This is a genomic window from Clostridium sp. ZBS2, assembly GCF_023845855.1.
GTDB classification, from domain to species: Bacteria; Bacillota; Clostridia; order Clostridiales; family Clostridiaceae; genus Clostridium; species Clostridium aquiflavi.
In genome coordinates this window covers 284-50,701 of sequence record NZ_JAMQIF010000021.1, presented here as the reverse complement: position 1 = coordinate 50,701, position 50,418 = coordinate 284, and the positions used below count along the sequence as shown (strand labels likewise).

General features: G+C 27.3%; 44 protein-coding genes and 1 riboswitch. Of the genes, 29 read left to right on the top strand and 15 right to left on the bottom strand.

All coding sequences use genetic code 11. The features are described from left to right. The first annotated feature begins 243 nt into the window (after positions 1 to 243). Positions 244 to 1,221, top strand: coding sequence for a type I phosphomannose isomerase catalytic subunit (locus tag NG918_RS13355; RefSeq protein ID WP_252226599.1), 978 nt, complete (start codon positions 244 to 246; stop codon positions 1,219 to 1,221). 171 nt (positions 1,222 to 1,392) lie between these two features. On the opposite strand, the gene NG918_RS13350 is transcribed toward NG918_RS13355, so the two are convergent. Beyond that, complete coding sequence (locus NG918_RS13350; RefSeq protein ID WP_252211855.1) at positions 1,393 to 1,953, bottom strand: class IV adenylate cyclase; 561 nt, start codon at positions 1,951 to 1,953, stop codon at positions 1,393 to 1,395. 162 nt (positions 1,954 to 2,115) lie between these two features. Between NG918_RS13350 and NG918_RS13345 the strand changes: the two genes are divergently transcribed. Continuing rightward, positions 2,116 to 3,156: a nucleoid-associated protein gene (locus NG918_RS13345; protein ID WP_252211856.1), complete on the top strand. Its 1,041-nt coding sequence runs from the start codon at positions 2,116 to 2,118 to the stop codon at positions 3,154 to 3,156. 242 nt (positions 3,157 to 3,398) lie between these two features. On the opposite strand, the gene NG918_RS13340 is transcribed toward NG918_RS13345, so the two are convergent. From NG918_RS13340 to NG918_RS13290, 11 genes are all read right to left on the bottom strand, one after another. Next, on the bottom strand, positions 3,399 to 5,114 hold the full coding sequence (locus tag NG918_RS13340; protein WP_252226596.1) for a sensor domain-containing diguanylate cyclase: 1,716 nt from the start codon (positions 5,112 to 5,114) through the stop codon (positions 3,399 to 3,401). Between the two features lie 297 nt (positions 5,115 to 5,411). After that, positions 5,412 to 6,332, bottom strand: coding sequence for an ornithine carbamoyltransferase (gene argF / locus NG918_RS13335; RefSeq protein ID WP_252211858.1), 921 nt, complete (start codon positions 6,330 to 6,332; stop codon positions 5,412 to 5,414). A 140-nt stretch (positions 6,333 to 6,472) separates the two neighbouring features. Beyond that, complete coding sequence (locus NG918_RS13330; RefSeq protein WP_252226594.1) at positions 6,473 to 7,648, bottom strand: aspartate aminotransferase family protein; 1,176 nt, start codon at positions 7,646 to 7,648, stop codon at positions 6,473 to 6,475. A gap of 23 nt (positions 7,649 to 7,671) precedes the next feature. Beyond that, a complete protein-coding gene (gene argB, locus NG918_RS13325) occupies positions 7,672 to 8,526 on the bottom strand; it encodes an acetylglutamate kinase (protein ID WP_252211860.1) in 855 nt (284 codons plus the stop codon). Between the two features lie 102 nt (positions 8,527 to 8,628). Then, entirely contained in the window at positions 8,629 to 9,852 is a 1,224-nt protein-coding gene (argJ, locus tag NG918_RS13320) for a bifunctional glutamate N-acetyltransferase/amino-acid acetyltransferase ArgJ (RefSeq protein ID WP_252211861.1), read from the bottom strand. Positions 9,853 to 10,053: 201 nt separating this feature from the next. Further along, positions 10,054 to 11,088: an N-acetyl-gamma-glutamyl-phosphate reductase gene (argC, locus tag NG918_RS13315; protein ID WP_252226592.1), complete on the bottom strand. Its 1,035-nt coding sequence runs from the start codon at positions 11,086 to 11,088 to the stop codon at positions 10,054 to 10,056. Further along, positions 11,081 to 12,478: an argininosuccinate lyase gene (gene argH / locus NG918_RS13310; RefSeq protein ID WP_252211863.1), complete on the bottom strand. Its 1,398-nt coding sequence runs from the start codon at positions 12,476 to 12,478 to the stop codon at positions 11,081 to 11,083. Before argH ends, argC begins: the two co-directional genes overlap by 8 nt. A 2-nt stretch (positions 12,479 to 12,480) precedes the next feature. After that, positions 12,481 to 13,704 (bottom strand): argininosuccinate synthase, encoded by a 1,224-nt coding sequence (locus tag NG918_RS13305; RefSeq protein ID WP_252211864.1) that lies wholly within the window; start codon positions 13,702 to 13,704, stop codon positions 12,481 to 12,483. Between the two features lie 677 nt (positions 13,705 to 14,381). Further along, a complete protein-coding gene (gene fba, locus NG918_RS13300) occupies positions 14,382 to 15,314 on the bottom strand; it encodes a class II fructose-1,6-bisphosphate aldolase (protein ID WP_252211865.1) in 933 nt (310 codons plus the stop codon). 191 nt (positions 15,315 to 15,505) lie between these two features. After that, positions 15,506 to 15,886 (bottom strand): DUF4363 family protein, encoded by a 381-nt coding sequence (locus NG918_RS13295; protein WP_252211866.1) that lies wholly within the window; start codon positions 15,884 to 15,886, stop codon positions 15,506 to 15,508. Next, a complete protein-coding gene (locus tag NG918_RS13290) occupies positions 15,886 to 16,584 on the bottom strand; it encodes a DUF421 domain-containing protein (protein WP_252211867.1) in 699 nt (232 codons plus the stop codon). Before NG918_RS13290 ends, NG918_RS13295 begins: the two co-directional genes overlap by 1 nt. A gap of 134 nt (positions 16,585 to 16,718) precedes the next feature. Here NG918_RS13290 and NG918_RS13285 point away from each other — a divergent pair, with 134 nt between their 5' ends. The 11 genes from NG918_RS13285 (at position 16,719) to rbr (ending at position 29,953) form a co-directional block, all read left to right on the top strand. After that, complete coding sequence (locus tag NG918_RS13285) at positions 16,719 to 18,365, top strand: nucleoside kinase (protein ID WP_252211868.1); 1,647 nt, start codon at positions 16,719 to 16,721, stop codon at positions 18,363 to 18,365. Between the two features lie 254 nt (positions 18,366 to 18,619). After that, positions 18,620 to 19,300 carry an L-serine ammonia-lyase, iron-sulfur-dependent subunit beta gene (gene sdaAB / locus NG918_RS13280; protein ID WP_252211869.1) on the top strand — a complete coding sequence of 227 codons (681 nt, stop codon included), beginning with the start codon at positions 18,620 to 18,622 and terminating at the stop codon, positions 19,298 to 19,300. A 2-nt stretch (positions 19,301 to 19,302) separates the two neighbouring features. Next, positions 19,303 to 20,181 carry an L-serine ammonia-lyase, iron-sulfur-dependent, subunit alpha gene (gene sdaAA / locus NG918_RS13275; RefSeq protein WP_252211870.1) on the top strand — a complete coding sequence of 293 codons (879 nt, stop codon included), beginning with the start codon at positions 19,303 to 19,305 and terminating at the stop codon, positions 20,179 to 20,181. 79 nt (positions 20,182 to 20,260) lie between these two features. Beyond that, a riboswitch (TPP riboswitch) is annotated at positions 20,261 to 20,372 on the top strand. A gap of 77 nt (positions 20,373 to 20,449) precedes the next feature. Continuing rightward, the gene (gene thiD, locus NG918_RS13270; protein ID WP_252226584.1) at positions 20,450 to 21,235 is read left to right on the top strand and encodes a bifunctional hydroxymethylpyrimidine kinase/phosphomethylpyrimidine kinase; all 786 of its coding nucleotides are present in this window, start codon (positions 20,450 to 20,452) and stop codon (positions 21,233 to 21,235) included. A gap of 89 nt (positions 21,236 to 21,324) precedes the next feature. Beyond that, on the top strand, positions 21,325 to 22,155 hold the full coding sequence (gene thiM / locus NG918_RS13265) for a hydroxyethylthiazole kinase (RefSeq protein ID WP_252226583.1): 831 nt from the start codon (positions 21,325 to 21,327) through the stop codon (positions 22,153 to 22,155). A gap of 82 nt (positions 22,156 to 22,237) precedes the next feature. Further along, positions 22,238 to 22,870, top strand: a complete 633-nt coding sequence (gene thiE / locus NG918_RS13260; protein ID WP_252226582.1) for a thiamine phosphate synthase — start codon at positions 22,238 to 22,240, stop codon at positions 22,868 to 22,870. A 476-nt stretch (positions 22,871 to 23,346) separates the two neighbouring features. Beyond that, positions 23,347 to 24,417: an HD-GYP domain-containing protein gene (locus NG918_RS13255; RefSeq protein ID WP_252226581.1), complete on the top strand. Its 1,071-nt coding sequence runs from the start codon at positions 23,347 to 23,349 to the stop codon at positions 24,415 to 24,417. A 17-nt stretch (positions 24,418 to 24,434) separates the two neighbouring features. Continuing rightward, positions 24,435 to 27,284 (top strand): response regulator, encoded by a 2,850-nt coding sequence (locus NG918_RS13250; protein ID WP_252211875.1) that lies wholly within the window; start codon positions 24,435 to 24,437, stop codon positions 27,282 to 27,284. Positions 27,285 to 27,359: 75 nt separating this feature from the next. Continuing rightward, entirely contained in the window at positions 27,360 to 27,722 is a 363-nt protein-coding gene (locus NG918_RS13245) for a response regulator (protein WP_252211876.1), read from the top strand. Between the two features lie 403 nt (positions 27,723 to 28,125). Further along, the gene (locus tag NG918_RS13240) at positions 28,126 to 29,085 is read left to right on the top strand and encodes a patatin-like phospholipase family protein (protein WP_252226580.1); all 960 of its coding nucleotides are present in this window, start codon (positions 28,126 to 28,128) and stop codon (positions 29,083 to 29,085) included. A gap of 277 nt (positions 29,086 to 29,362) precedes the next feature. After that, positions 29,363 to 29,953, top strand: a complete 591-nt coding sequence (rbr, locus tag NG918_RS13235) for a rubrerythrin (protein WP_252226574.1) — start codon at positions 29,363 to 29,365, stop codon at positions 29,951 to 29,953. Between the two features lie 68 nt (positions 29,954 to 30,021). Here the strand turns inward: rbr and NG918_RS13230 are convergent, their stop codons facing one another. Further along, entirely contained in the window at positions 30,022 to 30,480 is a 459-nt protein-coding gene (locus tag NG918_RS13230) for a DUF2798 domain-containing protein (protein WP_252226569.1), read from the bottom strand. Positions 30,481 to 30,654: 174 nt separating this feature from the next. Here NG918_RS13230 and NG918_RS13225 point away from each other — a divergent pair, with 174 nt between their 5' ends. Continuing rightward, on the top strand, positions 30,655 to 31,068 hold the full coding sequence (locus tag NG918_RS13225; protein WP_252226567.1) for a MarR family winged helix-turn-helix transcriptional regulator: 414 nt from the start codon (positions 30,655 to 30,657) through the stop codon (positions 31,066 to 31,068). 104 nt (positions 31,069 to 31,172) lie between these two features. On the opposite strand, the gene NG918_RS13220 is transcribed toward NG918_RS13225, so the two are convergent. Next, positions 31,173 to 31,517: a hypothetical protein gene (locus NG918_RS13220; protein WP_252226565.1), complete on the bottom strand. Its 345-nt coding sequence runs from the start codon at positions 31,515 to 31,517 to the stop codon at positions 31,173 to 31,175. A 257-nt stretch (positions 31,518 to 31,774) separates the two neighbouring features. On the opposite strand from NG918_RS13220, the gene NG918_RS13215 reads away from it, so the two are divergent. The 6 genes from NG918_RS13215 to recQ all read left to right on the top strand — a co-directional run bounded on the left by NG918_RS13215 (position 31,775) and on the right by recQ (position 38,845). Continuing rightward, positions 31,775 to 32,131: a hypothetical protein gene (locus tag NG918_RS13215; RefSeq protein ID WP_252226563.1), complete on the top strand. Its 357-nt coding sequence runs from the start codon at positions 31,775 to 31,777 to the stop codon at positions 32,129 to 32,131. Positions 32,132 to 32,309: 178 nt separating this feature from the next. Then, complete coding sequence (locus NG918_RS13210; RefSeq protein ID WP_252226562.1) at positions 32,310 to 32,984, top strand: response regulator transcription factor; 675 nt, start codon at positions 32,310 to 32,312, stop codon at positions 32,982 to 32,984. 1 nt (position 32,985) lies between these two features. Then, positions 32,986 to 34,002, top strand: a complete 1,017-nt coding sequence (locus NG918_RS13205; RefSeq protein WP_252226561.1) for a sensor histidine kinase — start codon at positions 32,986 to 32,988, stop codon at positions 34,000 to 34,002. Between the two features lie 142 nt (positions 34,003 to 34,144). After that, on the top strand, positions 34,145 to 34,912 hold the full coding sequence (locus NG918_RS13200; protein WP_252226560.1) for an ABC transporter ATP-binding protein: 768 nt from the start codon (positions 34,145 to 34,147) through the stop codon (positions 34,910 to 34,912). Then, a complete protein-coding gene (locus tag NG918_RS13195; protein ID WP_252226559.1) occupies positions 34,905 to 36,884 on the top strand; it encodes an ABC transporter permease in 1,980 nt (659 codons plus the stop codon). Before NG918_RS13200 ends, NG918_RS13195 begins: the two co-directional genes overlap by 8 nt. A gap of 197 nt (positions 36,885 to 37,081) precedes the next feature. Then, positions 37,082 to 38,845: a DNA helicase RecQ gene (recQ, locus tag NG918_RS13190; protein ID WP_252226558.1), complete on the top strand. Its 1,764-nt coding sequence runs from the start codon at positions 37,082 to 37,084 to the stop codon at positions 38,843 to 38,845. Between the two features lie 467 nt (positions 38,846 to 39,312). Here recQ and NG918_RS13185 read toward each other — a convergent pair whose 3' ends face one another. Continuing rightward, complete coding sequence (locus NG918_RS13185) at positions 39,313 to 40,200, bottom strand: LysR family transcriptional regulator (RefSeq protein WP_252211904.1); 888 nt, start codon at positions 40,198 to 40,200, stop codon at positions 39,313 to 39,315. A gap of 201 nt (positions 40,201 to 40,401) precedes the next feature. Here NG918_RS13185 and NG918_RS13180 point away from each other — a divergent pair, with 201 nt between their 5' ends. The 9 genes from NG918_RS13180 to NG918_RS13140 all read left to right on the top strand — a co-directional run bounded on the left by NG918_RS13180 (position 40,402) and on the right by NG918_RS13140 (position 50,406). Further along, a complete protein-coding gene (locus NG918_RS13180) occupies positions 40,402 to 41,877 on the top strand; it encodes an SLC13 family permease (RefSeq protein ID WP_224656120.1) in 1,476 nt (491 codons plus the stop codon). Positions 41,878 to 41,890: 13 nt separating this feature from the next. Then, positions 41,891 to 42,652 carry a hypothetical protein gene (locus NG918_RS13175; RefSeq protein WP_252211905.1) on the top strand — a complete coding sequence of 254 codons (762 nt, stop codon included), beginning with the start codon at positions 41,891 to 41,893 and terminating at the stop codon, positions 42,650 to 42,652. Between the two features lie 21 nt (positions 42,653 to 42,673). Next, complete coding sequence (gene apgM / locus NG918_RS13170) at positions 42,674 to 43,927, top strand: 2,3-bisphosphoglycerate-independent phosphoglycerate mutase (RefSeq protein ID WP_252211907.1); 1,254 nt, start codon at positions 42,674 to 42,676, stop codon at positions 43,925 to 43,927. Positions 43,928 to 44,088: 161 nt separating this feature from the next. Beyond that, positions 44,089 to 46,011, top strand: a complete 1,923-nt coding sequence (locus NG918_RS13165) for a PrkA family serine protein kinase (RefSeq protein ID WP_252211908.1) — start codon at positions 44,089 to 44,091, stop codon at positions 46,009 to 46,011. Positions 46,012 to 46,019: 8 nt separating this feature from the next. Beyond that, positions 46,020 to 47,195, top strand: a complete 1,176-nt coding sequence (locus tag NG918_RS13160) for a YeaH/YhbH family protein (protein WP_252211910.1) — start codon at positions 46,020 to 46,022, stop codon at positions 47,193 to 47,195. A gap of 4 nt (positions 47,196 to 47,199) precedes the next feature. Further along, on the top strand, positions 47,200 to 48,570 hold the full coding sequence (locus NG918_RS13155) for a SpoVR family protein (RefSeq protein ID WP_252211912.1): 1,371 nt from the start codon (positions 47,200 to 47,202) through the stop codon (positions 48,568 to 48,570). Between the two features lie 202 nt (positions 48,571 to 48,772). Next, complete coding sequence (locus tag NG918_RS13150; protein WP_252211913.1) at positions 48,773 to 49,318, top strand: rubrerythrin family protein; 546 nt, start codon at positions 48,773 to 48,775, stop codon at positions 49,316 to 49,318. 14 nt (positions 49,319 to 49,332) lie between these two features. Continuing rightward, the gene (locus tag NG918_RS13145; protein ID WP_252211915.1) at positions 49,333 to 49,737 is read left to right on the top strand and encodes a hypothetical protein; all 405 of its coding nucleotides are present in this window, start codon (positions 49,333 to 49,335) and stop codon (positions 49,735 to 49,737) included. 303 nt (positions 49,738 to 50,040) lie between these two features. Then, positions 50,041 to 50,406, top strand: coding sequence for a hypothetical protein (locus NG918_RS13140; protein WP_252211917.1), 366 nt, complete (start codon positions 50,041 to 50,043; stop codon positions 50,404 to 50,406). The last annotated feature ends 12 nt before the right edge of the window (positions 50,407 to 50,418 follow it).

Below are 50,418 nucleotides of genomic sequence, written 5' to 3'. Positions count from 1 at the left end.
AAAATTAAGACAAGCAGTAAATAGGACAATACTCATTAAGAATTCTCAAAGTCCAATTACAATGCCACCTTACATATTGCATATATCAACACGCATTTAAAACAGAGCCTAATTATATAATGAACGTGTGAATTCTTCGGAATTCACATTTTTTAATATATAAGAAATTTTTATTATATTATAGTTAGTATATAATATAATTATAATGATTAGAAATACTAATATATTCGATAGGAGGACAATATGTATCCAATTAAATTTAAAAATTTATACTATGATAGAATATGGGGCGGAGATGCTCTAAAAAAATTTAGAAACAATATTCCAAATGGAGTGATAGGGGAAAGCTGGGATGTTGCATGTCATCCAAATGGAATTGGTGAAGTAGAAAATGGAAACTTAAAAGGTAAAAAATTTGATGAGATAATTAATGAATTTAAAGAAAAACTTATTGGCGAAAAAATAGATATAGAGAAATTCCCTTTATTAATTAAATTAATTACATCTGGAGATAAACTATCAGTTCAAGTTCATCCAAATGACGAATATGCAAATAGAGTAGAAAATGAATTTGGTAAAACTGAAGCATGGTATGTTATTGATGCTGAAGAAAATGCAAGCTTAATAGTTGGCACAAAGGATTGCGATAAAGAAATATTTAAAAAAGCTATTAAAGGCGGAAATTTAGATAAATATTTAAATAAAATACCTGTAAAAAAAGGTGACTTTTTTTATGTACAAAGTGGATTGGTTCATGCTATATGTGAAGGTGTTTTAATAGCAGAAATTCAACAAAGTAGTGATATTACATATAGAGTTTATGATTATAATAGAGGCAGAGAAATACATGTAGAGAAAGCTCTAGACGTTATTGATTTTTCTTTAGAAGGAAAGAACTCAAAAGGAATTTTAATAGAAAAAGAAAATTATAAAAAAACTTATCTTTGCTTAAGTGATTATTTCACAATTCAAAAATATGAAATAAATAATTATGTAAAAGAGGAAAGTGATATAAATAGATTTTACTTATTTACATGCGTAGATGGCTGTGGAACTATAAAATATAAAAATGGTGAAGAAAAGATAGCTATGGGAGATAGTATATTCATACCTGCAACTATGGGAGAATATGAATTAATGGGAAACTTCACATTATTAAAGAGCTATGTACCAGATGTAGAAAAAGAACAAAATGAAATTTTAAGTGTAATAAAAAGATAAGGCTGTGTTTTAGTAAGGTTTTGATATATACATAAGTAAAATGGACTAAGTAATTAAACTTAGGAATGCTAAAATGAGTATAGCCCATTTTAGCTTGCTTCTAATGTCAAATTGAGACAATCAGTAAATAAAAGTCCAAGCTGGTGACTGTCACCAGCTTGGACTTATTTTTTAAATTCCTTTGGGGGAATTTGGTGTAAAGCCTCTTTCTGCTAAAATATCGTAAATCGTTTGAGAAGTAGTATCTTCTAGAGTATAACCTAGTAATTTAACTACTTTATCTAAATTTTCTTCAGAAGTTGTTTCTATTTCTAAATATGGAAAAGGGCAAAATTTCTTTTCATTTATATCTATTTCAACTAATGAATTAAATATTTTATAGCTTTCTCTATATTTTTTATTAGATTCTTTTAATTTTAATCCTAAAGATAAAAAAATACCTTCTGCCATTTTTTTATCATTAACTATAACTTCATTTTCTTCCATGACTTTAAAGCGTTCTTGTGAAAGCATTTTTTTTGTTGTCATATAATAAACTACTTTATTATTTATGTTGTCAGTTACTGTTCTTATACGAGCATACCCTTTATTATTTAAAAGTTTTCCATCCTCAAAATCGTAAATATCATTAATTTGATCTTCTTTCTTTATATTTTCTGCTCCATTGTCTATAAGAATTTTTCTAATATTGTCTATATCTATATCCATAATTCTAGTTTCAATTTCTTGCATATATACTCCTCCTATATTAAAATTTTAATGCAAATTAAAATTTATGTTTTAAAAATCTAGTTTTATAATTTAATGTTATAATATAATTCTGAGTAATGCTAGTATCATAAGAATTATTTTGATATTTATGCTAATAATTAATTATATAGGGAGTAGATAATCATGGAATATATAAATGAAATTAATATAAATGAAGCAGTAATACATATATTGGATAGAAATGCATCGGAACCTGTCCTAAATGAATTTACATTGGAATTAAATGATGAGATATATAAATATTTATATAAGCATTTAGAAAAATGTTTTAAGGATGAAGAATTAAAATCAGGTGTATTTATTCAAGGAACTAATAGTGTTAGAGAATCTGTACAAGATTATTTAAATGGAATAGATGATGATTTTATTACTTTATCAAAAAAATTGGCAAGACAGCTATTTGTAATTATGCAGATGGATGAAAATATAGAATCATGTGATTTGATAATAGTATCAATAACTACAGATAAAGGTCCTATGATAGGTGTTCTTAAATTGGATTACATAAAGAATTTCACCCATGAAATTCAGTTTATAGATGAAAAAATAGGAATAGGAATAGTGCCTCAAAGTGCTGGACTTCCAGGTGGCGGTCAAAAAATACAAAAAGCGGCATTCATAAAGCCTTTTAGAGATGACGATAGATTTAACTTAATGATATTAGATAAACAAAGAAAAAGCAAAGAAGATAATGAACTTGGAATAAACTATTTTGTTAATGATTTTTTATACGCTAAAGTTATTACTAATGAAAGAGATATGACAAAGACATTTTTAAAAGCCACAGAGGATTGGACTAGAAAAAATATATCCAATGATGCATCAAAGGCAGAGGAAATTAGAACAACAGTTAAAAGTAAACTAAAAGAAGAAGATAGTATTAATATAGATGAATTATCACAAGAGCTTTTTAAGGAAAACTCAGAAGAAAAAGTGAATTTTTCTAGCTTTGTTAAAGGAAAGGGCTTAGATGGAGAAGTAGTAGTTGACAAGACTTGGGTAGAAAAAAAATTAAAAAGAGTTAGATTAAATATAGATAAACAAATTGATATATATTTAAATGAGGAAGTATATCATGATGAAAGTAAATTTGAAATTCAAAGAAATGGTGATGGAACAATAAATTTAGTTGTAAAAAATGTTATGAATTATATAGAAAAGTAATATTAAATTTACAAGAAATAAAATAAGTTATAAAATTTTTATAGTTTAGAAAACTAATCAAATTTAAGCTTAGAAGAAATTTAGTTGAGAATTGAAAGTGGAAAGTAGGGAGTTGAAGAAAAAACTCCGTAATTGGATTAAAAAAATACATATTCTTTAGAAAGTCTTGATGACTTTTAAGCAAAACTTTCAACCCTCAACTAACAAAGTGTGGTGTAGCCACTTTGTTTTCACACAATATATTAAAATAAATATTTATTATATAAAATTTTTTTTGTTTCTCTTTTATCTATATACATTAATTTATCAGCTCTTGTTAACAAATCAGTTATTTTATTATCTTCATTAATTTTAAAATTATCATATCCTAAAGCTACGCTTATTTTTAAATTGGAGTTTAAGTTGAATTTATTAATAGAATTATATAAATCAGTTATTTTATTTTCCAAGGAACTTTGAGAAATATCCTTTACAATAACAATAAATTCATCTCCACCTGTACGATAGGAACTACCAATACTATTAAATGTATCTTTTAAAATCTTAGCAAATGAAATTATAACGGTATCTCCACTATCATGGCCTAAGTTATCATTAACAAACTTTAAGTTATTTAAATCCATTGATATACACCAAATTGAAGAAAAGTCAGTGATGTTATTATCTATAAAAGTAATCTTTTTTTCAAAAGCAGCTCTATTTTCAAGTTCTGTAATTGTATCTGTAAAAGCCATTTTTTCATAAACATTAGATTTAATAGATAGTTTATAATAATGAAAGTATTTGTTAATAACATACCATAATTGTATTACTATAAATATCAACACACCTGCTTGGAATAATATACCGTAGTAATGTGGTATATGAACATAAAATAATACTATATCTATTGACGTACCAATTATCATAGGAACTATTGAAATAGTAAAACATTTACTACTAAAAGATCTATCATGCCAAGATAAAATCATAATATAAAGTGATAAAATACCATTTAACATTATTAATATATGAGAAATAACTAGCATACTTCTTAAATCTAATATACCCAATAGAGTAAGCAATGATTGCATAATAAAATTAATAATCATTGAATAAGTAGTTATTAATAAGGGTTTTGTATACTTTTTATTTGTAGTTTCTATCATTATCATGACTATTGGAATTCCAACTAACATTAAAGACATAAATGTTAGATTATTAAGCAAATAAGTATTTGGAATTAATATTTGCATAATATTTGTTTCTGAAATTGCATATATAGAAGATAGCAATGCAAATATACCTATATATAGTAAGTGAAATATATTCTTATGACTTTTATAAAATGCAATTCCGGATATAACAAATATTGATAAGGTAAAAGTTATAAGCAAAAAAATAATTACATAATTTAATACTTGAGAAGAAATTAAATTATGAATTATAGAAGTTTTAGTACCTATTATTGGAGTTTTAATATCATAAGGTAATGAAAAATTTGATTTCATTTCAACAACAAATTTAAGTTCCTTATCCTTTAGATTGCCACCTAAAGGTATCATATATATAGTGTTAGAGCCTTTATTGCTTAATTTTTCATAATCACCAAAATTAGAAGTATATATTAAATTATTATCTAAGAATACATTTACATTAGAGAAACCTATACGTAAACATAATGTATCAAAGTTTTCATCTAAATCTTCAGTTAATACTTTAGAAAAAGAATAAGTATTATTGTGATGATATTTAAGATTCATAGGAAAATTAACAATAGTTTTAGTATTGTTATGTAAAGTTTTTAAATTCCAATTATCTGATAAAGTTATTGCATTATCATCAATGTATTTAGTTTTATAATCTGGTTTAAAACGCAATGATGAAACAATTGATAAAAAAAATATAATCAAACAAAAAACAATTAAGTTTAAAGTTACTTTTTTATTTAGAATGTTCCTATTAATAAATTTTTTCATTTAATCACCACCTAACACCACATTAATTTAATTAATATAAACTTATGTAGTTTATTATAACGTATATAAATTTAGTATGAATTTTTTAATATATTATTAGTGTGTTATGTTTTTCTTAGATTATTATAAAAATTACTTATATAGTAAATTATATCATATTTGGTAATATACATGTATACACAAATGTACATAATTATGCAATGGAAATGTAAAATAATAGAAAATAGTATGTTTAAAAGAGATAGCTAAGCTTATTAAAACTTAACTATCTCTTTTAGTAAAAAATATTTTTAATAATTATTTCATCAATTTAACAAGTACAGCTTTTTGTGCATGTAGTCTATTTTCAGATTCATCAAATATTTCTGCTGAATGTTTTTCTAAAACTTCTGCTGTAATTTCCTCTTCTCTATGAGCAGGTAAACAATGTAGAACAATTGCATTATTTTTAGCAAAACTCATTAATCTATCATTAATTTGAAATCCATCAAATGCCTTTAGCCTTAAAGTTTGTTCATTTTCTTGTCCCATACTTGCCCAAACATCTGTAATTATTACATCAGCATCTTTTGCAGCTTCAAAAGGAGACGTAGTAACATTTAAATTAACATATTCTTTTTTTGCGATATCTTTAGCTCTAGATAAGTAAGTATCATTTACTGTATAATCTTTTGGTGAAGCAATTGAAAAATTCATTCCAACTTTTAGACAACCAATCATTAAAGAATTAGCCATGTTGTTTCCATCACCGATAAATGCAACATTTAAACCTTCAAGAATATTTTTATATTCTCTAATTGTCATTAAATCAGCTAATACTTGGCATGGATGTTCATTATCAGTTAAGCCATTTATTATAGGTATTGATGAATATTTAGCTAAAGTTTCAATACCATCTTGAGAAAAAGTTCTGATCATTATTCCGTTTAGAAATCTGGATAAAACTCGTGCAGTATCTTCAATAGGTTCCCCACGCCCTATTTGCAAATCTCTATTACTTAAAAACAATGCATTTCCTCCTAATTGATACATACCAACCTCAAAAGAAACTCTAGTTCTAGTTGAAGATTTTTCAAAGATCATTCCTAAACTTTTCCCTTTTAAATGCTTATGTTCTATTCCATGCTTTTGTTCATATTTTAATTGATCTGCTAAATTTAAAATTTCTAAAATTTCTTCTTTAGATAAATCATCCATTTTCAATAAATCTTTTTTCATATAAAATATACCTCCGTTTAATAATTATAAATTTTTGGCTATGTTTCAGGAGAGTGTTGATATATGCAATAGGCAAAGTTCAATTACTCAGTCCGTTTTGATTATGCATATATCAACACATATTTAAAATATAGAAGTAGTTATATATTTAATACATCAAGCAGAATATCTAATCCTTTTTTTAATTCACTTTTAGAGATTACTAAAGGTGGTAATAATCTGATTACATCTTTTCCAGCAGTTAATACAAGAAGCCCTTTTTTTAGAGCTTCCTTTTGAATTAAAGAAGGTAAAATATCGGTTTGAATTCCAATCATTAATCCCATACCTCTAATTGATAAAATATGAGAATTATTAGATTGTTTTAATATATCTTTAACATAATTTCCTTTTTCAGATATTTCATAAAATGAATTTTTATTACAAAGCTTATCTAATACAACTAATGCACCAGAACAGACAACTGGGTTTCCACCAAAGGTTGAACCATGATCACCTGGAGTAAAAACATTTTCAACTTTTTTAGAACAAAGAACAGCACCGATTGGTAGTCCTCCGCCTAAACCTTTAGCAACAGTAACTATATCTGCTTTAACATCAAAATTATTAAATCCAAACATTTTACCAGTTCTAGCAATTCCGCATTGAACTTCATCAAATATAATTAAAATATCATTTTCATTGCATATTTTTACAACTTTTTGTATAAAACCTTTATCGAGAGGAAGAACACCACCTTCACCTTGAATTGCTTCAAGCATTATGGCACAAACATCAGAAGTAAGGTGATTTTTAAAATCTTCTATATCATTAGCTTTTACATAATCAAATCCTTCTGTAAAAGGGTAGAAGTACTGATGAAATTTTTCTTGTCCAGTAGCTTTTAATGTAGTTATAGTTCTTCCATGAAATGATTGTACTAATGAAAGAATTTTATTCCTACCATTACCGTATTTATCGTAGCTATATTTTCTAGCAAGTTTAATTGCTCCTTCATTAGCTTCTGCACCAGAATTTGCAAAAAATACTTTACTCATATTAGATATTTCAGTTAATTTTTTTGCTAATTTAATAGTAGCATTGTTATAAAATATGTTTGAATTATGTTGAAGTGTTTTTAATTGAGAAGTTGTAGCTTCAACCCAATCTTTGTGATTGTAGCCTAAACTATTTACACCAATTCCACTTGTAAAATCTAAATATTTATTATTATTTGTATCATAAAGATAAACTCCATCACCATAAGACATTACAGGTTCTAAAAAGTTATAAGAGTTTACTAAATGAGTTTTTGCTTCATTAAAATTATAATTCATAGTAATAGCCCCCTAAAGTAATTTTAATAAATCATTGTTCCGATACCTTCATTTGAAAATAATTCTAAAATAAGTGAATGGGGAACACGTCCATCAATTATATGAGCTCTTTGAACTCCCATTCTTATTGCTTCAACACAGCAATCAATTTTAGGTATCATTCCGCCTTGTACAATACCCTCTAAACAAAGTTTTGGAATTTGATGTAACCTAAGTACAGTAAGTAGAGAAGTAGGATCTTTAGAATCTTTAAGTACCCCAGGAACATCTGTAAGTAATATTAATTTTTCAGCATTTAATGTAGAAGAAATTTTTGATGCACATATATCAGCATTTATGTTATATGCCTTATTGTCATCTTCGCCTAAAGCAACACTTCCTACAACAGGAATATAGCCTGCATTTAATACAGTCTTTAATATATTAGTATCTACATTTGTTATTTCTCCAACATAACCTAAGTCAACATCTTTTTTTATTTTTTTAGCTCTTATAAGAGAGCCATCCATACCACAAAGTCCAATGGCCTTGCCACCAAATTTTTCAATTAAAGAAACTAAGTTTTTATTTACTTTGCCGCCTAATACCATTTGTACTATTTCCATTGTATTTTCATCTGTATATCTTAATCCATTTATGAATTCACTTTTTTCACCTAATCTATTTAAGAAGTCTGAAATATCAGGTCCGCCTCCATGAACTACAACTGGATCTATACCAACACATTTCATTAAAATTATATCGCTTATAACAGTTTCTCTTAGTTCATCGCTTATCATTGCATTTCCACCATATTTAACAACTATGGTTTTTCCATAATATTTTTGGATATAAGGTAATGCATTTACTAATATTTCAGCTCTTTCATTATGATTCACTTAAAATCGCCCCCTATATTTTAATGTTCAAGAAATTATAGAAATTTTCAAGATTTAAAGGTGATACAATCTAAGTTTATTAAAATATGATGCAATCACGTTTTAACTTCTATATTCACCATTTATTTTTACATAATCATAACTTAAGTCGCATCCCCAAACACATGCATTAAAGTCACCTAAGAATAAATTTACTTTAATTATAATTTCATCTTGTAATAAAATTTCTCTTGCTTTTGCTTCATCAAAAGGCAAAGAAGACCCATTTTCACAAACTTTTATAGAGCCAGACGAACTTTCGAAATAGACATCTACCTTTTCAGGATTAAAATCAACTTTTGCATAACCAAGGGAACATAAAATTCGTCCCCAATTAGCATCACTACCGAAAATAGCTGTTTTAACTAAATTAGAATTTATTACGCTTTTACCAAGTTTTACAGCATCTTCTTCTGTAGAAGCACCAAATATTTTACATTCTATTAATTTAGTAGCTCCCTCGCCATCTTTAGCTATTTTTCTCGCAAGTTTTATATTTAAATCATTTAGTGCTTTTAAGAAAAGCTCATAATTACTATTTTTTTCTCTAATAATTTTATTTTCTGCTAGACCGTTAGCTAAAATAAGAACCATATCATTAGTGCTAGTATCACCATCTACACTAACTCTGTTATAACTTAAATTTACACTAGTTTTTAATGCTTCATCAAGTAGCTTAGGGGAAATATTTAAATCAGTAGTTATAAATGAAAGCATAGTTCCCATATTAGGTTCAATCATTCCAGATCCTTTTGCCATAGCAGCTAAAGTTACTTTTTTATTATCTATATAAAATTCTAAAGCTAATTGTTTTTGAAAAGTATCAGTTGTCATAATAGCAGATGCAGCATCGTGATAACCTTCTTTAGATAATGATTCTGTAAGAAGAGGAATACCAGATTTTATTGCATCTATATTAAGTGGAACTCCAATTACACCAGTAGAAGCAACTAAAACTTCATCTGTTTTTAGTTTTAATTCTTTGGCTTGAAGAGTGGCAGTTTTTTTTGCTTTTTTTAATCCATCTTCACCATTACATGTATTAGCATTACCACTATTAATTATTATTGCTCTTGCTTTTTTATTAGTTAAATGTTCTTTAGTTATATAAAGTGGTGCCCCTTTTACTTTATTTTTTGTATACACTCCAGCTCCGTTAGCATCAACCTCTGAATAAATTAAAGCTAAATCTTTCTTCATAGTACTTTTCTTTAATCCACAATGTATGCCAGAAGCTAAAAATCCTTTAGGAGAAGTAACTCCGCCATCAATATAATTAAATTCCAATTTTATAACCCCCTTGTATAATGTAGCCATAATATTTGATAGAAAACTTAATTCAATTCTAACGAAGATTACAGCCCATCATGATTTTATTATTAATTTATATTTTGTTATTGTGTAGATATATGCAATATGCAAAGTTCAATTACTCAGTCCACTTTGTTTATGCATATATCTATACTTTTCAAAAATATTGTTAATCTATTAAAATGCTGGTGAAATTAAGTTTAGTCCTTCATTTTCTTTAAAGCCTAAAACAATATTCATGTTTTGAATGGCTTGCCCAGCAGCCCCTTTAATCATATTATCTATTGCACTTATAATTATTATTTGATCTTTTCTGTGATTTAAGTGAAGTGAAATATGGCAGTTGTTTGATAATTTCACATTTTTTATTGAAGCAATATCTCCTAAAGGTAACACTTGAATAAACTCTTTATCTTTATAAAAATTTGTATACAAGTTATGAATAGAATTAATATCAACTTTTTCTTTAGGAGTACAATAAATTGTAGATATTATTCCGCGATTTATTGGAAGTAGGTGAGGAGTAAAAGTAATGCTTACATTAGTTTTAGCAATAGTTGAAAGTATCTCTTCTATTTCAGGAGTGTGTCTATGTTCACCAATTTTATATGGAGCAAAATTTTCATTTTCTTCAGGAAAATGTGTATTTAAACTTAATGATCTTCCAGAACCAGTAGTACCAGATTTGGAATCACATATTATTCCTTTTGGTTCGATTAAAGAATTTTTTAATAAAGGCATCAAGCCAAGTTCTATACTTGTTGGATAACATCCAGGATTAGCAATTAATGAAGAAGTTTTTATTTTTTCTTTATTTAATTCAGGAAGTCCATAAATGCTTTTATTATGAAGCTCAGGCTCAGAAAAATTTTTTCCATACCAATATTTATATTCATGTTCATTACTTAATCTAAAATCTGCTCCCATATCAATACAAATTTTATTATTCCCTATTATTTTTTTTGCTATACCTTCACTTAATCCATGAGGTAATGCAGTAAATATAACCTTATTTTTTTCAATAACTTCATCCATATTTGTACATATTAAATTAGTTTTACCTAAAAAATTTTTATATATAGTGTCAATTTCCTCTCCATTAAAAGAAACGGAGCTTATAGCTCCAATTTCTATTTTAGGATGATTTAATAATATTCTTAATAATTCAACACCAACATAACCAGTTGCCCCAATTATTCCAACTTTAATCATACATTTCATCCCCTTTGAATTGGTGTATAAATTTTTTTAGTTCCATTATTTGAAATTTTACTGATTCACTAGAAGGACCACCTATTACTTTTCGTTCCTCTACACAAGTATATAAATTTATAGCTTTATATACATCGTCTTCAAAAATAGGAGAGTAGTATTTTAATTCTTTAAGAGTTAAGTCTTCGATCATTTTAGTATCTTTTATACACTGAAGAACTATTCTTCCTACTATTTCATGTGCATCTCTAAAAGCACATCCTTTTTTTACAAGATAATCAGCTAAATCAGTTGCATTAGTAAAACCTAATGCTGCACTTTTTTTCATGTTATCTTTATTTACTTTCATGGTTTTAATCATTCCAGAAAAAGTTTTTAGTGATAAGGTAACAGTATCTAAAGCATCAAATAATGCTTCTTTGTCTTCTTGCATATCTTTGTTATAAGCTAAAGGAATACCTTTCATTACAGTTAAAAGTGTTATGAGATCACCATAAACTCTACCTGTTTTACCCCTTATTAATTCAGCAACATCTGGATTTTTTTTCTGCGGCATAATACTACTTCCAGTACTGTAACCATCATCAAGTTCAATGAAATTAAATTCTCCTGTACACCAAAGAATAATTTCTTCAGAAAATCTAGATAAATGCATCATTATTAGAGAAAGTACAGATAAAGTTTCAATTACATAATCTCTATCTGAAACAGAATCTAAGCTATTTAATGTAATTTTAGAAAAGCCAAGATTTTTAGCAACCATGTTTCTATCAATTGGATAAGTAGAAGTAGCTAAAGCTCCACTACCCAAAGGCATTTCATCAACCCTTTTGTAAGCATCATTTATTCTACCAATATCTCTTTTAAACATTTCAGAATAAGCCAAAAGATGATGAGCAAATGTTATTGGTTGTGCTTTTTGCATGTGAGTATATCCTGGCATTATAGTTTCTATATGTTCTTTAGACTTTTCTAATAAAACTTCTTCTAAATATAAAATATCTTTTTTTAAGTTTACAAGTGCCTTTTTTAGATATAATCTTAAATCTAATGTTACTTGATCATTTCTACTTCTTGCAGTGTGAAGCATTTTTCCATATTCACCAATGTAATATGTTAGAGTACTTTCTACAAAACTATGAATATCTTCAGAGGTTAAATCTACATTAATAACATCATTGTCCATTCTTTTTAAAATTTCTAAAAGACCTGATGTGATTTTTAAACTAGCTTCTTTTGATATTATATTTTGTTCTCCAAGCATTGCAGCGTGAGCTAAACTGCCTTCAATATCTTCTCTATACATTCTTGAATCTACATTTATAGACGAATTAAAATCATTAACTAATTTATCAGTACCCTTTTTAAATCGTCCACCCCAAAGCTTCATAATTATTTAACCTCTTTCTTTAACATTTTAGACATTTTAGCTCTAACAACAGTAGGGAGACCATATAGTGTTATAAATCCAGCGGAATCATTTTGATTATAAACTGCATCTTCACCAAAAGTAGCATATTCTTCGCTGTATAATGAATAAGGAGAAGTCATACCTGCATTAACAATATTTCCTTTATATAATTTTAATTTAATTTCTCCAGTTACTGTTTCTTGTGTCTTTTTAACGAATTCAGATAAAGCTTCTCTAAGAGGAGTAAACCAAAGACCGTTATAAACTAAATCAGCAAATTTTAATGATATTTGTTCTTTATAATGAGAAGTTTCTTTATCTAAACAAAGTTCCTCTAAATCTTTATGTGCTTTATAAAGAATAGTACCTCCTGGAGTTTCATATACACCTCTTGATTTCATACCAACAAGTCTATTTTCAACCATATCTGTTATACCAATAGCATTTTTGCCACCAATTTTATTTAATTCATCTAATAAAGCAACAGCATCCATTTTTTCTCCATTTAATGCAATGGCGTTACCTTTTTTAAAGGTTAAAGTAATATATGTTGGTTCATTAGGTGCTTTTTCTAAAGAGTTAGAAAGCTCTAAAATTTCATCATATTTAGGTTCATTTTTAGGGTCTTCTAAATCTAATCCTTCATGACTTAGGTGCCATATGTTTTTATCTTTACTATAATTAGTTTCATGATTTATTTTTATAGGAACATTTTTTGCTTCTGCATAAGCAATTTCCTCTTCTCTTGATTTAATATCCCAAGTTCTCCATGGTGCAATTATTTTCATATCTGGATCAAAGGCTTTAACAGCTAATTCAAATCTTACTTGATCATTACCTTTTCCAGTACATCCGTGACATATTGCATCAGCACCTTCAGCTTTTGCTATTTCTACTAATCTTTTTCCTATTAGTGGTCTAGCGAAAGAAGTACCAAGAAGATATTTGCCTTCATAGATAGCTCCAGCTTGAATAGTAGGGAAGATGTAATCTTCAACGAATTCTTTAGTTAAATCTTCTATATATAATTTTGATGCCCCAGTTTTTATTGCTTTTTCTTCTAATCCATCTAATTCATCTTTTTGGCCAACATTTCCGCAGACTGCGATAACTTCACAGTTATAATTTTCCTTAAGCCAAGGAATAATTATTGAAGTATCTAATCCTCCAGAATATGCTAAAACAACTTTATTTAATTTACTCATTTAAAAGCCCCCTTAATTAATATTGAAATGTATATTAAATATTGTGTTCAAAAAAACATTTTTTATAATTATACAATCATATGCATAAATAATCAATAGCTTTATGAATAAAAATAACATAAAAATAATGACAAAATTATTTAGAAAGATTCATTTAAAAAGTTTTATTTTAATTATTTTATAAAAATATTAAAAAATAGGGGTGTTTTTTAATGAAATAATATAAAATGGTAATATAAATTCAATTAGTAATTATAAAAATGATAAAATGAAAAAAATACTAAATTAATAATTATAAAGATATATGTAAAAATATACAAAGGGAATATATAAATATTCATAATAAATGCATAAATATAAAATAGGAGGATGATAATAATGTTATTATTACATAGGTGGGATAATTTAACTTAACTTTTAATGAAGAATTTAAAGAATCAAGATTTAACTTAAGTAGATTTAAAAATATTACTGCTGTGAATATTAATATTAATATTAATATTCACTTTAAAATATAGTATAAAATAAAAGGCTCTGTTTTAAATGTGTGTTAATATATGCAATAGGAAAAGTTCAATTGCTCCGCCCACTTTGCTTATGCATATATCAACACTCTACTAAAACAGAGCCAAATAAAAAAAAGATGAGGTATAAACCCTCATCTTTTAAAAAAAGTATTATTTCATAGAATCAGCTGATCCTAAGATGTTATCAATCTTTGATTCAACAACTTCTTGGATTGCAGTTCTTGCAGCACCAAGATAAGCTCTTGGATCGAAAACTTCTGGTTTTTCTCCGAAAGTTTTTCTTATTGCAGCAGTCATAGCTAATCTTAAGTCTGTATCCATATTTATTTTACATACAGCCATTGAAGAAGCTTTTCTTAACATATCAACTGGAATACCTTTAGCGTTTGCTATTTTTCCACCGAATTCATTACAAGTTGCAACTGTGTTAGCGTCAACAGCTGATGCACCATGAAGAACGATTGGGTAACCAGGTAATTTAGCTTGAATTTCTTCTAATATGTTGAACTTTAGTTCTGGTTTAGCATCTGGTGGGAATTTAACAGCTCCGTGTGAAGTTCCGATAGCTATAGCTAATGAATCAACTCCAGTTCTGTTAACAAAATCAACAGCTTGATCTGGATCAGTATAAACGTGAGAATCAGCAACAACGTCATCTTCAACTCCTGCTAATACTCCAAGTTCAGCTTCAACAACAACTCCTCTAGCGTGAGCGTAGTCTACAACTTCCTTTGTTTTCTTAACATTTTCTTCATAATCAAAATGAGATCCGTCAAACATTACTGATGTGAAACCAGCATCTATAACTTCTTTAACAGCTTCAAAACTTGGACCGTGATCTAAGTGAAGAGCAACGTCTACTCCAGTTTCAGCTATAGCAGCATCTACCATTGCTTTTAAGTAGTTAGCTCCAGCATATTTAATTGCTCCAGTTGAACATTGAAGAATTACTGCTGAATTTCTAGCTTTTGCTCCATTAATAACACCTTGGATTATTTCCATATCGTTGATGTTGAAAGCACCGATAGAATATCCACCTTCGTAAGCTTTTTTAAACATTTCTTTTGTAGTAACTAATGCCATGTTAATTGTACCACCTTTCAAATTTTCAAATTATGGTTCACGATTAAAGTTAACCGTATAAAATCAATTATAAACTATACTGCTTGTATTTTCTACATTTAACGAGTTAAAATTAAAAAAAATCATTATATATGCAGTGTTTTTTGGAATATATTTTAATTATTATAATTAATTTACATAATAATTATATTTTATAATATATTTTCTAGATTAGGAATTTGTAATTTTCTCATATTTCTAGAACTGTATTTCAATGCATGTAATGTAGCGTTTGCCTCAGATGTATCATTATGAGATAAATACACTGAAAGTTTGGCTGAATCAGTAACAAGTATATCTACTTCTTGATGACTAAGATATACTGAAGTTATAAAGTTTTTATTTTGAATCATATCCATTAATTCTATTGACTTTATATAAGCATCTTCATTTTTACCTTCAATAATATTAAGTTCTATTTCTTCTGTAACATTTTCAATATTATCGCATAATTTTAATATTGAGACATTAGCAAAATAAACAAATATCATTATAAAAAGAAAAAGTAGTATTGAAGCTTTAACATTCTTCATTAATTACCCTCCTTATCATAATCATTATAAAGTTGATATTTAAAATTGCCTTCAGTATCATACATAGCTATTAAAACATCCTTAATTGAATTTATATTATGATTTTTAAGGACATTAAGTATCCAGTCTTTATCTTTTTTTATACTTGTTAAAGCATTGTTATTTATTTTTCCATCAGATACTAATACCTTAGGTAATTTTACCTCCTTTGTTTTAGCAGTATTGTCACTAGATTTTGATTGAGATTGTGAATTATAATCTTTAGGCAAAATTGATAGTTGCCCTCCATTTTCTAAAATGGCACATTGAATTTCATCAAGATTAAAATAATTTGCAATTCTTAATTCTTCTAATAATTCATCTATATTTAATTGTTGTTTTTTTAGTGCAATATAATTTATTTTGCCATTATATATTAATATAGTTGGCTCACCATCAATAATTTTTCTAGCACGTTGGGACTTTAAGTCTATTACACTAAGCATAGTTTTTAAAAATAGTAATGTAATAATTGGAATTATACCAAGTAATAATGGAAGTCTAGAATCTTGCATTGGTAAAGCGGCCAAATCTGAAATCATAATAGTTATTACAAATTCATAAGGTTCAAGTTCACCTATCTGACGTTTTCCCATTAAACGCATTACTACAACTACTAAAGAATATAAGATTGTAGTTCTAATAAAAATGATAAACATATAAAACACCTCGCATAGATAATATTTGTAATATTTCGTTGGAATATACAAAATAGAAAATAAATTTATCTTTTTATGGGAAATTAGATATAATATAATATAGGACAACTAGAATTTTATGGAGGAGATAATTAATGAATTCAATAGCCTATAATATCAATAATAAAGAACTGAATTCTACTAATACTTTTTATGATATATTATCTAAAGATATATTAGAAGTTAATAATATAGCATTATGTAAACTAAATGGAAAATATCATGAATTAAGAGAAATTATTGACGAATGTGGAAAAATAGAAGTAATACCATTTAACACAGAAATTGGATTAAATATATATACGAGAACTTTACAATTCATATTTATTAAAGCTACGTTAGATTTATTTCCAAATTCAAAAATTAAGATAGAACATTCAATCAGTAAGGGATTATTTGGAGAAATAATCAAAGAAAATCCTTTAAGCGACAAAGATATAAACTTAATTAAAGGGAAAATGAAGGAAATTATTTCAACAGATGTACCTATAAATAGCATAAAAGTTTCTAAAAATGAAGCTATTAATATATTTAAGAAATATGGAATGGAAGATAAAATTTCACTTTTACAATATTCTAATCTTAATGAGGTAAGATTATATGAATTAGAAGATAGATATGATTACTTTTATGGTCATATGGCATATTCAACAGGAGTTATAAAAGCTTTTGATTTAATTTATTATGAATCAGGATTTATATTAAGAAGCCCTGAAAAAGAAAATTTAAATGAACTTCCACAATATAAAGAAGAAAGAAAGTTAAGAAATATATTTTTTGAAACAGAAAAATGGCTTAGTATATTAGATATTGGAGAAGTAGGAACTTTAAATGAAAAACTTTCTAGTAATGAAGTACAAAGTTTAATATTAACTTCAGAAGCATTACATGAAAAGAAGATTGCTAATATAGCAGATCAAATAGCGAACAAAAAAGATTCTAAAATAGTTCTTATTGCAGGCCCATCATCTTCAGGAAAAACTACATTTGCCAATAGACTTGCAATACAACTTAAAGTTAATGGATTAGTGCCTCAATCATTGTCATTAGATGATTATTTTGTAGAGCGAGTAAATACACCTAAAGATAAAAATGGAGATTATGATTATGAATCTATTTATGCGTTAGATTTAGAATTAATTAATAAATCACTTACAGCTTTAATGAATGGCGAAGTTGTTGATATTCCTACTTATAATTTTTTAACAGGAAAAAGAGAATGGAATGGGAATAAGATAAAATTACATGAAAATGGTGTATTAATATTAGAAGGAATTCACGGATTAAATCCTATATTAACATCAGACGTTGATCAAAATAAAATTTTCAAAGTATATATTTCAGCATTGACTCAATTAAATTTAGATAATCATAATAGAATATCAACAACAGATGTTCGAAAAGTTAGAAGAATAGTTAGAGACTCATTAAGTAGAGGGCATGATGCAGAAGCAACCCTTAAAATGTGGCCTTCAATAAAAAAAGGAGAAAAAAATAATATATTTGTTTATCAAGATAAAGCTGATGTCATGTTTAATTCAACATTAGTGTATGAATTAGGATTATTAAAACCTTATGCATTAAAAGAATTAAATAAGGTTAAGGAAGATAGTCCAGTATATACAGAAGCAGCAAGATTAAAATCTATATTAAATTTCTTTAAAGAAGTAGATTCTAGTTATGTACCTATGAATTCAATACTTAGGGAATTTATAGGCGGAAGTTGTTTCTATGAGTATTAAATATATTAGGCATATGAAAATAAATAACAATCATACTAACTAGTTATTTATTTAAATGTGCCTTACCTTAAAAAGATATGTTTTAAATTTAAAAACATATCTTTTTTCTTACCCCTTGACTATATTAATTAAATTATGCATTCTATATATGGATAATAAATTGAATTTTAATTTTTATAAATAAATTTTTAAATAAAATGTTAATGAGAGGGGGTATTTAGTAAAATGTTATTATATTTTACTAAGTAATGTTTATGAAAAGTTTAGGTGTTTTTGATATTTTAGGACCAATAATGATAGGTCCATCTAGTTCTCATACGGCAGGAGCTGCAAGACTTGGAAAAATTGCAAGAATAATAGCTGGTAATGAAATAAAGGAAGTAACATTCTTATTACATGGTTCTTTTGGTAAAACATATAAAGGGCATGGAACAGATAGGGCTTTAGTTGCAGGTATTTTAGGCATGGAACCAAGTGATGAAAGACTTAGAGATTCTATGGAAATAGCAAGAGAAAGAGGAATGAATTTTTCATTTAAAGAAGCTGATTTAGGTGATGTACATCCTAATACAGTTAAATTTTTAATGAATACAGTAAAGGATACATATTGTGAAGTTGTTGGATCATCTATTGGTGGTGGAAATATTCAAATTTCTGAAGTTAATGGTAATCCAGTTGAGTTTACTGGAAATTATGAAACATTAATAGTTTCTCAAAGAGATTTACCAGGAGTTATACATAGTGTAACTAGTATCTTATCAAAGGAAAATATAAATGTAGCTTTTATGAAAGTTTTTAGAAACCATAAAGGTAAAGATGCTACAATGATTTTTGAAATGGATAACAAAGTTAGTGAAAAAGCTATAAAAGAAATAGAAAAGTTAGAGTTAGTAAATAGGATTATTTCAATAAGTCCAGCAAAGGAAGGTGAGTAAAAATGCTTGCAAGAACAGGGGAAGAGCTATTAAAAATTTGTAAGGAAAATAATATATCTTTAAGTGAATATGCTATAAGATGTGAAGTTGAAGAAAAAGGGTTGACAAGAGAAGAAGTAATAGAAAAAATGAGAAAAAATTTAAATGTTATGATAGCTGCAGCAAAGGAAGGAACAGAAAAAGAAGTATATTCTGTTAGTGGTCTTATTGGTGGAGATGGACATAAGTTATATGAGTATTCAAAATCTAAGAAAACATTGACTGGTAGAGCAACTACAATAGCTATGGCAATGGCACTTGCTTCATCAGAAGTAAATGCATCTATGGGTAAAATAGTAGCATGTCCTACAGCTGGATCATGTGGGATACTTCCAGCTGTTATTTTAGCAGCAGGGGAAATTCTTGAATTAAATGAAGATGAACTTATAAAAGGATTATTAGCGGCAGCAGCAGTTGGGCTTATTATAGGTCTTAATGCAACATTATCTGGAGCAGAAGGAGGTTGCCAAGCTGAGTGTGGTTCAGCATCAGCCATGGGAGCAGCAGCAGTTGTAGAAATGATGGGTGGAACTCCAAAGATGAGCTTGGATGCTGGTTCTATAATACTTCAAAATATATTAGGATTAGTATGTGATCCCGTTGCAGGTTTAGTTGAAATACCATGTGCAAAAAGAAATGCACAAGGAGCAATAACAGCACTTTGCACTGCAGATATGGTTATGGCAGGTATTGAAGCTAAAATACCATTTGATGAAGCTGTAACTGCTATGTACAAGGTAGGAAAAAGCTTACCACCAGCATTAAGAGAAACTGCAATGGGCGGAATAGCAACAACACCTACTGCATTAAGACTTAAAAAACAAGTTTTTGGTGAGGAATAGATTAATTTATTATAATAGATTTTCTTGATTTTTTCACATTAATGGTATAATCTAAATATTATAGAAAACAAAATATTGAATTAATAACTAGGGGTGCTGATATATCAGCTGAGATTGGAAAAAGTGATTTCCTAGACCCTTATAACCTGATTTGGCTAGTACCAACGGAGGGAAGGATAAATATAAGACAAAATAGTTTATATTATGTAGCCCTTGGGCTACATTTTTTTTGGGTTAAATATAGGTAATGAAGAGAGGATGAATAAAAATGTTTAAGGCATTAACTATAGCAGGATCAGATAGCTGTGGAGGCGCAGGTATTCAAGCTGATTTAAAATCTTTTTCAGCCAATGGAGTATATGGAATGAGCGTTATTACAGCAATAACAGCACAAAATACAATGGGGGTTTTTGGAATACAAGATATAAATCCAGAAATTATTGAATCACAAATAGATGTTATTTTTGATGACATTATTGTGGATGCAATAAAGATAGGTATGGTTTCAAAAATTGAATCTATAAAAGCTATATCAAGAGGTTTGAGAAAAATTGAAAATTTACCTAAGGTAGTCTTAGATCCAGTTATGATTTCGAAAAGTGGATTTAACTTATTATCTCCCAATGCTAAAGAGGCATTAATTGAGGAATTATTTCCATTAGCAACTTTAGTAACTCCAAATCTTCCAGAAGCAGAAGAGATATTAGGAATGAAAATAAGTAATTTAGATGAAATGAAGGAAGCTGCAAAGAGATTACAGGAATTAGGGCCAAAGTATGTGTTGGTTAAAGGTGGACATTTAGAAGATGATGCAACTGATTTATTGCTTTATGGAGATGAGTTTGTTTTCCTTCCACAAAAAAGAATAAATACAGTTCACACTCATGGGACAGGATGTACTTTATCATCAGCAATTGCAGCAAACTTAGCAAAGGGATTAGATATTAAAGAATCAGTTATAAATGCAAAAGAATATATAACAGGTGCAATAGAAAATGGTTTTTCAATAGGAAATGGTGTAGGTCCAACACATCATTTTTATAAATTCTATTAAAATATAATGTCTGTATATTAAAAAGAGAAGTTGCTTGTGTAATTGAGTTTAGAAATATACTATGATTAAGAAATGGGGATGTGAAATTAATGATTAATGAAATATTAGATAAGGTTGGAAGTTTATTAGAAGAGGTTAGGGTAAAGAAACCATTAGTGCATAGCATAACTAATTATATAACAGCTACAGATTGTGCAAATGTGATTTTAGCAGTTGGTGGTTCTCCAACTATGGCTGATTATGTTAAAGAAGTTGAAGAAATTGCAAGTATTTCATCAGCAGTAGTTTTGAATATGGGAGTTATAAGTGATGATATGGTTGAAGCTATGATTCTTGCAGGAAAGAGTGCTAATAAAAATAATGTGCCAGTTATTTTTGATCCAGTTGGAGCTGGAGTAGCTAATTTTAGAAATGAAAGTGCAGAAAAGATATTGAGTGAAGTGAAGATAGATATAATTAGGGGAAACATTTCTGAAATAAAATTTATATGTGGATTAAGTTCTGAAACAAAAGGTGTTGATGCTTCGGAAAGTGATATGAACATGAGTAATGATAAAAAAGTAATAGTAGCACAAGAGTTAGCAAAAAAATTAAATTGTACAGTAGCAATTACAGGAGTAGATGATATTATTTCAGATGGAAAAAGAAATGTAGTTTTATCTAATGGCCATAAAATGCTTGCAAATGTTACTGGGACAGGATGCATGAGTAGTGCATTATGTGGGGTCTTTGCTGGAGCTAGTGATGATTATTTTATAGCAGCCATATGTGCAATTTTAACAATGGGTATAAGTGGTGAAATTGCGTATGAAAAATCTAAGGGAATTGGAATGGGAACTTTCCACATTTCACTTATTGATGCTATTAGTATGATGAATGAAAATATTATAAAGGAAAAGGCGAGGGTAAAGATTAATTGAGAAGTGAGAATTGAAAATTGATAGTATAGGAATAAATTCAATTGTGGAATTTAAAAATATGTTATTGAAATGAGGAGAGTTTATGAATAATAAAATAGATTACAGTATTTATCTTGTTACAGATAGGGATTTAATGAGCACTGAAACTTTAGAGGAGGCTGTAGAACAATCAATACTTGGAGGAGCTACATTAGTTCAACTAAGAGAAAAAGAATGTTCATCGCATGATTTTTATGAAACAGCATTAAAAATAAAAAAAATAACACAAAAATACAATATACCATTAATAATAAATGATAGAGTTGATATAGCTTTAGCTGTTGATGCAGATGGAATTCATATAGGACAAAGCGATTTACCAGCAACTATTGTGAGAAATATAATTGGAGAAGATAAAATTCTTGGAGTTTCAGCTGGTAATTTAGATGAAGCCTTAAAGGCACAAAAAGATAGCGCAGATTATATAGGGGTTGGAGCAATGTATTCAACTGGAACTAAGAAAGATGCAACGTCAACAACTATGAATGAATTAAAGAAAATAATGAAAAAAGTATCAATACCTGTAGTTGGAATAGGTGGGATAAATAAAGAACGAGTTAAAGATTTTAAGGAAACAAATATAGACGGATTAGCTATAGTATCGGCTATTATAGCACAAAAAGATATTGAAAAAGCCACAAGAGAATTAAAAGAAGAATTTTTAAAAATTAGATAGTTTAGAATTATTTATATAAAATCATACCATAAGTAAATACAAAAAGTAGTCTTAAACATTGAAAATACTTGTTTAAGGCTATTTTTATATTGATAGGAATTTATAGGACTTTTGAACCATGAAATGTTGATAAAGTCTGATATTAGATGTTTTTAAAGTTGACAATATACAATGAATAATTGAAAATTAAGGATAAAGGCTTCAAGGAGAAGGATAGAAGAACGAAATATAAAATGTACTGTATGAAAGTTTAGAATAATGTTAGAAAGAATATTATTAGTAATTTATACATTTTTTATGTAGTTAAAAATGTAAGAGTATGCTAGTATATTTAAATAATAATCGTTACTGATAATGTTTTTCTTTTGTATTTAGTGATTAAAGCATTACTATATTTTTAGTGTGAAAGATATGTATATTTTATAAGAAACTTTCACTATTCAGTAAAAAATTAATTATTTAAGTTGGAGGGATATATGAGAGTTGTTAATGTCTCGAGCCTCAAAGGAGATGAAATTCTAGGAAGGCAGATTTATGATGAATTAGGCAGGGTTTTACTTAATGTTGGAGTAAAATTAAAACCTTATTATATTGAAAAAATTAAAGAAATGGGAATTAATTCAGTGTACATTAATGATGATATATCAAAAGATGTTATTATTGAAGAAAGCATTTCTCAAAAAACAAGGCAAATGAGCAAACATGCTGTTAAGCAAATGATTCAAACATATTGTCGTGAAGGAAAGACTGATAATAGAAGTGTTATGAATTCAGTTAACTCAGTTATTGAAGATGTACTATTAAATAAAAGTGTTTTGATAAATGTTGGAGAAATAAGTACAAGTGATAACAATATATATTCGCATTCGGTAAATGTATGTGTATTGTCTACAATAATAGGAACTCATATGGGATACAGTATGTTAAAGCTTAAAGATATAGCAGCAGGTGCATTACTGCACGATATAGGTAAGATAAAAATTATGAATGATAAGAAACTTTTAGCAGAGTTTAAGACTAAGGAAGAATTAGATAAATATATTAGATTAATGCATCCAAAGGTTGGATATGATTTTTTAGGAGAGCAGTATATTTGGAATGCATCTGTCAAGGTAGTTGCCTTAATGCATCATGAAAGAAGTGATGGTAGTGGTTATCCTTTAAAATTAAAATGTGATGAAATAAATCAAATTGCAAAGATAGTATCTATATGTGATGTATTTGATAATTTGATATCAGGTAGAAATATGGAGGAAAGTAAAACTATATCTGAGGTTATTGAATATCTTGTAGGTATGAGTAACATTTATTTTGATGCAGAAATAGTGGAAAAATTTACTAGTAATATAGCTGCATTTCCAACTGGTTGTGGAGTTATTTTAAGTTCAAATGAAAAGGGTTTAGTTGTAAGGCAAAATAACTCAATGCCAATGCGACCTGTGGTAAAAGTTATATATGATAAAGTAGGAAATATGCTTTTAGAACCTTATGAAATTGATTTATTAGAAGAATTAACTATTTTTATTACAAAAACTTGTGAAATTTAGATTTTTGGAGGGATTTTATGAGTTATGAAGATAAGTACACAAATATTAGACATTCATATGATTGTCTAAAATTAATTAATTATACTTTTCAGAAATTTTTAGATGTAGATAGTATTAATTATCAGATTGAGTTAAAAAAATCATTAGAAGAAATTGGTTTGCTTTTTGAATTGGATAGAATTTATATCTATTATTTTTCTGAAGACCCTACTTTTATGCAAATAGAATGTCAATGGAATAAAAAAGATATAAAACCAAAAAGAGAAATACAACAAGATGAGGTAGTTTATGCTCTTCCATGGCTTATACGTGAGATTAAGAATAATGATTTTGTTGCAATAAATAATATGGATGAGCTTCCTGCTGAAGCGGTATTTGAAGAAGAAGCCTTTTTAAAGGAAGGAATAAAAGCTTCTCTTATAATTCCATTAAAAAATGAAAACAAATTAATTGGGTTTATAGGCTATGAAAGTTTGTCAAAACCTATTATATGGGAAGAGGATCAAGTAAAAATATTAAGAGATATTTCAAGAGCTTTTTCATATACAAGAGCAAGAATTATAAATGAAAAAGCGTATGAATCAACTCTTAATGGACAAGCAATTTTACTCAATAATTCTGAATCACAGATTTGGGCTTTGAGGAATGTTACTTCTTATGCAACTGTTAATGAAGCTCATGCAAAATTTTTTGGAAAGAAGAAAAAGAACTTAGAGTATCAAGATTTATACGATATATTTGATATAGATACTGCAAATAAGTTGTCTGAAAATAACTGGGATTTATTTCAAAAAAATGAGCCGGCAGAAAAAGAACTTGAGATTAAGAATTGGAAAGGTGAAAATAGGTTACTTAAAATTAAAAGTAAGCCCCAGAGAGATGAAGTAGGTAATATTAAGTTTATTATTTGTACTGCTGACGACATTACAGAGCAGAGGATAGCAGAAACTGAGCTATACAAGGCAAAAGAACAGGCAGAAGCAGCCAATATAGCAAAGGGTCAGTTCCTTGCCAATATGTCTCATGAAATAAGAACACCAATGAATGGAATATTAGGATTTCTTGAATTGTTGAAATCAACTAATATGTCTTTAGAACAAAAAGAATTTATACGTGAAGCAAAAGCCGCTTCAGAGATATTATTACATATTATTAATGATATATTGGATTTTTCAAAGATCGAAGCTAGAAAGTTAACTATGGAGAATATTGGTTTTAACTTAAGAAATATTATTGAAGATGCAGTTTCTCTCCTTGCTCATAAGGCAGCAGAAAAAGGAGTTCAACTTTATACTATGATTAACCTAGGTGTTCCTGAAGAGGTTGTTGGCGATCCAGCAAGGCTTAGCCAGATATTAAATAATCTTATAAGTAATGCAGTAAAATTTACTGAATGTGGTGAGATTTCTGTTACAGTTGATTGTTTAGAAGAAGAGAATGGAACAGCCATGCTTAATTTTCAAGTAAAGGACACTGGAATTGGAATTCATAAGGACCATATTAATACAATCTTTCAATCTTTTAGCCAAGGGGATTCTTCTACAACTAGAAAGTATGGAGGAACAGGACTCGGACTTGCGATATCTAATGAATTGGTCAAAATGATGGGTGGTAAAATTCATGTTGAAAGTGTACTAGGGGAAGGATCTACTTTCAAATTTAATGTGAGATTGAAGATTACTAAGAGAGCTTCAGAGCAGAAATTTGCGTTTGAAAAGCTTAATGGTGTGAATATTTTGATTGTTGATGATAATACGAATAATAGGAAAATTATGAGTTCATATATTCAAGGAAATGGTTTAAAGGTATTTGAAGCCCAAAATGCTACTAGTGCTATGACCACAATTTTTTCAAATGCAAATACAGAAAACAAAATAAGTGTTGCTATTATAAACTACCAAATGTCTGATATGAGTGCTTATGAACTTGCAACTACATTAAAAACAATACCTTTTGCAAAGGATATTAAACTAATACTTTTAACTTCAGTAGCTCAAAAAGTAGAGGCTAAAGTTGCAAAGGAATATGGCTTTTCATCGTATTTGGGTAAGCCTGTAAGAAGAGACGACTTACTTGCTTGTATTGCTATGGCATTGGGATTGAAAAAAGAAGATAAAGAAGAACATCAAGTTATAATGAAACATGTAGTTAAAGAAGTTAAGAATGCATTAAAACCGAGGATTTTATTGGTTGAAGACAATGAAATGAATCGTAAAATTGTTATAAGTATGCTTAAATCTCGTAATATGACTTGTGATGTGGCTGTAGATGGTAGTGAAGCATTAAAAGCAGTGTCAGAAAAAGATTATGATGTTGTTTTTATGGATTGCCAGATGCCAATAATGGATGGATATGAATGTACATCTAAAATAAGGTTGATTGAAGGAGATAAAAAGCATACTACAATTATTGCAATGACTGCTAATGCCATGGAAGGTGACTCAGAAAAGTGTATTGAATCTGGAATGGACGAGTATATTAGCAAGCCTATTAATTTTGATACTATGTTTAATATGATAGAAGTGAATATTAAAGAGAGGGAGCTTAGAGCTGATTATATTAGTATAATAGATAATAATATTGATCATTTTGTTGAAATCACAGGACTTGAAAAAGATGATGCGAGAGAAATATTTGAAGACTATATAAAATATTTGCCAAATTTATTGGCAGGTATTAATGATGCCATTGAAAGTAATGATTTTAAGAAATTAGCAAAGTTGACTCATGAGTTAAAAGGTTCCACTGGAACTTTAAGAATAACGTCTATTTATGAATTAGCAATAAAGCTTGAGGAAAAAACTACGAAAAGAGAAATAGATGAATGTGCTAGGCTTTTTATTAAAATAAAGGAGTTGTTTTATTAAGTAGATGCATTAGGTGATACTCAAAAATTTAGTAATTAAATTTAAAAAAATAAGAGATATAGGGGAGTTTTTAGTATGAAAAAGGTATTAATCATTGATGATTCATCATATATGCGAATGTTTTTAAAAAAAATTATTCAAAAAGGAGGTTCGTATACGATATTTGAGGCATCAACTAAAGATGATGCAATAGAGATGTTTAAAACTGAGAAACCAGATATTGTAACTTTAGATTTGAATATTTCTGCGGTTATGAGGGAAGGTATTGATACATTAATTGATATAATGAGTATTGATCCTGAAGCAGTTGTAATTATTGTATCAGCGTCGGGATACGAAAATTTTAAAGATGAATGTATTGAATTGGGAGCTAAGAGTTATATTAAGAAACCATTCGATACTGAGACTATATTAAAGACATTAGAAGAATATAAATAAAAAAAGCCTAGTGATGATAACACTAATCAATCCTTAAAACAAAAGCAGATAATCCAAATATTACATTTGGTGTTAGTCGCTTTCGCATAGTGCTTATTTTGTTTTAGGGATATTGGATTTAACGGAATATGTTAACAAAAAGGATGCTAATCTTGCGAGGATGGGGCATCTTTTTGTTTGCGTTTAATCTCAAGATTAATAACAACCTGTAATTTATCTATTAGCGAAAATAGTTTATAAGATATATAAAAGAAATGATAAGTTATTACATTTCATATTTTAAATTTTTATAAATTAAAGTTTACATTTTGAATTGAAGAGATCTTTTAGTATATAGAAGACAACACAATCGATTGAAAAAATCTTCAAAAATAAACTTAATTTATAAGAAGGGATGATAAATATGAATAATTATAACAAGAAATTTGATGCTGTATTTGAAGGCGGAGGAGTAAAAGGTGTAGCTTTCGTAGGAGCCATAGCTAAACTTGAGGAGAACGGATATTCAATAGAAAGATGTGCAGGAACATCAGCAGGAGCTATAATATCAGCACTTTTAGCAGTAGGATATACAGCAGCAGAAGTAAAAGAGATTATGCTTAATACAGATTATAATAATTTCTTAGATAAAAATATATCTATATTAAGTACTGGCAATATATTAGAAAAAGCATCTCATATGTACAATTTATTTACAGAAAAAGGTTTTTATAGTGGAGATTACTTTGAAAAATGGATAGACAAGCTTCTTAAAGCAAAATCAAAAACTAAATTTAAGGATGTATGTGTCAATGGTAAGTCAAGATTAAAAATAATCGCTGCTGATATAACTAATAGCACTATGTTAATATTGCCTGATGATCTTAAAAAATATGGAATAGATCCTATGGAATTTGAAATATCAAAAGCTGTAAGAATGAGCATGAGTATTCCATTCTTCTTTAAGCCAGTAGAATTAAATACTGATAAAGGTACTAATTTTATTGTGGATGGTGGAATTTTATCTAATTATCCTATATGGATATTTGATTCGGAAGGTAAACCAGAATATCCTACATTTGGATTTAACCTTGATGAGAATGAGTTAAGTTATACAGCACAAGGTAAGACTAATTTCTTATACTATTCATATGATGTATTAAGCACTTGCATTTTTAGTCATAATAGTGAAGATAATTATATTAGAGATAAGGATTTAGTTAGAACAATAGATATACCAACACTTGGAGTGAGCACAACAGATTTTGACTTATCAAAAGAAAAGAGTTTAGCATTATATAAATCTGGATATGATAGCACTGAAAAGTTCTTAAAAGAATGGGATTTTGGAAAGTATGTCAAGAATTATAGAGATGCAGCATAAAAATCTGTATTTGAAGTTAGAGCATAATTTTAGTTAAAGAAATAGCAATGAAAATAAAAGGAGCTATCTTAGAATGATTTTTCAAATCATTAGCTGAGATCGCTCCTTTTAATTTGGTTGATACATTTATTTTTATTATTACACAAGTAAAGAATAATTATTTTTAATCTTCAAATAATAAGAATATTAAAAATATTAAGAAGTATAATGTTCGTTAGAAAGATAAATAGTTTTCTATCAAATATTAAAACTAGATCATACAAGGAGGTATATATTTATGAATAATTTTAACGAAAGTCAAACTAAAGAAAATTTAATGAGAGCATTTGCGGGAGAAAGTCAGGCAAGAAATAGATATAACATTGCTGCATCAGTGGCTAAGAAAGAAGGATATTCTATTTTACAAGATTTATTTAACTATACAGCAAATCAAGAAAAAGCTCATGCAAAAGAATTTATGAAAAGATTAAAAGAATTTTCAGGAGAAGACATTACTATAACAGCAGCGTATCCAGCAGAAGTAGAAACAAGTACATTAGTTCTTTTAAGAGCAGCAGAAAAGCATGAAGCAGCTGAACATGATGATATTTATAGTGGTTTTGCAAAAATTGCAAGAGAAGAAGGATTTGATGAAATTGGAACATTATTTGATAAGATAGCTTCAATCGAAAAAATTCATTCTAATAGATTCAAAAAATATGCCGATGAATTAGAAAGTGGTAATCTATTTAAGAAAATTAATAATGAACAATGGATGTGTACTAATTGTGGATATATTTATGAAGGAACAGAAGCACCAGAAGTATGCCCTGTTTGTGTGCATCCTAAAGGATTTTTTATTCCATTTAAAAATTCACCTTTTGAATAAAGATTGTTAAATTAAAAAAGGCTATTACTATTTATTGTTAATTATAAAATGGTAATAGTCTTTTTTGATTAATTAGAAAATACTTTATTAAATGATAATCTTACAACTGGAGATACAATAAGCATATTAAGAGGTAACGCCATAATAAAGTTTCTAATAATACATAATGGATAAATTTTTAATGCTCCACTATTAAAGCCAACAGCTGTTATAGCACCATACATAGACATACAAATCACCATACCTATTACCATACATGATGAGATAGTTAATATAACCTTAATTGGTTTAGTTTCGTTATTAGGTTTCACAATTTTTAGTGCAATTGGTTTTGCAATTTTACCAACAATAAACACATCTAATAAAAGTGCAACAATAAATCCAAGCCAAAAATCTTTTAAAAGATTATTAAAGAATTGACTATGAAAGCCTTCATTTAATATCATATTATAAATGGTCATACCTAAAACCATACCGAAGCACATCATTAAAGTAAAAATAAATTTTTGTAATTTTGTTTGTCCCATAATAAAAATTTTCCCCCATATTAAATATTTTAAAGTCAACTAAGTTGACAAAATGAATTATAACAATTATTCTGCATTGTGTCAACTTAGTTGACTTGATGCGGTACTTATTAAATCTGAAATGCAGAAAAATATATGTTACAATATATGAAAATGAAGAATAAGGTGAGAATGATGAAGAGTAATTTAAATATAATAGATTTAATAAGCGAAAAACATATTGTACTCAGACGTGAAGTGGAAGATAGATGGGAAGCTGTAGAAGATGAGGAGATTTCTCATACTGAAGCACTTTTTTTAGCTAAAATTGAAATGGGTAAGATATCTATTGCTGAAGTTGCTAGGCAAGCTAATATATCTCGTCAAGCCATGTATAAATGTGCTAAAAAATTAGAGCTAAGAGGATACTTAAAATTTGTAATAGATGAAAGCAATAATAAATATACAGATCTAACAGAGAAAGGTAAAGATTATTGTAGAAGAAGCAAAGAATTAAAGGAGAGTATAGAAAAAGAAATTTCTGATGTTTTAGGTGAGGAAAATATAAGAATGCTTAAAGAATTGTTAAATAAGAGATGGATAAAATAATAATACTATAAGAGTAATATATATCTGTAATACAAAAAATAAGCTGTTATGGAATGAGTTATGTCATTAGTCCATAACGGCTTTTTATTTTAGATTAATAAAAATTATTCTTCAAATGTAAGAGAAAGTTGACCTTCACCTTTTAATATTACAGTATGTTTATCTATTGGAATATTTAAGAATACATTTGTCAAATTAATATTATTATTAAGATTAAAATAGTATTTTAATTTATCATTTGAATCTTCTATTATTATTACAGTTATTGGTTTCTCAGGTGTGATTAATCTTAATGTTACTTTTTGTCCAATACTTCTATCAAAATGATATATACCTTCAGTGTAAATTTTTGCAGTAGGAACTGGTTCACTTTTATATGCACTGGCTTTTAAAGGTGTATTTATGATTATACAAAAAATAATAAAAATAAAAATAAGTAATTTTTTCATTATATATATTTCACATCCTTTCCTTAGTAGTGTTCTTTATTTAGATAATATTATTACTATTATTTTAAAAATAACTATACAAATAACTATACAAATTAGATAAAAATTATATATAAATAAAGTATAGATATATTTAAAATAAAGCGATATTTCTATTGAAGTTTTTTAATATCATATATCTGTAATACAAATATACTTAACAGAATATATTTGTAAAAAGGTTATAACTTACAGAATATTGATTGGAGGGAGCTACAATGGACTTTAGTAAATATAATTCACAAGTAATTAAGGATATAGAGCACTATGTAAGTAGGGCTAAAATAGGGATAATACTAAAATCTGAACAAAAAGAAATTACAAAAGATAATAAGAAAGTAAATACATTTAATTTGATTATTCAACTTAGAAAAGGTGAAGCAATAAAAATAGATGGAAAGAATAATATATATAATTTTACTGTTTCTATTGATGGGAAAGATGTTTATAAAGCAGAAAAATGCAACTATAGAGATGAAGAATTTAGACAGTCTATAAAAGATGCAAAAGAGAGCATTAATTTTATAAATTGTTTTGAAGCATTAGGAAAAATATTTAAAAAGAAAAGAAAATAAATAACTCATATAAGAACTAGTAACTTAAATTATGCTTAATGTTACTAGTTCTTATTTAATATTGCTTAATAGATTAGAAAAGAGTTATCTTATTATTAATAATAAGGTATAATTAGGAAATGTTAGAGCATTTAACAGAATAATAATAGAAAAAATTTAAGATATAGGAGTAGACATAATGTATAAGATATTAATTGTAGAAGATGATTTAACTATAGCAAGTATTTTGAAAAATTATTTATGCAAATGGGGATATGGGGCAGAAATTATTTCTGATTTTAATAATGTTATGGAAGAATTTACTAAGTATGATCCACAATTAGTAATATTAGATATTACATTACCTTTTTATAATGGATTTCATTGGTGTACAGAAATTAGAAAAATATCAAAGGTACCAATAATTTTTGCTTCATCTGCTAGTGATAATATGAATCTAATAATGGCTATTAATATGGGTGCTGATGACTTTATTGCCAAGCCTTTTGATTTAAATGTAGTAGTTGCAAAAATACAAGCATTAATTAGAAGAACTTATTCATTTCAAGGAAAAGTAAATATATTAGAAAGTAATGGAGCAGTTCTTAATTTAGGGGATACAACTCTTACTTATAAGGATGATAAATTAGAATTAAGTAAAAATGAGTTTAAGATATTACAAATACTTTTAGAAAACAAAAATAAAGCTGTTTCTCGTGACGATATTATGAATCATCTTTGGAATAGTGACAGTTTTATTGATGATAATACATTAACTGTTAATGTAACTAGGCTTAGAAAAAAGTTAGAGGATATAGGGCTTAAAGATTTTATTAAAACTAAAAAAGGAATTGGTTATATGGTAGGTGATTAGTATGCAAAAAGAATCTATTTTTTTTATGATATTCTCTTATTTTAAAGAAAGAATAAAGATTATTTGTACATTTTTTATATTTATTAGTATATTTTTAGTTGTATATTTATTATATCATCTTCCGTTAGAACCTGTTTTATATGCTAGTTTATTAACAATTACATTAGGGTTTCTATTTAGCTTATATGATTTTTATAGATTTTATAATAAGCATATGTTTTTAAAATATATTTTTAATACAGTAGAAGATAAATTAGAAAAGATGCCAGAAAATAATAAATTGATAGAAGAAGATTACCAAGAGATTATTAAAAAAATATATAATAATAATGCAGAATTAGAGTATAAGATTAATAATAATCGTAGTGAAATGATAGATTATTATACAATGTGGGTACATCAAATAAAAACACCTATTTCTGCATTACATATGATTTTACAATCTATGGATTCATGTGAAAACAAGAAACTTATGAATCAAGAAGTATTTAAGATAGAGCAATATGTTGAGATGGTACTTCATTATCTTAGATTAGAAAGTATGTCTTCTGATTTAAGATTAGAAGAATATAATTTACAAAATATTCTTCATCAAGTAGTTAAGAAACATGCTTTAATGTTTATTAATAAGAAGATTAAATTGGATTTAGAGGAAATAGATTATAGAGTGATAACTGATGAAAAGTGGCTTACATTTGTATTAGAACAGATTTTATCTAATGCATTAAAATATACTAAAGAAGGTACAATTTTTATTTATATGGATAAACAAAATAAAGATACTTTAATAATTAAGGATACTGGAATTGGAATAGAAGAAGAGGACATACCTAGAGTATTTGAAAAAGGATTTACAGGATATAATGGTAGAATGAATAAGAAGTCTACAGGTATAGGGCTATATTTATGTAAGAATATTTTAAATAATCTTTCTCATAAAATATTTATTACCTCACAAGTAGGAAAAGGAACAATTGTAGCTATTGATTTTTCAAGAAACAAGATTGAAATAGAGTAAGGGACAATCACATGTGCCTAATCTTACACATATGTAAGGTTAAAAGAAGAAATGTAAGTCAATATTAAGGCAATACATTTCTTTTTTTATTATACTTAATTTGTAATAAGGTACATTAAAAAATATTTGGAGGTAATAATAAATGGCATTATTAGAAGTTAAAAATTTAAAGAAGATATATACTACAAGATTTGGTGGAAATAAGGTAGAGGCATTATCTGATATTTCATTTTCAGTGGAAGAGGGAGAATATGTTGCTATTATGGGAGAATCAGGTTCAGGTAAAACTACTTTACTTAATATATTAGCATCATTAGATAAACCAACAAGTGGTGAAGTTTTATTAGAAGGAAATAATATTGTTAATATAAATGAAAAAGAAATTTCTGCTTTTCGTAGAAATCATTTAGGATTTGTATTTCAGGATTTTAATTTACTTGATACATTTTCATTAAAGGACAATATATTTTTACCTTTGGTGTTATCAGGAAAAGAATATAAAGAGATGAATGAAAGATTAAAACCAATTGCGAGTAAATTGGGGATTAGAGATCTATTAGAAAAGTATCCATATGAAGTATCCGGAGGACAAAAGCAAAGAGCAGCAGTGGCAAGAGCACTTATAACAGATCCTAAATTAGTATTAGCAGATGAACCAACAGGAGCATTGGACTCAAAATCATCTACTGAATTATTAAATTTATTTTCAGATATAAATAAAGCAGGTCAAACAATAGTAATGGTTACTCATAGTACTAAAGCAGCTAGTCATGCTAATCGTGTGTTATTTATAAAGGATGGAAAGCTTTTTCATCAAATTTATCGTGGGTCTATGAAAAATGATGAAATGTATCAAAAGATTTCAGACAGTCTTACTGTTTTAACAACAGGAGGTGCTGAAATTGAATAATTCATTTTATTTTAAATTAGCTCTGACTAATTTGAAGAAGAATGGTAAGACTTATTTTCCTTATGTTATAGCGGCAATTTGTGCAGTAATTACATTTTATACTATGAAGTCTATGGTATTAAACAAAGGATTAGACACAATGAGAGGTGCTGATGCATTAAAAACATTATTAGGATTTACATCGTATGTAATAGCTATATTTTCTATAATATTTCTATTTTATACTAATAGTTTTCTAATAAAGCGTAGAAAAAAAGAAATTGGGCTTTATAATATTCTTGGAATGGAAAAAAAGCATATTGCAAAAGTACTCTTTTTTGAAACATTAATAGTAGCGATTATAAGTTTAGTTTTAGGATTAATAGGTGGAATTATAATAAGCAAGTTATTGTTTTTAATATTGCTTAATTTAATAAAATTTGAAGTTACATTATCTTTTTCAATATCAATTCCAGCAATAATTTCTACAGTCAAGATTTTTATTATAACTTTTATAGCTATATTAATTAAAAATTTTATAGAAGTTAAAATCTCTAATCCTATAGAATTATTAAAAGGTGGAGAAAAGGGAGAAAGAGTACCAAAAACATCAAAATTGTTGGCTATTTCAGGAATTATTGAATTGATGGTAGGCTATGGTATAGCCCTTACAGTGGAATCTCCAATAGCTGCCATTACAGTATTTTTTATTGCTGTACTTTTAGTAATGGCTGGAACATATAGTACTTTTAGAGCTGGTAGTATAGCTTTATTAAAATTATTAAAAAAGAATAAGAAGTTTTTTTATAAGACAAATAACTTTATTTCAGTATCAGGAATGATATATAGAATGAAGCAAAATGCTATAGGACTTGCTAATATATGTATTCTTAGCACAGCAGTGCTATTAACAGTATCTACTACAGTATGTTTATATGTAGGCCAAGAGGACAGCCTTAGAAATAAATATACTCAAGATGTGAATATATCATTAGATAAATCAACAAAAGAAAATATTGATAAAATTAATATGATGATAAATCAAGAATCACAAGCTAATAATGTAAATTTAAAAAATGAATTAACTTTTAATTCTATAGATATGATGGTAAGAGAAAATGGAGAAACATTTGAAGTTACAGAACCTAATATGTCTAGTATGGGAAATATGATGTCTTTAGCATTTTTAACATTAGATGATTATAATAAATTGGAAGGACAAAAGGTTTCTCTAGATAACAATGAAGTTCTTATATTTTCTGTAGAAGATAATTTTGAAAAAAATTCTATAACTCTTGGAAATAGAAATTTTAATATAAAAGAAGAATTAAATGAATTAAAAATATCAAAAAAGCAAGATAATCCTATGATTAAGGAATATTATATTATTGCAAAAGATGAAAGCATTCTAAAAGAAATATATAAAGACATGAATCATAAAGAATTAGAGGCTATGAGCTATAATGTTGCTTTTGATATTCAAGGAGAAAATAATAATTCTATTATGAATTTCTCTGATAATTTGAAGGCTAAGGTTAACAATGTGGCTAAATGGAATTGTCATAGTATATATACTGAAAGGGAAGATTTTTATACATTTAATGGCGGATTCTTATTTATAGGTGTTTTTTTAGGATTATTATTTACAATGGCTACAGTTTTAATAATCTATTATAAGCAAATTTCAGAAGGCTATGATGATAGTGAAAGATTTAAGATAATGCAAAAAGTTGGTATGAGTAAAAGAGAAGTTAAAAAGACTATTAGTAAACAAATATTAATGGTATTTTTCTTACCACTAGTTACAGCTGTAATTCATATTGTTTTTGCCTTCAAAGTAATGAAAAAAATGTTAGCTTTATTTGCAATAAGCAATACAAGTCTATTTTTACAATGTACTTTAGGAACAATGATTACTTTTGCTATAGTTTATATATTAGTCTATAAATTAACAGCAAAAACCTATTATAATATTGTTCAACAAGAAGATTAAATAATGAAAGTACTATTTAGATGTAATTGTATCTAAATAGTACTTTTTAGTTTTAAAAATACTTTAACTTAGGTTTGAGAATTATTATCTCTGGTATATACTATATAATGAGGAAAGATATATGCATTATTATTTGGATTTTTTAAGATATACTTTATTTAGAGACACTTTAAATTAATTATTAACGGGAGGAATTTATGGATAATAGAGAAAAGGTTTTTTATGTATTAAAGAAGTATTATGGATATAGCACTTTAAGAAGAGGACAATATGAAATAATAAATAGTATTCTTAATTGTAGAGATACCTTTTGCCTTATGCCTACAGGTGCAGGAAAATCAATTTGTTATCAAATACCAGCCTTAATTTTTAATGGTATAACTCTTGTAATTTCACCGTTAATATCTCTAATGAAAGATCAAGTTGATAATCTTGTTGAAAGTGGTATAAAAGCAGCATACATAAATAGCACTCAAAGTATTGAGGAGATTAAAAACATATTATTAGAAGCTTCCATAAATGAATATAAAATAATATATATTGCACCTGAAAGATTGGAATCAAATATATTTAGAAATATGATAAAAGATTTAGATATTTCTCAAATAGCCATTGATGAAGCTCATTGTGTATCTCAATGGGGTCATGACTTTAGAAAAAGCTATTTGCAAATTTTAGAGTTTTATAAACTTTTAAAGAACAAACCAATAATTTCTGCTTTTACAGCAACAGCAACAAAAGAGGTAAAAGATGATGTAATAAATCTTTTAGGGTTATTTAAACCATATATATACATAGGTGATATTAATAGAGAAAATTTAAAATTAACTGTTTTAAAAGAAATTGATAAATTAGAAGAATTAAAAGATATTATAAGGAGTCATGAAGAACAATCAGGAATAGTATATTGTGCTTCACAAAAAGAAGTAGATAATCTTTATTACTATTTAAATGATTTAGGCTATAGTGTCGGAAAATATCACGGTGGGCTTAAAGATGAAGAAAAAGAAAGTTTTCAAGAAGGTTTTTTATTTGAAAAATTTAATGTAATGATTGCAACTAATGCATTTGGAATGGGCATTGATAAGTCAAATATAAGATTTATAGTACATTTTACTATCCCTCAAAATATAGAATGTTATTATCAGGAAATAGGAAGAGGGGGAAGAGATGGAGAAAAATGCGATTGTTATCTTTTCTATTATGAAAGTGATATAAGAAGAGTCGAATATATAATAAATAAGAGTTCATCTTTTAAAACACGAGAAGTTCATCTTAGAAAATTACAATATATGATTGATTATTGTAATTTAAAAGAATGTTATAGAAAATATATATTAAATTATTTTGGAAATTATGGAAAACTAAATTACTGCAATAATTGCAGTAATTGCTTAAATGATGATGAGCTAAAAGATTTTACAAAGGAAAGTCAAATGGTTTTATCAACTGTTTTTAGAACAAGAGAAAAATATGGAATATCAGTACTTATAGATATATTAAAAGGGTTTAAAGGTCCTAAAATAATACAAAATAATTTGGATAAAGTAACAACTTATGGAATAATGAGAGAATATGGTAGTTCATTAATTAAAGATTTGATTAATAGCTTATTAAAGCAAGGATATGTAGATTTAAAAGAAGGAACATATTCAATGTTAAAACTTAATCAACGTTCATATAAAGTCTTAAAAAACAAAGAAAAAGTTATATTTAAAATTTTAGATAAAGAAGAAAGTATTTTAAATATAGAATTATTTGAGGCATTGAAAAAATGGAGAAAAGAAAAAGCGTTTAAAGAAAATAAAAAACCATACATAATTTTTTCAGATACAACTTTAATTGATATATGTAATAATAAACCTGATAATGTAGAAAAACTACTAGATATTAGAGGGATTGGTGAAAAGAAAATAAATGATTATGGGGAAGAAATATTAAAAATAATCGCTCTGTTTTAAGCAAGGTGTTGATATTGTAGAATAAAGCTCGTGGACAGAGGAATTTACTTTAAGAACTCTAAAAATGTATATTAGTCTAATTAATGCATGTTCCCAATGAAACATTGTGACAAGCAATTAATTGTAAATATTAAAAGGAAACTCGACTTCGCTGAGTAAGTTCGAAAAGCTAAATATAAAATTTAGATTCTCACTTAAGAGTTCTAAAAAGCAAATTCCAACGCCACTACACCCTTATACTACAATATCAACATGTACTTAAAATAGACCAAAATAATAAATAAATATTAGTATGTATTTAAAGGAAAGTGAAGTTTAACTAAACTAAATTAGTATAGACTTCACTTGTTTTTATTTAGAATATTATGTTGGTTACACTAATGATTTATGAGAGAGTTTAGCAGTTAGCAGAAAATAACATTACCGTTAATAAAATAATACTTGTGTATAAGAAAATCTTATTATAATTATTTCAAAGAATGCCTTAAAAAATCAATAAATACTTCATCAGCTATACATTTTTTATAATTTTTATTTTTTATAAGATAAAGTTTTCTACTAATTTTTATGTTTTCTTTAAATGGAATAGATTTAATTAGTCCATAATTAAGTTCATTTTTGACTGAGTAGTAAGATAAAGCTGATACTCCAATGTTTGAAATAACTCCTTGTTTAATAGCTTCAATATTACCTATTGTGTAAATCTTTTCAGAATTGAATTTAAAATTACCTATACTTTCAAGATATTTAGTTATTGAACTTTTAGGATTTGATATTAGGAAAGTACTGTTTTTTAAATCATTTATACTTATAGATTTTTTTTGGGTAAAAGGATGGTTATTACCTACTAATAACACCAATGGGTCTTCACCAATAACTTCACAAATTAAATCATCATCAAAAAATTCAGGTTGGCTTATTAAACCAATTGAGCATACATTATCTTTTATATTTTGTATTGCATCTTTAGCGTATTTGACATCGTTTAATATAGAGATGTATGGATGTTTTAAATTAAATTTATATATTATATCAGGAAGTATATAAGTTCCTGGTGTGCTAGAACATGAAATGTTTATTTTCTGTTCTTTTAAATCATTTAATAGTGAAATCTTGAGTTTAGCCTCATTTGTTGATTCTAATATTTTTCTAGCATATGGTAAAAATTCTTTTCCAGCTTCAGTTAATTTTACATCTTTATTATCTCGTGAAAATAGCTTTGTATTAAAATATGATTCTAAGCTTTTTATTCTAAGGGACACAGCAGCTTGAGTACAGAATAACTCTTCGGAAGTTTTGGTAAAGTTTTTATTTTCAGAGAGAATAAGAAATGTTTTTATATTTTGAATATTCATTTCAATACCCCTTAATATATGTTTATTTTAGTAAAATTATACTACACATTAATAATCTAATAAACAAGTAACTATAAAAAATGCTTATAGTAAAAGTAAAAAGAAAATTTTTAATAAGTATTTGTAATTGGATATGTAACTTGATTTACTGTTAGAATAATTCTCGAGGAAACTAATACAAAAATGAGAGGAGAATGTATTTTGAGCAATTCAGAAAAAGAAGTAAAGATAAAAAAACAAAAAAGTCCTTTTGAGATAAGAATGCAATTTTTTGGTTTACCAATAGCACTTATATTATTTGCAATAATTTTTACAATGCCAACACCAAACGGACTTTCTTATTCAGGAAAGATGGCAATGGGGGTATTCTTATTTGCATTAACATTATGGATAACAAATAGTATACCTAATTATGTAACAGCACTACTTACTATAGTTCTTTTACCATTAACTGGTGCTTGGAACGAGACTCAAGTTATGGGGGTTTTAGGGTATGAAGTTATTTGGTTAACTTTTGCAGCCTTCATAATAGCATCTGGTATGGAAAAGAGTGGACTTGCTAAAAGATTAGCATTATTTCTTATTACTAAATTTGGAAAGAGTACTAATAATATATTAGCATTACTTATGGCAACAAATTTTCTAATAGCTTTTGTTGTTCCATCAACAACTGCTCGTGCTGCGATGATGTTCCCTATAGTAATGCTAGTAATAGAAGCTTTTCATGTTAATTTAGATGATCCTAAAAATAACTTTGGTAGATTATTAGCATTACAAGGAATTCAATCAAATAACTTATCAACTGCCGCTATTTTAACAGCTACATCATCACAAATACTTGCAGTCAGCTTTATAAGAGATCTTTCAGGTCATGAAATTTCATGGGGTGAATGGTTTATGGCATCAGCTCCAATAACTATACTTACATTAATAGCTTCATTTTTTATAGGTAAGTCATTATTTAAAGTTCATAATAAAAAAGTAACTGTAGAAGACATGAAAAAACTGAACGATCAATATAAAAGCCTTGGAAAAATGTCAATAACAGAAAAGAAGGCACTTATTATTTTTGCTTTCACAGTTATTATGTGGGCACTAGATAAAGGACAACTTAAAATATTAGGATTTAGATTAAGTTTAGTTATGGTTGCAATATTATCAGCAGCATTATTCTTTATGCCTTATATAGGAATATTAAAATGGAAAGAGGCCAAGATATCATGGAACTTATTAATATTTGCATGTGGAGCATATGCAGGTGGAGTTGCATTAAATGATACTGGCGTTGCATCATGGGTGCTTAATAGTATATTTACTTCTTTGGGAATTGAAAATTTAAGTTTTTATGCTTTATTTGCAACAATAATGTTTATTTCAAGTTTTAGTCATTTAGTATTTACATCAAAAACAGTAAGAACAATAATACTTATACCAACAATAATAGCAATAGCAAAAACATCAGGTTATAATCCAATAGCATTGGCATTACCAGCAGCATTAACTATTGCGGATACGATTACATTACCGCCAAGTAGTAAGGTTAATCTTATATACTACAACACAGGATACTTTACTGTATTACAAGAATTAATCTATGGATTACTTGTATTATTAGTAAAATGGGCAATTTTAATGGGTGCTTCATTTACTTGGTTTAAAGTATTAGGAATAGTTTAGGAGGGAAATTTATATGAAAAAACTACTAACTATAGTATTAGTATTAACTTTAGTGACTTCATCATCAGTGCCAGTTTTTGCAGCAGATAAAGATGCAAAGCTTGTATCTATAGAAGATGTAATTACTAAAGACGGAGAAAATGCAAATATAAAAGAAAGTATAAAAGCTATAACTGATTCAAATGGAAATATATATTTTCCATCTTATAAAGATAGCAAAATAAATAAAATTACAATAGAAAATGGAACACAAAATGGAAATGTTGAGCTTATAAAAAATGGAGATATAGAATATAACTCATTAAACTTCAAAGAAAAAAATACAGAAGTTACATTTGATCTTGAAATTATACAAGAAAAAACTTATGTAGAAAAGGGAGCTAAAATAGGAAGTACATTTCCTAAAAATATAAATATGATTGAATTTAAAGATAAAAATAATTCTCCTTTAAATATTGAAAATTACACAATTAATTTAGCAGCTCCTATTGGATATGAACTTTTAAATATAGTTAACTTTGATCCAGAAAAAGAATATGAAGTTTTTGAAAAAGACGGAAAAATTTTTGGTAAATATGCATTTGGAAAAATTAAAAGTGGATCTGATATGAAACTTGCAATTAATATATATAACAAAAATAAAACTTTTAATTATATAGTTTGGGGAATGGCTATAATAATTTCAATATTGTTTATGGTTAAGAATAAGGATTTATTAACAAAGGCTAAAGAAGAAAAATTAAAGAACAAAAGTTTAAAAATGAAGAATATATAATATAATAAGTAGGTGAATAAAGTGAGGAAAAGACAAGGCATATTAATAATAGCAGATGGTTTGGGTGACAGACCTAATAAAGAATTAAATGGATTAACTCCACTTGAAAAAGCTAATACTCCTAACTTAGATAGATTAGTGAGTGAAGGAATGTGTGGAAATGTACATCCAATAGCACCAGGTATAAGAGTAGGTACTGATGTAGGTCATCTTGAGATATTTGGATATGATAGCAGTAAAGTCTATCCAGGTAGGGGACCACTTGAAGCTGTAAGTGCTGGTATAGAAATTAATGATGGAGATATTGCTTTTAGAGGTAACTTTGGAACTATAGATGAGAATGATATTGTTATTGATAGAAGAGCTGGACGTATTAGAAAAGATACAGATTTATTAGCAAAGTCATTAAATGGAATGTTATTAGAAGATGGGACAAAGGTTTTAGTTAAGGAACTAACTGATCATAGAGTAGCTGTTGTATTAAGAGGAGAGGGTTTGGGAAAAGAAATAATTTGTACAGATCCAGGAACAGCTTGTGAAGGTGAGAAGTTAGTAATTCCAACAGCAATAGATAAAAATGATATTAAAAGTGAAAAAACAGCAAAAAATCTTCTTGAGTTTACAATTAAAGCGAATAAAATATTAAAAAATCATACAGTTAATTTAAAAAGAATTGAACAGGGAGAAAAACCTGCAAATACAATTTTGACCAGAGGTGTTGGACAAAAGAAATTCATGTCTAAGATAACAGAAAAGTTTGGAATTAAGGCAGTATGTATAGCTGGAGATAAAACAGTTTATGGTATTGCAAATTTAGCAGGAATGGAAAAATATACTGAAGATGATTTTACTGCGAATTTTGATACGAGAATAGATAAAAAAGCTGAAAAGGCAATAGAATATATAAATAAAGGTTATGATTGGGTTGTGGTTCATGTCAAGGCAACAGATCTTGCAGGTCATGATAATTTACCTATGAAAAAGGTTGAGGTTATAGAGAAGATAGACAAGATGGTTGGATATGTATTAGACAATATAGATAAAACGAAATGTTATGTGAGTTTTACAGCAGATCATTCAACTCCATGTGAAGCAAGAGATCATACTGGAGACGGGGTTCCAACTATAATATGGGGAGAAGATGTTAGAAAAGATGAGGTTAAGTTAACTGGAGAAAAATACTTTAATAATGGTTGTTTAAATAATATTACTGCATCTGATATTTTCATGTTACAAATGGATTTTATGGGATTTACTAAGAAAAGAGGAGCATAAAAATTAAATAATATAAGTTTAAGAGAACTGTATCTGGATATTTTTTGAAAAAATTCAGTATACAGTTCTTTGTTTTTATTAAGTATATTAATGAATTTACAAAAATTTGTCATACTGTTACCTTTTTGTTGAATATATTTTAATAAAAAGGAGGCGGGGATATGGACTTTAAAGAATTTATACAAATAGATAGAGAAAAGAATGGTAAAAATAAATTTTCAGGAACTTTTTTAGATTATTTAGAATTGGTAAAGGGTGATCCTGATATTGCTAAACTATCACATAAAAGAGTTTATGATATGATTTTAAAACAAGGAGTAGAGGAACTAAAAGGGGATGAAAATCCTAGAATAAGAAAAATATATGGCAATGATGTAATAAGAAGATATGGATTTTTTAAGGATGAATTTTATGGTATTGATAAAGTAATCATGAAAATATGTAACTATTTTAAATCAGCAGCTATGAAAGGTGAAGAAGTAAGGCAAGTATTATATCTTGTAGGTCCAGTTGGAGCTGGTAAATCTTCATTGGTTGAAAGTATAAAAAATGCACTTGAAGATTGTGATCCTATATATGCATTAGAGGGATGCCCTATGCATGAAGAACCATTGCATCTTATACCTAAGCATTTAAGGCCTAAATTTGAAGAGATGTTAGGAGTTCAAATTGAAGGAGACTTATGTCCTATATGTAAATATAGATTAAGTCATGAGTTTAAAGGAAAATATGAAGAATTCCCAATTGAAACAACAGACTTTTCAGTAAGATCTAGAAAAGGAATAGGTGTTGTACCACCAGTAGATCCTAATAATCAAGATACTTCTATTTTAAATGGATCTATTGATATATCTAAAATGGATTTATATTCTGAGGATGATCCAAGAATATTCTCTTTAAACGGAGCATTTAACGTTGGAAATAGAGGTATGGTAGAATTTATAGAAGTTTTCAAAAATGATGTTGAATATCTTCACACTATTATTACTGCAACACAAGAAAAATCAATACCTTCACCAGGAAAAGGCTCAATGCTTTATTTTGATGGAGTAATATTAGCACATTCAAATGAAGCAGAATGGAGTAAATTTAAATCAGATCATACCAATGAAGCTATTTTAGATAGAATAGTAAAAATAGAAGTTCCTTATTGCTTAGAATTAGATGAGGAAGTAAAAATATATAAGAAAATTTTAAATAGAAGTAATTTCAAAGCTCATGTAGCACCTCATACTATTGAGATAGCAGCTATGTTTGCAATTTTATCAAGATTATCTCAATCAGCTAAAGTTGATCCAATAACTAAGTTAAAGATTTATAATGGTGAAGAGATTGTAGAAAAGGGAAGTACTAAGAGAATCGACATATTGGAGTTAAGAGAAGAAGCTGGACAGTATGAAGGTATGAAAGGAATTAGCACTAGATTTATTATAAAGGTTATAGATAATGCTCTTGCTGATTCAGAATACGATTGTATAAATCCTTTAAGCATAATGGAAAGTTTAATAAGATCAGTTAAGGAAATGGATATATCAGCTGATGAAAAGAAGATGTATCTAGGATTTATTCAAGATACTATAAGAAAAGAATATAATAAAGTTTTAGAAAAAGAAATTACAAAAGCATTTATAGTTTCATTTAGAGAACAAGCAGAAAGCTTATTTAATAATTATATAGATAATGCTGAGGCTTTTGTAAATAAGAGTAAAATTAAGGATGTATCTACTGGAGAAGAGCTTAATCCGGATGAAGAGTTTATGAGAAGTATCGAAGAGCAAATAGGAGTTTATGATGCATCATCTAAAGGATTCAGAAGTGATGTCACTTCATATATGTTCTATGTTGTTAGAAATGGTGGAAAGATTGATTATACTTCATATGAACCACTTAAAGATGCAATAGAAAAGAAACTTATAGCTTCAGTTAAAGATTTGTCTAGAATTATAACAAAATCAAAAGTTAGAAATGAAGAGCAAGCAGAGAAATATAATTCTATGGTAGATGAAATGAAACGAAATGGCTATTGTCTTCATTGTTGTGATGTAATATTAAAATATGCGGCTAACAACCTATGGAAGGACTAAGTTAGCATATGGCAATTTTTAGAGATAGAACTGATAAACAAGTAGATCACGATAGAGCAATAGAAGATAAAAGAAGACATAGGCAATTAGTTGAAAAATCAATTAAAGAAAATTTAGGCGATATCTTATCTGAAGAGAGTATAGTCGGTCAAAGTAAAAATAAAAAATTTAAAATACCAATAAAAAGTATTAAAGAATATCAATTTGTATATGGTAAAAATTCTAAAGGGGTAGCTACTGGAACAGGTGAGGAAAAACGTGGCGATAAAATAGAGTCAGGTTCTAAAAAAGCAATGGGAAAAGGTAATAAGGGTGCAGGCAATGAAGAGGGTGATGAGGTTTATGAAACTGAAATTACCCTTGATGAACTTATGGAATATATATCGGATGAATTGAATTTACCTAATTTAGATGAGAAGAAGTATTCAGAAATAATAACTGATAGCTGCGGGAAGAAAAAAGGATATCAAAGACATGGAATAAGGCCAAGACTTGCTAAAAAAAGAACAGTTATGGCTAAGATATCTAGAAAGCAAAGTAAAAAAAGGGCCCTAATAGAAGAAGGCAGAGATTATGAAACTGAAAGATTTCCGTTTAGAGAAGAAGATCTTAGATATTATAAAGTTAAAATGCAACCTAAAAAAGCAAGTAATGCAGTTATGATATTTATTATGGATGCTTCAGGATCTATGGATTCAACAAAGAAATATTTAGCAAGATCATATTTCTTTGTATTATCTAGATTTTTAAAAAGAAAATATAACAATATAGCATTTGAATTTATATACCATACTACTGTTGCTAAAAGAGTAAGTGAATATGAATTTTTCCACAAATCTGAATCGGGAGGTACGTATATATCTAGTGGAATAGTAGAGGCTATAAAATTAATAGATGAAAAATATCCTCCAAGTGAATGGAATATATATCCTGTTTATGCCAGTGATGGTGATAATTGGTCTGAAGATAATATAAAAGCAATAGAATCAGTAAAGGAAATTTGTAAGATTAGTAATATGTTTGGATATGCAGAGCTTTTACCATCAACTTATACTCAAACTATGTACTATAAATTCAATAAAGACATTAATGAAAAGAATTTTATTTCTGTAGTTATTAAAGAGAAAAAGGATTTATGGGAAGCTTTAAAGACTATGCTTAAACAGGAATTAAAGGAGGATTAGTAAAATGAGCTACACTTTAAGGGAGATTGAAGAATGGAATGATAAAATAGAGAAAAAAGTAATAGAATATGGCTTAGATTTTTATAGTCAAGAATTCGAGTTTATAGACTTTAATGAGATGCTAGGTTATGAATCGTATGTAGGGATGCCATCCAAATATCCTCATTGGAGCTATGGCAAAGCCTATGAAAAAAATAAAATGTTGTATTCATTAAATCTTACAGGACTTCCTTATGAAATGGTAATTAATTCTGATCCTTGTTTAGCATATTTAATGAAAGAAAATACATTATTACTTCAAATATTAACTATGGCTCACGTATATGGACATAATGATTTTTTTAAGAATAATAGGTTATTTAAAGAAGGAACTAATGCAAAATATGCCATTGAAATGTTTAAACTAGATGCTGATATTATAAGAAGATATATTAATAATCCAAGTATTGGATATAAAAAAGTTGAGAGAATATTAGATGCAGCTCATGCTATAAGGTATCAGATTGGAAGAGTTATTGGGGTTAAAAAGTTATCAGATGAAGAAATAAAAGAAAATATGATTAAAGATTATGAAAGTAAATTAGATAATAGAGGAATATTAAATCAAGGTGAGGAGATTAAATTTCCGGATTTAGACAAAATTCCTATAGAGCCAGAAGATGATGTAGTGGATTTTATAATAAAGTACGGAGATTTACAAGAATGGGAAAGAACAATTTTGAGAATTGTAAAAAGAGAAACAGAATACTTTCTTCCACAAATTGAAACTAAGATAATGAATGAGGGCTGGGCAAGTTATACTCATTATAATATATTAAAAGAGTTAAACTTACCCGAAGGATTACATTTTGAATTCTTAAAGAGGCATAATGACGTTATAGCTCCTATAGTAGGTGGATTAAATCCTTATTATGTGGGATTTAAGATATTTAAAGATTTAGATAAAAAGTATGGAAAAGAAAAAATATTTGAAGTAAGAGAAATTGAAAGAGATAGCTCATTCTTGAGAAGATATTTGACTAGAGAATTGTGTGAAGAACTTAATTTATTTGAGTATAATAAAAGAACATTTGATATTGTTATTGAAGAAGTTTCTGATGAAGATGGATGGAAAGCAATTAGAGACAATTTAAGTTATACTTGTGGTATAGGTGGAATTCCCTATATTAGAGTTATTGATTTTAATACTAAGGATTATACACTAACTTTAGAGCATGTATTTGATGGAAGGGAATTAGAATTGAGCTATGCAAAGGAAACGTTAAAATACATTCAAGAGTTATGGGGTAAAAAAGTAAAGTTAATAACTAAAGACTCTGACAAAAAGGATGTTATTATAACTTGTAATATGGATAAAGAAATTACAATTAGTTGAATTATTCCCCAAAAAGGATATGAGATTTTTTCTTATATCCTTTTACTTTTATATTTAATTAAAATTTGTAAAAGATATTATAAATGTTATAAGTTTAGTTAACATAATGATGTTGTAACAAAAAGAAACAAAATGAATATTTTAATATAAGGTATGACATTAGAAATTTAATTAATGTCTAAATAATATTTAGGAGATAAGCATGAATTTAAAGGGGAGTAAAACAGAAAAAAATTTATATAAGACTTTTGCAGGAGAATGTAGGGCTAGAAGTACTTATAACTTATATGCAGAAAAAGCAACGTTAGAGGGATTCAGATGGATTGCTAAAGTATTTGATGAAACAGCTGAAAATGAATACGCTCATTCAAGAGAAGTTTTTAAGAGATATTTATGTAATGTAAAAACAACAGAAGAAAATTTAGTATCAGCTGCAATTGGAGAGGCAAATGAAAATAAAAATATTTATAAGGAATTTGAAGAGGCTGCTAGAGATGAAGGATTTTTAGAAATAGCTGACTTTTATAAAGAACTTAGAGAGGTTGAAGAATCACATGAAAAAAGATATTTAGAATTAGCTGAAAAAGTTAAATTAGGTATATTGTTTAAATGTGAAGAGACATGTTATTGGAAATGCTTAAATTGCGGATATATTTACGAAGGAAATGAAGCTCCAAATGTATGTCCATTATGTAAATATCCTAGAGCATACTTTGAGAAAATCTGTGAAAAAGATGTGAAAAAATAGGGGGATAATTGATTATGTATTTTAAATTTCCAAATGATTTTTTAATCCCTGTTAAATCAGTAAGTGATTTAATAGATAATTTGGATATAGAAAATTTAAGAACAGATAAAAGTGAAGAAATTGAAGAAGAGATAAACGAAGTAATAGAAGAGGAAATTAAAGAAGAAAAAGAAGAAGTACTTTTAAGTAAACGTGGATTAAAAGGAATTGATGAAGTAATAAATGATGAGGAATTTAGTGAATTTATAGCAAGTAAATGTGATTTTTCAGATGAATGTAAAATTACACAAAAAGAAATCATAGAAGAAGTAGAAAGAAAAGAAGGCATTTCTATCGAAGAAGGATTAAAAGACATTAAAAATAAAAAAATATGGGAAGAAATAGATGAAGAATATTCAGAGAGTCAATTGATGAAATAGTAAAAATGATAAAAGTTTAAATTTAAAAATATGATAAAATTTAATGTTATATAGGAAATTATAAAGAAAAAGTGGAGAGCTAGTAAAAATTCAAAGTGAAATTTCAAAAATATACTATTTTAGCAAATTTGCAAAGTTTAAATTATAATGATAAATTTGTATCTCTCCGCTTTTAATTAAGAGATGTAGTACAGTCTTTTAGGATTGAGTTTATACAACAAGGACATAAAAAATACTTACTAAAAATAAAATTAATATAATATATTAATTTGAAAATATTATATTGTGTGAGGTCAATATTTTATGAAATATAGAAATTTGATAAATGAACAGAGTCAAGACATAACTGTTTTAAGTCAATTGCTTAAAACTTATGTTGATTCTTATAGATTACTTATAGGGGGAGCATCTGAATTATATAATGTAAATATCGCCAAAAAAAGTGAAGTTAAAAAAGCACTAGACAGGATTAGTGAATTAGGGGAGTTGATTGATAAGTTAATAGTATCATTAGATAAGTGTGAAAGTGGATATATAAAATATTGTAAAATTAAAAGTGATTATATTTCAGTAAAATCAGAGAAGGATATTATACTTACAGAAATAGATAATGAGTTGGATTTTAAAGATAATAAGAATAGAGATGAAGATGAGTACGAAGAAATATAAAATTAGGACAAG

What these genes read in the sequence shown, in the direction of transcription:
- NG918_RS13250 (WP_252211875.1), top strand. Translation starts at nt 24,435, where the DNA reads ATGAGTTATGAAGATAAGTACACAAATATTAGACATTCATATGATTGT.
- NG918_RS13345 (WP_252211856.1), top strand. Translation starts at nt 2,116, where the DNA reads ATGGAATATATAAATGAAATTAATATAAATGAAGCAGTAATACATATA.
- sdaAA (WP_252211870.1), top strand. Translation starts at nt 19,303, where the DNA reads ATGCTTGCAAGAACAGGGGAAGAGCTATTAAAAATTTGTAAGGAAAAT.
- NG918_RS13230 (WP_252226569.1), bottom strand. Translation starts at nt 30,480, where the DNA reads ATGGGACAAACAAAATTACAAAAATTTATTTTTACTTTAATGATGTGC.
- NG918_RS13225 (WP_252226567.1), top strand. Translation starts at nt 30,655, where the DNA reads ATGAAGAGTAATTTAAATATAATAGATTTAATAAGCGAAAAACATATT.
- NG918_RS13245 (WP_252211876.1), top strand. Translation starts at nt 27,360, where the DNA reads ATGAAAAAGGTATTAATCATTGATGATTCATCATATATGCGAATGTTT.
- NG918_RS13145 (WP_252211915.1), top strand. Translation starts at nt 49,333, where the DNA reads ATGTATTTTAAATTTCCAAATGATTTTTTAATCCCTGTTAAATCAGTA.
- thiD (WP_252226584.1), top strand. Translation starts at nt 20,450, where the DNA reads ATGTTTAAGGCATTAACTATAGCAGGATCAGATAGCTGTGGAGGCGCA.
- sdaAB (WP_252211869.1), top strand. Translation starts at nt 18,620, where the DNA reads ATGAAAAGTTTAGGTGTTTTTGATATTTTAGGACCAATAATGATAGGT.
- NG918_RS13150 (WP_252211913.1), top strand. Translation starts at nt 48,773, where the DNA reads ATGAATTTAAAGGGGAGTAAAACAGAAAAAAATTTATATAAGACTTTT.
- NG918_RS13295 (WP_252211866.1), bottom strand. Translation starts at nt 15,886, where the DNA reads ATGAAGAATGTTAAAGCTTCAATACTACTTTTTCTTTTTATAATGATA.
- recQ (WP_252226558.1), top strand. Translation starts at nt 37,082, where the DNA reads ATGGATAATAGAGAAAAGGTTTTTTATGTATTAAAGAAGTATTATGGA.
- NG918_RS13330 (WP_252226594.1), bottom strand. Translation starts at nt 7,648, where the DNA reads ATGAATTATAATTTTAATGAAGCAAAAACTCATTTAGTAAACTCTTAT.
- NG918_RS13200 (WP_252226560.1), top strand. Translation starts at nt 34,145, where the DNA reads ATGGCATTATTAGAAGTTAAAAATTTAAAGAAGATATATACTACAAGA.
- NG918_RS13290 (WP_252211867.1), bottom strand. Translation starts at nt 16,584, where the DNA reads ATGTTTATCATTTTTATTAGAACTACAATCTTATATTCTTTAGTAGTT.
- NG918_RS13340 (WP_252226596.1), bottom strand. Translation starts at nt 5,114, where the DNA reads ATGAAAAAATTTATTAATAGGAACATTCTAAATAAAAAAGTAACTTTA.
- NG918_RS13355 (WP_252226599.1), top strand. Translation starts at nt 244, where the DNA reads ATGTATCCAATTAAATTTAAAAATTTATACTATGATAGAATATGGGGC.
- thiE (WP_252226582.1), top strand. Translation starts at nt 22,238, where the DNA reads ATGAATAATAAAATAGATTACAGTATTTATCTTGTTACAGATAGGGAT.
- NG918_RS13220 (WP_252226565.1), bottom strand. Translation starts at nt 31,517, where the DNA reads ATGAAAAAATTACTTATTTTTATTTTTATTATTTTTTGTATAATCATA.
- NG918_RS13175 (WP_252211905.1), top strand. Translation starts at nt 41,891, where the DNA reads ATGAAAAAACTACTAACTATAGTATTAGTATTAACTTTAGTGACTTCA.
- NG918_RS13255 (WP_252226581.1), top strand. Translation starts at nt 23,347, where the DNA reads ATGAGAGTTGTTAATGTCTCGAGCCTCAAAGGAGATGAAATTCTAGGA.
- NG918_RS13210 (WP_252226562.1), top strand. Translation starts at nt 32,310, where the DNA reads ATGTATAAGATATTAATTGTAGAAGATGATTTAACTATAGCAAGTATT.
- NG918_RS13185 (WP_252211904.1), bottom strand. Translation starts at nt 40,200, where the DNA reads ATGAATATTCAAAATATAAAAACATTTCTTATTCTCTCTGAAAATAAA.
- NG918_RS13205 (WP_252226561.1), top strand. Translation starts at nt 32,986, where the DNA reads ATGCAAAAAGAATCTATTTTTTTTATGATATTCTCTTATTTTAAAGAA.
- NG918_RS13305 (WP_252211864.1), bottom strand. Translation starts at nt 13,704, where the DNA reads ATGAGTAAATTAAATAAAGTTGTTTTAGCATATTCTGGAGGATTAGAT.
- argC (WP_252226592.1), bottom strand. Translation starts at nt 11,088, where the DNA reads ATGATTAAAGTTGGAATAATTGGGGCAACTGGTTATGTTGGTGTTGAA.
- thiM (WP_252226583.1), top strand. Translation starts at nt 21,325, where the DNA reads ATGATTAATGAAATATTAGATAAGGTTGGAAGTTTATTAGAAGAGGTT.
- NG918_RS13240 (WP_252226580.1), top strand. Translation starts at nt 28,126, where the DNA reads ATGAATAATTATAACAAGAAATTTGATGCTGTATTTGAAGGCGGAGGA.
- NG918_RS13350 (WP_252211855.1), bottom strand. Translation starts at nt 1,953, where the DNA reads ATGCAAGAAATTGAAACTAGAATTATGGATATAGATATAGACAATATT.
- fba (WP_252211865.1), bottom strand. Translation starts at nt 15,314, where the DNA reads ATGGCATTAGTTACTACAAAAGAAATGTTTAAAAAAGCTTACGAAGGT.
- NG918_RS13215 (WP_252226563.1), top strand. Translation starts at nt 31,775, where the DNA reads ATGGACTTTAGTAAATATAATTCACAAGTAATTAAGGATATAGAGCAC.
- NG918_RS13140 (WP_252211917.1), top strand. Translation starts at nt 50,041, where the DNA reads ATGAAATATAGAAATTTGATAAATGAACAGAGTCAAGACATAACTGTT.
- NG918_RS13285 (WP_252211868.1), top strand. Translation starts at nt 16,719, where the DNA reads ATGAATTCAATAGCCTATAATATCAATAATAAAGAACTGAATTCTACT.
- NG918_RS13160 (WP_252211910.1), top strand. Translation starts at nt 46,020, where the DNA reads ATGGCAATTTTTAGAGATAGAACTGATAAACAAGTAGATCACGATAGA.
- argF (WP_252211858.1), bottom strand. Translation starts at nt 6,332, where the DNA reads ATGAAAAAAGATTTATTGAAAATGGATGATTTATCTAAAGAAGAAATT.
- argH (WP_252211863.1), bottom strand. Translation starts at nt 12,478, where the DNA reads ATGAAGCTTTGGGGTGGACGATTTAAAAAGGGTACTGATAAATTAGTT.
- rbr (WP_252226574.1), top strand. Translation starts at nt 29,363, where the DNA reads ATGAATAATTTTAACGAAAGTCAAACTAAAGAAAATTTAATGAGAGCA.
- NG918_RS13155 (WP_252211912.1), top strand. Translation starts at nt 47,200, where the DNA reads ATGAGCTACACTTTAAGGGAGATTGAAGAATGGAATGATAAAATAGAG.
- NG918_RS13165 (WP_252211908.1), top strand. Translation starts at nt 44,089, where the DNA reads ATGGACTTTAAAGAATTTATACAAATAGATAGAGAAAAGAATGGTAAA.